The following is a 46,580-nucleotide window of genomic DNA, read 5'->3' on the forward strand; positions in this document are numbered from 1 at the left end:
GATACGGGGTTTCACGGCACATAGAGACGCTGTTCTGAGTGTTGCGTTCAGTCCTAATGGGAACCGCCTCGCTACCAGTAGTGCGGATGGGACGGCACGGCTCTGGAATGTCAATACAGGTAAAGAGATACGGGGTTTCACGGCACATAGAGACGCTGTTCTGAGTGTTGCGTTCAGTCCTGATGGGGTTCGCCTTGCTACCAGCAGTGCGGATGGGACGGCACGGCTCTGGAATGCTAACACGGGTAGACACATACGCGTATGGGATAGGGTAAAACTTCCGGCAAAACTTCCCAGTGGCTATTTCGTAGTCGATCATTCGGAAAACGGAGATTTTATTTCTTTTGTCACTGCTTTTAGTGTTGCGTTCAGCCCTGATGGGAATCGACTCGCTATAGGGACTCTTAATGCTGATGCTCAGATGTGGAATACCAACACGGGTGACTTGATATACATACTGAATACGGGCACTGTGCAGAGCCTTGCTTTTCGTCCTGATGGAAAGCGGAAGCAACTTGCTACAACTTTTGGGTCTGAGGTTCGACTCTGGAATACCAACACAGGTAAACGTATATGGACTTTTGAAGGAGACACGGAAATTCGTAGTGTCGCCTTCAGTCCTGATGGAAAACAACTTGCCACAGTCAGTATAGATGGGACCGTGCAGCTCTGGAACGTCAACACAGGTAAACGTCTATGGACTTTTGAAGGAAATACACGAATCCGTAGTGTTGCGTTCAGTCCTGACGGGAATCGGCTCGCTACAGGCAGTATGGATGGAACTGCGTGGCTCTTGAATGCTAACACTGATGCGATTGAGGAGATAAATAATATTTCAATACCTGATAAGATGTTAGCCTCCGTAATACGGAAAAAATTAGGGTTGAAATCTCAGGAACCTATCACGCAACTGGACTTGAGGACACTTACCAGACTAAACGCAAGAGATAGTAATATAACAAATATTTCAGGTATTGAACATGCGGTTTCTTTAAGTGAACTTCAACTTGATACCAATCATATTAGCGACATCAGCGGGCTTTCAAGGTTGACGGGTTTACGTGTGCTCAAATTAGATAGCAATCAAATCAGCGACATGACCCCTCTTGCTAAGTTGAAAAACTTACAGAGTTTGACTGTTTCGTATCAAAGGAACTCTTTCAGTGATATAACGCCACTGGCAAATCTGAAAGTATTATTTGAATTACATTTATACGGCAATCATATCAAGGACATCAGTGCGCTTTCAGGGTTAACAAACCTATGGAGTTTGCTTCTTGATGGCAATCAAATCAGGGACATCACACCATTGGCAAATATGAAAGCACTTGTACATTTAGGTCTGAATGATAACCGTATCAGTGACATCACGCCACTGGCAAAATTGACAAATGTAAAGTATTTATACCTCCAAAACAATCAGATTCGTGATGTTAGTCCGCTTGCTGAATTAACAAACCTCAAGGAATTAAAACTTTACGGCAATCCGATTAAAGATACGGAGCCACTTCTTGCCTTGCTACGTAAGAATCCGGATGTAAACATATATCTCAAAGACGACGGTGAACCTTTGCCTCCTCCGGACGATGTTATGGAACTCCCCGAACCACCCGAAGTTGTCATACATGTCGATCCCGACCAACTGCCTCCGATGTATTGGTCCTCCTCGTTCCGGACGGTATCTCGTCTTGTCGGCGGCAAGGTCGAAAGAGATTACATTTTTTCTGGATCCATGCAAAATCTGACAGGTTTCGCGGTCGATTCATCAAACAACAAAATTTACTGGCAAGGGGCATCTTACCTCAATGCACAGGAGAGCAAAATCAGACGTGCGAATCTTGATGGGACCAACGCGAAGGAACTCGCGACACTACAAGCTCTGGCGTTCTCGATTTCCGTTGATCCGCAGCGAAAGAAACTCTATTGGATAAGTTTCAGGCAGAATTCCTTCAACCTTATGCAGTCAAATCTCAACGCCAAACATATCAAGAAGTTAGGAAGTGTGGATGTGGGAGATAGGTACCTTCAGGGTATTGACGTTGATATTGTAGGGGAAAAGTTGTATATCATGGTTTCAAAGTTAGACGGTAGCTTTATTGTCAGGACCGACCTTAACTTTAAGAACCCTCAGCGGATCGCAAATAATTTGCGGTTTGCAACGGATCTGGCTATATCAGGAAACAAAATTTACTGGATGGAATCAAACGCAAGAGAAGACGAACCCCATAGTGGGATATGGACGATTTTTAACCATCGAATCAAAAGTGCGAATCTCAACGGTTCAAATGTCAAGGTACTGGTTAGGAATTTTGCTGAAGCACTTACTCTTGATGTTTTTGGCCCTATTCCTGTTGATGATTCTGTGCCCTTTACTGTCGATTCTGCAGGTAAGAAACTTTATTGGACAGCCAACGGGGAGGTCTGGCGGGCGAATCTTAACGGCAAGAATCGCCAAAAAGTGGCTTCGGGCATATATGTAACTGGCGGTTTAGGGCAAAGGTTTTTTACCGTCGGGAGTTCCAATGCCGTGCCAGCAGCACCTACGAATATAGACACTGCAACGCCGCCCGAAGCCACAGCGCTACTCCCAAACTACCCGAACCCGTTCAATCCTGAGACGTGGATACCGTATCAGTTAGCAGCACCCGCAGACGTTCGCATCTCGATTTATGCTGCAGATGGGACGTTGGTGCGGAGGTTGGCATTAGGGCATCAAAGTGTCGGTATCTATGCGTCTCGGAGCCGTGCTGCGTATTGGGATGGTCGGAACGATCTCGCGGAACCCGTGGCAAGCGGTGTCTATTTCTACACACTCACTGCGGGGGATTATACGGCTACGCGCAAGCTGTTGATACGCAAATAGCACTGTTTGACCGCAAAAAGGAGAGGATTTATGTTTTTGGGCTTTCACCAGAGATATACCGTCGCATGCGTCCTGCTTTTGGGTGCTTGCTTTCTGTCTTGCAATCGGATCACACCGCTTTCGCCCGTTTCAGGCGATGTCCAACTTTTACCGCTTTCGCCGAAACTCAGCGAATCCTTGCTCGGAACCTGGCAGATTGTCGAGATTGATGGTGCGGATGTGTCTGAGAGTTTATCGAAAGTTCAGACGATCACCGAAAGGCATGTGGTGGAGACCGCCTCTTTGACACCCGAGGGGCAATGGTCTTTAGAGTTTTTTAGAGGCATTGAAGGGGCTAAAGTTGAAACCGTTGAATGCGTTGAAAAGGTTTTGACGCTGACACCCGAGGGGGAATGGTCTTTATCGCTTAGCTACAACATCCGCCTCAACATATCGGCGTTCGGTGCCGCCGAGGATTTCGCGGATGTCGGGGTCATCCTTTCGGTCGATGGCAGCTACCTCGCAGGGCTTGACAGTATCTCCAACGAAATGCTTTTCATCTTTGAAACAAAAGCACACGCGACGGAATTTATACATGAGAGTGTCATAGATCCGGGGTGTCCGGAAGGGATGGTATGTCCTGCTGTCTCCTATCCACCCTTCTTTACCGTAGCCCTTGACTGGAGCTTCTTTGACGCAGCACGAAAGCCGTTATCACACCTGTTTTCATCGCCGCTTTTTGCCGCCGATCACCAGACCCCGGTGATGTATACATGGAATATAGCCATTCTTGAACCGGTTCAAGCGAATTATTCGCTTTGGCTTTCTTCTCCGGAGAAAATAGAGGACATCACGTTGACACGGGTCGATGAGTTTAGGTAATTGAAACGCTGCCAAACGCAACCGATTTTGAGGGAGATTGAAACGCTTTAATGCGGTGGTGCTGCTTCTCATCGCACCCGTTAACGAAGCAGTCGTCCGAACCTTGGGGTTGGGACATCAACCTCTATCAGAACAGAGCGCGTGCTGCTTATTGGGATGGGAGGAATGAACTCGGTGAACCTGTCGCAAGTGGGTGTATTTCTATACATTGACAGCAGGCGATTTCACTGCAACACGAAAGATGCTAATAGCGAAATAGATAGTGATAAGTTATAAGTGGTAGGTTGTATTTTTGAACAATATCAAATTTTTTGACGCGCAAAGGGATGCGCCTCTACGACATCCACCCACTAAAGTAGGGGGATTTGTAGCGGAGGATACGGTAAACTGGCAAACCCTTTTATATAGAATTGTGGCAACTCTGTTTGCGATTATAATTTTTGTCTGGTTCGGTTGTGGCGAAACGATAGAAATAGAGAGAGCGAGTTTTTCAGGGCGTGTTGTTGATGAATCTGGAAATCCGGTCGCTGGACTCGGACTCGGCATTATCCCCTGCGATGTTGTTGATTAGGTAGACTCGAACAACATATAGGTCCTTCTGCTGGATTTATGCTTTTCGCATTCCTTCCAATTCAGATTTGAAAAAAATACGCACCTGTGATAATATACCTATCAAATCCCTATCTCCGTTAGGAGAACGTTGATGATTATCACAGTTGACGAAAGTTTCCATCATAAGAGAAACCAGACCGAGCAGCAACTCTTTACAGTCGTTGAGCAGAATACACCCGATACTATCAAAACACCCCTTTTTCCGCAAGATGAACCAAATGCATTTACATTCCAGCTTGATAAAGGCGTTATCGAACGTTTGAACCTCTGGGAGTGGTTCCGCAATTACGCCAAGGAGGCACAAGTCTCGACCGCTGGCATCCGGGGTCCACAAAATATCTTATACCCTTGGGATACCCGCTTTCCCATTAATCAGATCGGAATTATCTTAGCGACACTCGGAAAGAGTCTCGTTGCCAACGAAACTGCAGACGGAAGGCTTGTTGAGAAAATCGCGGGATGTGAGGTGCGCTACAACTCGCAGAAATACGTTGAGTTCATCGCCCGTATCCAAGCCGCACAAGGCATTCGGACTTACGTACCGAAAGCGTTTGGTACACTGCCTATCTGGATGACATCCTTTTTGATTTTCATGCTGGATCTCGATGGTGGCGAGCATGTTACGTCAAGCCACTCCGTCAGCACCAAAAACGCGACGAAAGACCTCAACAATCAGGGAAGTCAATATCTACCTGAAGAATCTATGCGGTTCGTTAACAAGATTGAAGAAATTCTCGAAACCGCTGAAACGGAAGGTTATCCAATTCAATTCAGCATGATTAACGACGAGCACATCGACTTTGAACGGTTAGATGAGCTCCACGACGGCGTGCAGCTTTATGTCGGCTATCTCAAAAATGGCGTGGCTACGGATGCCAACCTTAGCCTCATCCGCGAAGTTAAACCGCCGATTGTTGTCGATTGTGTTGGTGGATGTATGTATCGTCCGATGCGTGCTATCTTTGAACGGTTAGGCATCGCGGATTCTGTTAACTGGCTACATGTTGAAGCAGACCCGCTTTATCACAACATCGGGAAACTCAATCGGAATCCGAAGACCGGCGAGGCTGAATTTTATGACCTCGGCTGCGATTTTAGTGTTCTGGATGTCGTCAAGTCCACAGATTATGCAACGAAACTCAAGGCACAACCGGTCGGTACCATTATTGAAGCGACCGATCCCGATGGGGATCGACTCGTCGTCTGTGAAATAGAAGAAGCATCGCGGGCAGAAACCCTGGAACGCCTCGGTGTGGATTTCCTTGGTCTTGGTGATAACCGGCTTCTAACGATTTACACGCCGAATCAGGCGTTTCTCATGTTGATGGACTTCTATGCGAAGCAACTCAGAACTTCTGGACTGTGGGAGAACCATCCGCGGTTCATGATTAAGACGACACCTTCCGCGCTCGCTTGGGACCAGTGGGGTGACACAAACGATGTTAAGGTCATTAACGTTCCCGTCGGTTTCAAGGAGATTGCCGCGATTATGAAAAAAATTGAACGGCAGATTGCTGATGCCGCAGACGCACCGGTTGTTATCCAAGATGTCTACGGCGAAACGATTTCACTCGGTGTGCAGCCGAGGCTCATTTTTGCGGGTGAAGAGAGCGGCGGAATGATTACCGGTCCTGAGGAACTCATTCGGAGTCAAGGCGGACGCACTGCGATTGCGATGCGTGAGAAGTCGGCAGGCGAATCTATGGTGTTAGTCACGGCACTCGCTGCGCATTGTAAACAGGCGGATATATCTCTGTCTGATTACCTTGCCGCTGTTTTTGCCGAAAGCCACATCACCGCAACGTGCGATGTGAGAGAGGATATTACCTATTACAATGAGTCTGAGCCGAACCCAGAAAAACTTCGTGCAGCGAAGTTGGAAGGTGAAGCAAAACGTGATAAAAATGACCTATTCTTCCTCGGCATCGCTATTGCCCTCCGCGATGGGAAAATAGATATGGATCAGGCACGCGCAATCCTTTCAGACGCGCTTCCGGGTCTTGATTTTGATGACCTTGAGGATGTCCGATTTGTTGGTGATGGAAGTTATCTCAAATTTCGTGATAAGTTTGTTGAAGTTCGGAAATCTGGGACAGACGCGAAAACAAAAGCCTACGCCTCTGGTAGGGATAAAGAAGAATGTCGGAGATTCGCCAAAATTTTTGGTGAAGCGAGCGGTGAATTAACCGAACTTTATACCGAACAAATAGGTCAAAATTACTTAAGGGATGTTGAAAATAGAGCACGGCAGATTTATGACGCATTTCAGTCGAGCTAATAGCAGTCGGCTGTCAGAAGTCAGCGGTCAGCGAGGGGATGTAACTTCGCCGAAAACCTCTTTGCTGAAGGTTGAGAGCCGATGTCTCATGGCTAATAAAAAGGAGAATTATCATGATCAGAACGATTACCGCCTTGTTTGGAGTGTTTATCGGAGTCGCGTTCCTTTTTTCTTTCGCGATGGTTGCCGAGGCAGAGTGGACTGTCCTCCGCGAAGATGATATCCTCCGCGGCGACGGCATTGAAGGCATGCTACACGATGTCTATTTCAGGGATAACCAGAACGGTTTGGTCGTTGGAGATAACGGTTTAATATTGGTAACAACCGATGGTGGCACGACTTGGGGGAGAATGGAAGTTGATATGCGACCTCCGGGTGCCGGACAAAGACCGGGTGGTGGTCCTCCCGGTGGCGGTGGTCCACCAGCGGGTATGTTCGGCGGGGGCGGGGCTTCACCGCTCTATCATATCTATTTTATAGATGAAAACGCCGGATATATAATCGGTGGTCGAGGCACTATCTTAAAAACCGAAGACGGTGGCAAAACTTGGGCACGTAAAATGGCAAGGAGTAATAACCCTAACGCTGGACGTGGTGGAAGACGAGGCGGCGGCATTCGCGCGAATTTAATGGGCATCCAGATGATTAGTGAGATGACCGGTTTCATCGCTGGATCGGAGAATACTATCCTCAAAACAACCGATGGCGGCGAAACGTGGATGGGCAGCTCGGAACGCGCACGCGTCGGCGAAACCCGGAATAACCTTGAAGGTCTTTGGTTCGTTTCCCCTACAATGGGTTGGGTGATTGGTTCATTCGGTACACTTATGCATACTACTAATGGTGGTGAAACGTGGGAGAAGCGGGATCCCGGGTTTGATAATAATCTTTTCGGTATTCACTTCCTTGATGAAAACACGGGTTGGATTTGTGGACAGGAGGGTTTAATCCTACATACCACGGATGGCGGCGCGACCTGGAACCAGCAAAAGACCGAATCTTATGACGATCTCCACGATATTATCTTTGTCGATGCGATGGTCGGTTGGGCGGTCGGTGGTTTCAATTCTGTTCTCCACACCACGGATGGCGGTCAGACATGGACGGTATCGAATATACCCGGAGCCGCAAACCTCAAGGGTGTTCATGCAACTGATCAAAACAACTGTTGGACGATTAACGATTGGGGTGTCATTGCAGGATATAAAGTGCAAGAATAGCAGGATAGATGGAAGGGTGGAAGAGAAAACGGAAGTATAGGAGCCCCTTTTCCTATACTTCCAATCTTCCAGTCTTCCAATCCCGCAAGCAAACGGTAAGATTTGTGTCCACCCGAATTAAAAGATCGTAGAGAAAGGAAAACAATGTCAGAACTGAAGAGCCATAAGGTTACCATGCTCGGTACGGGACTCATCGGAATGTTTTATACGATGACGCTCCATAACCAACGCGGTGCAGACCGCGTCCACAGCGTCTACTCGCGGCGCGAGGAACGCGCAACCGCATTTGCTGAAGAGTGGAACATCCCTCATGCCACCACTGATTTAGCGGAAGCTATAAACCACCCCGAAACGGATACCATCGTCATCGGGTTACCCAATAACTTACACCTGAAAGCAGTCGAACTCGCTGCAGCTGCTGGCAAAGCCATTCTCTGCACGAAACCGCTTGGACGCACTGCTGAAGAGGCGAAAGCGATGTTGGACATCGTTGAAAACGCAGGTGTGTTTGGTGGGTATCTTGAAGATCTCGTCTATCCGCCAAAAACCCTCAAGGCGTTGGAATCCGTACAAAACGGCGCACTCGGTAAGATTTTGTGGGTACGTTCCCGCGAGACACACCCCGGTCCCCATAGCGACTGGTTCTGGGATCTCGAACAGGCAGGCGGTGGTGCTATCGTTGATATGGGGTGCCACTGTATAGAAATTATCCGAAACTTTGTTGGAAAAAACAACAAACCGCTTGAGGTGATGTGCTGGGCGGACACACTCGTTCATCCCATTGATGCAGAGGATCACGGCATCGCACTCATCCGATTTGAGAGCGGTGCAATGGGACAGTTCGAGGTCGGGTGGGCATTCCGCGGCGGTATGGATTTACGCGATGAGGTCTCAGGTAGTGAGGGAACTATATGGCTCAACCACTGGCTCCGCACAGGCTTTGAGATGTTCACGGCTGTCGGACAAGGTGGTTATGTTGCTGAGAAGGCAGAAAGCGATACGGGTTGGCTCTTTCCCGTCGGTGATGAGGTTGCCGAGCTCGGCTATCGGGATATGTTCCTTGATATGTTCAACGCAATCGACGAAGGACGGGAGCCTATGGAAACCTTCTACGACGGTTATGTGGTCAACGCCATTATTGATGCGTGCTATAAGTCCGCAAAATCCAAACAGTGGGAATCGGTTGAAATTCAGGAGTGGCGAGGCGAATTGCAAGCTGTAGATGCTCAAGCAAGCAAGTCGGATGCGGATGAACGCTATGCACACCTCAAAGATGAGCGAATGCCCGACGGCAGAATGAAGCGGATCTTTAGAGATCGGGAAACTGGAGAAATTATTGAACGGGTAGAAGATTAAAAAAATGGAGGCGATTGCTAACAGCAGCAATCGCCTTTATTCAGCGTTCATAGTGTTTCCTCTATTCAATAATCCCGATATGCCGACATTCACGGGTTAACTTCAGTTCCACCTGTTTCAAGAGTTGGCTGACCCTTGGTCTACTCAGTCCTAATGTTTCCGAGATGTCGCACTGTTTCATATTGGATCGAATGGCACTGAAAACCTTGTGTTCACGTTTGGTTAAGCATTTTAACAGGCGCGGCAATGCCTGCTCAAAATCCGCGTTCCACATTTCCCATACCAGTGTGTTCTCAAAGTTGCCCTCCCGACATGAGGTGCTTGGAAGAAACACACCTTGTGGAGATGTGCTTACCTCCGAGGTGCCGTTCGGCACTGCCTCTTCGCTGGGAGGATGTATAAAGTGTCCGTAATGTTGTATCTCCTTTGTTTTTGCGTTGGTCAATGCCCCGCAGATGCGCGGCAGCATGTAAGTCCGAAAACTTGCCTTTTGTGGGTGATTCGGATCAAACGCGGGACCTTTTTGGCATAGCGTTACCCGAGCAATCTGCAGCAAATCGTCCTGAAAGCTCGGGAGCTGCGGCTTTGCATACGCGATACATTTCGCACACCTATTCAAGTCGGGTTCAAGACGAGTCAATGTTTCATTGGTCGCTTCAAAAACCCCGTCATGTTTGTACGGTGGGCATCTTGCGCCTTTCCATTGACATTTGAGTGTCATAGGTTCCTCCTTACGTCGCTGCTGCTACAAAGCAGTTGTTGCTATAACGCCTTAAACGTTATCATCAGATATTACACCTCTCTTAGACGTTTTTTTCATCGCGTTCAGATAGTAAATCATATTTCACTTTATTTGCCAATACCGAAAATTGACTTCACGTTCCTCGGCTCTCCATTTTTTGAATAATTCAATGGAACTGCGAGTGCCTTCCGTTGGCCAGATTTCCATCTGTGCTTCTGCGTGGCGTATCATCTCATCAAGGGTGAGCGGGATGTTTTGCCAGACTTTCGGCTTGAGTTCAGCGAGCGTGTCAATTGCTGCCTGATCCCCAAATTGCTTGATTAATTGGGCGCGATAAGCCTCTGCGCGTTCATACGGATCTGTGATATGAAACCAGACGACCGGCGTAGTCTCGTCCTCCATGTCCTCTGCATCTGGAACAATGCTCCACGGATCCGCGTCCAGGTGTCCGTGTTGATGGGTGGGACCGGTATCCGTTCGCCAGTCGTAATCCACAGTCCCCTCTTGTTTTTGTGAATCAGAGTCTTGAAAAGTTTCTTGCTCTACTTCTGTGTATGCATCGGGACCTAAGGTGGTAACCTGAGGCTGCTCGACAACCTGTGGCGGTTGCGCGAGACTCTCGACAAACTTTCTGTTTTCAATTTCTGTGTAAATTACGAGTCCAATAGAAAAAAGAATACAGACGATGGCAGCTACAAATAGGATTCGCATGTTTTCCTCCTGAATTTAAAACTTACTATTCAGGGGCAATGGCACATCTATTGTTGCATGCTACCATTGCCCATTTTAAGGTACTTTCACAGGTCAAAAAAACCTTATGTGTCATCTGCTTTTTTCTCTTACCCTGGCCCCAGACAATTTTCACACGCTTCAACAGTATCAACTGTATTCCGTGTAACGTATATACTTTCAGTCCCGTGGGGATGTGAATCAAAAAGTATATGCCACACAGACTCTTCTACTTCGGTGTAGTGGTACGTGCCTTCAGTACAACTGCTACCGTTTACTAATACCAATTCTAATTGATAATTCCTCTTAAAAGGTTGGCTATTTTTCAGCACTGCTCGGTGCGGTTAGAAACCGCACCTACTGGGTGTGACGTGAGTGGGTTCGGTTAATGCGAGATAAACTTTTAGAAATGGTATAAGTTGCATGAATACATTTCCGTAACATACGTGACTGTTGTTGGTGCAGCCTTGACATCTTCCATTGTAAAGAACAATGTAACTGTTAGTAAGACAACCACCAAGAAGAGACTCAAGCTAAAGCCAACCGTAAGGTTTTTCATGAGAGGCTCCTTATTATATGTTAAACTTTAAAGATTAATTAGACATTCAGCATCGGTGCAGTTGAAAACCATACTGACCGATCATTTGCTATATATATCACCTGCAAACGAAAAAAGTTAATAGTAAAAATACATTTTTTTCATTTTTTACAAAAAAACCCGACAAAATTTCATTTTTTTGATACAATAAGCGCAAATTTTCTGAGGGCCGGTCACGGAATATATTGTGAACCCATAATACGGAGGGTTAAAAAATGACTCGCGCGCTAACAATCACAACGCTTTTGGTATGTCTAACGATAAATTGTTTTGCCGCATTTGAAGAGGAGACTGTACTGCTCTACCTCTTTGATGAAGAGACAGGCGATGAAGCCACAGACCTCTCTGAATTTGAGAATCATGGTGAAATCGTTGATGCTGAATGGACAGCGGACGGGAAGAACGGTGGTGCCCTGGTCTTTGATGGTGCAAGCACGCTCATCGAAGTACCGCATCACGAGAGTCTTGTTCCGGGAGGTGATGAACTGACAGTCGAGGCATGGTTCAAACCGAATTCGTTTCCGGTGGGACATCCGCCGATTGCAAGGAAAGGCTCTGTTGCGGAAAGTGGTTGGGGATTTGATACACCCGGTGGCCAAATTCGCGGCTTCGTCTATACCGCACCCGGTGCCGCTGCTGTCGCACAAGGGGCAACACAGATGAAATTGGACACATGGCACCATGTCGCTATGGTCTACGACGGTGATGAAGTACGCATCTATCTTGACGGTGAACAGGATGGAAAAGTTGATCGAAAAGGAGACATCAACGAGAATCAAGCCTCTGTTTGGATTGGCAAGAAAGCGAATGAGAGCGTCTGGCTTGATGGAACGCTGGATGAACTCCGTATTCTCAACATCGCAATTACGGAAGAACAGATTCAGGAAGATATGGAAGGTATTGCGTTTGCTGTTGAAGTTACTGGAAAACTCACAACGACGTGGGGACGGATTAAAACGGATGTCCTCCGTTAGCAAACTTGGAGAGGATAACAATGGACACAAGTTGGCTTGAACACTGCGCGACGGACGAGCAGCTCAAAGCGTTTAACGACACGGGTTACCTCGTTGTTGAGGACGCTATAAGCACGGAGATGGTAGATGCCTTAGAGGAAGTCGCAGATCGGATTGATGCCGAGGAGCGTACCAAAACAGGATTAGCACCCCACAAATTGTTATCAAAGTTCCGGACCGTCGCTGAAGACGACTTGCTACTGGAGCTGCTTGATAACAAAAAGGTTTTCCCGCTGCTTTGGGATATTCTCGGTTGGAACATCCAACTTTACATCTCGCACCTCATCATGTACCCGCCAGAACCTCCTGATACACCTCGTATTGCCAAAGCCGCCCACTGGCATCAGGACGGTGGTAGACCTGTGCCGGAAATGGAGCGTCCACATCCGCGACTTTCATTAAAAGTCAGTTATTGGCTAAGCGACGTGCCTGACCGTGATAACGGCGCAATGCGTCTGATTCCGGGTAGCCATAAACTCGACACCCGACCGCCTAATAAGGACGACAATCCTGATGGGGATCCAGAAGGTGCGATAGACCTGCTCGTTAAGCGCGGCACAGCGGTGCTTTTTGATAGACGGATGTGGCACTCACGCGGCTGGAATTTTTCTGATGTAACTCGGAAAGTTTTGTTTATGGGGTATAGTTATCGTTGGTTGCGCGGTTTGGATTACAATCTCATGCCACCGGACCTCCTTAAAAAGTGTGACCCGATTCGGCGGCAGCTCTTGGGTGATGGTGTAGATATTAAGGGCTGGTGGCAACCGACGGATGCGGATGTCCCACTGAAAACGTGGATTGCCGAACATCGTGGGGAGGAATATTTACGGTAGAAATTTTTGCACATAATCTCCACGATCTGCTAACGTGTGACAATTAGGACACAAAGCAATAAGATTTTCATACCTGTGCTCTTTACATTTCGACCATGGGATAATGTGGTGGATATCCACCTCAATAATCTCTCTACACTTATGGATAGCACAACGGTGTCCTGCTTCGCAAAGAATGCGTCGTTTCAGTTCTGCTGGTACGTTTGGACGTGACCTCATATTCCTTATCCTAATCCAAATGGCGGGACCGGAGGCCTCGCTTGTTGTTAGTCATCAGATTTTTCTGAGGCGGTGCGTTTGGAGGGATCATAGGGGGTGTATTTGAGTCCGTTGCGTTTGTCCTCTTCCTCCATTGCTTTCAAGTACTTGTAGTATTCGCCCGGTTTCTTGAATTTGGCACTGATTTCTGCTTTGATTCGATAGCATTCTTCAAGAATCGGATCCGTATAAGTTTCGGGATCGAAATCTGGATGTTTTTCTGGTGTTTCTTTCATCTGAGCATCCTTCATCAATTTTTCCAAAATTTCGCTTGTTGTTAGTCATCATCAGATTTTTCTGAGGCGGTGCGTTTGGAGGGATCATAGGGGATGTATTTGAGTCCGTTCCGCTTGTCCTCTTCCTCTCCGGCTTTCAAATACGCAAAGAATTCCGCCTGAGTCTTGAATTGCGCGCTGATCTCCGCTTTGATTCGATAGCATTCTTCAAGGATAGGATTCGTATATGTTTCGGGGTCGAAATCTGGATGTTTTTCTGAGGTTTCTTTCTCTTTCATCTGAATGTCCTCCATCAGTTCCATAGGTGTGCAGATGGTTATAGGTTGAAATCCTACTTCTTGGCAAACTTGATTGATATATTCACGTTTGTTTTCATTCACAATATGTTTATGGTTCCATGACACCAAGTAATCAACACCATGCCCTGTTGCAATGGCGATATGCTGTGCATCGGGTCTTGCATTTCGTGGCACTGCACCGGAATCAAGCAGTTTTTCCACGAGGTTATCCATCTCGGGTGAAATTTCCAATGTCGTTAGCGAAGATACCACATCAAGTCGTTGCTGTGCTGCGGTTGGATCGCCTCGCTGGATTTCGGCGCGAACTACGCGGGAAATAACGAACTCAAACCTATCTGCATAATTCTCCCACAGCTGCCGACTCGCTCTTTGCCAAGAGGCTAATATTGGATCATTACTTGGTCGCGCTACCAAGTGACTAACAACTGTGGGTTCAATATAGACCCTTGGCTTTATTGTTACATATTTTAGCATAAAAAACGACTGCTTTCAAATTGAATCTTCCCTATTTGTCAGCCATGCCAAATCAAACTTCGCAAACGATAGTGTCTCGTAGGCACTGCTCTCACCACGTTCATAGAAACAACAGATCTCCATATCTGAGGCGATACAGAGGTCGGAATACGCTGCAGGACCGGCGTGCAAGACCTTGCCGCTGCTCCAACTTTGACACTCATTATAACTAATGCGAATCGTCATCCGCTCACGATTTGTGCTAGCAGGATTAGAGAACAAGACGCGGTTTTTGTCGTGTTTATTTTTGTCTGTATACCGCACCATGCTTGCCTGACAAATCGGTTCAACCAGATCCTCCTCGTAACCGAATGCCGTGAATGTATCGCCGCCGTCGCTGCTTCGCGCATAGGCACGCCGTTTCGGTGCGACATAGTTCCGACAATTGAAATAGAGTCCACCATCCACCGTTTCAACGACAACAGATTCATTCGTCCCGGGTTGTGCCTTACCACCGATCTTCCACGTTTCACCGCCATCATCGCTGACAATCAGGTGTGAGTAGCCGTATTGCGAGTAGTCTCGGTTGTTTCCAAGCACATGATCACACGGAATCACCAATCTGCCGTTTGCGAGTTGAATCCCGTGACAGGGACCCGTCGCGTACCACGTCCAATCTTCGTCTTTCGTTGTCGCAGTGATTTCCCTCGGTTCTGCCCACGTTTCGCCGTCGTCATTGCTGGCGGTTACCCAAACAGTTCGCGGTGCTTCTCCTGCGACAATCTTCCCTTCCGCACCTTCAGCGAGATTCTTACAGAAAAGGAGCCAGATTGTACCCGAATCGCGATCAACGACCGGTGCAGGGTTACCATCCGTGTCACTTCCCGTGGAGACAGCGATTTGCATCGGCTGCCAATTCTCGCCGTTGTCAAAACTCCGTTTCAGAACAATATCAATATCTCCTGAATCCCCACCGCCTGTGCGTCTGCCCTCACAGAACGCCAACAGCGTTCCTTCGTTGGATCGGACGAGCGCGGGGATACGGAAGGTATGGTATCCTTCCGTTCCCGCTGTGAAAAGTGGACGCTCCGTTTTGTGCATGCTTTATAGTCTCCATTGTTATGAACGGTAATTATCACTTGGCTCGCTTAATCCGTGCCCACGTTGTTGCGAGTTTTCCGATCGGTTGGACATCTGCCGGATCGTCCATTACAAACTCATCAGGTTCCTTCTGGTGATCGGAGAGTCGCAGTCCATCAACGACACAATTCGTTGGGAATCTTGGGTCGGGCGGCGAGGCGTTATTAATCTCAAAGGTTTCCGCGAACACTGTAGGTCCCTTTTTGAAATCGGCTTCGCCTTCAAGTTTGCCATCTAAATAGAGTTTCAAGCCGTCGGGTCCCCATGTTCCCGCCATGTGATGATGCTCTCCCGTTTTCCAGTCGAGTGCGGCACTGTTGGCGTTATGCCACGACCCCGCGCTTTTAATCCGCATCTGTGCGATCCCGCCTGTGTTAAACTGCAGAAATACAGCATCCGTTCCACGTTTATAGGTCATGAACATAAAGAGTTCACCTGCAACGTCGCCGGTATCTAATCCCATCGTTATCCACAACTCGACTGTCCCTTCGTCAAGGTTGACGAAGCGGTCGTCTACGGGGAAATGAATAACATCCCCAACTTCCTTGCTAACAAAACCGTTGCCGTATTTACCGGGTTCAAAACTCCCGCCATCCACAGTGGCTCCCTCTTTTTCGACTTCCGCTTGGCTCTCTAACGCAGAAAAGAAGGTCTCCTCTGCCCTAGCCATGGAGACATAAAGCAGCGTGATCGTCAAAAGACACAATATAATTTTCATGAGACTTCCTCCTATTTAGGTTAAGGATTTTGACAAATAATGGCACAGGAATTCTAATTCCCAGTCCAACAATTAAAACAGTGGCTAAGCTCAGCACGACTTTTTTCGTGCGTTTATAACGAATAGAGACATTTCTGCCTCCTTTGGTTGGCATCCTACTGCCCTTTTACTTCTTACTGTTCGGTTTCTCAGCGAAACGCCAATGTAGACAGCACTCCAGCGGCCAATCAGTGCAAATGCCGTCCACTTTGCTTGCACGGGCTTTGTCCCAGGTGTCGGGTCGATTCTCGGCGATGTGCAAGCTGATCCAGACGCGCTTACCGAGCTGGTGAGCCTGTTCAACCGCTTTCGCATCCGGAACGAATACTACCCATAGGTCATTAGCGAGTGGATCTCGTAGGTCTGCGTCGAACTGCTCGATATCGCGAATGTGTTGCGTCGTAGTCCGCAGCTTTGGGTTGGCTTCTTTGAAGCGACGGGTCGAATCGATGGGCTGACCGAAGGCGAAGAGCTGATCGAACAGGTCATATTTTTCGACGAGCTGCACGATGTTCTGTTCAATACCCGGCGAGATGACTTTCATATTCAGTCCGATGCTCACCGGCGTTCGCTGACGCTCGCGGATAAGTTGAAACACTTCTTCCAATGTCGGTATCTTCTCGCCAGCGAAACGTGGATCGAACCAACTTCCGGCATCCAGCTTGCGGATTTCTGCCAATGTCATATTAATCACTCTACCGGTGCCATTGGTCGTGCGGTCCACAGCTTCGTCGTGGATGACCACCAAGTGTTTGTCGCTTGTTTGGTAGACATCCAACTCAAGCGACAGACCCAACTCGATGGCTGCCGCAAAGCCGGGCAAGGTGTTTTCAGGCGCGTGCCGGACCAAACCACGGTGAGCGAGCAAGATTGGATCCGCGTTCGACTCGTTCGCCGCTGGCTCCGAGGCACCGACCACGCCCGAAAGCCTCCGCATGTTGAACGACATAATTTATCTCCTATCACATTTTTAGTTTCGCCCATGTCGTTGTTACCTTACCACCTGCTTCAACAGCGGCAAATTCTTCAACATGGAACAGCAAATTCTCCATGAAAAGCTTTGCCATGTCTTTCGTGTTGGCATCGTTGCCTGCGATATGGTATTTATCAGGCGCAATTGCCATCATTAAGAATTTACCTTGTCCGAATTCTGCTTCCATAATGGCAGGTCGTCCCCCACTTTCCATCAACACGTCAAATCCCTTTTGAGAACCGATGACTTCCCAAACAGTAGGCCAGCCTTGATGTCCCCAGCCTTCAAATGTTTTCTCAGTTATACGATTTGGTGCGTTAAACAGCGGATGGTCCGCTGCCAGTATTTTAACGTCTGGAAGGTCCGCGTCAGTCCGAACACAACTCAGTCCAGGCGGCAGCCAATCCACATTTGCTTCGTTCTGATCAGCTTGGGTCGGTTCCCAGACGACACCCCCATTTTCGACGAAATCCTGAATCGTTTTTGCATTCTTGTCGAGGCTTTGGTGAAGTTCAGCATTGTTGGTCACCATACTACCGATTAAGAAAGTTCTATTTTCCGCTTTGAAAGGTAAATTCCCACCTTCGATCGACTTTGTCAAATCATCGTACTCAACTTTGAATTCATCCAGTGTCTGACGCAACGCGTCAACCTGTGTCCATTGGTCAGCAAAATCAACAAGGGCAATTTGAGCGGCTTTTACAGCCGTTACGCTCAAAACGAGATTCAAAATACAGAGCCATGCAAACAAACGGAGGAACATAAGTTAATCTCCTTTAGCATATTCCCGTTAAACCCCCTGCCTTTAGGTAGGGGATGTAGACGGCGAAAAACCTGACAGAAAAATAAACCTTATTCACAGTAATACGTCTCACTTCATAGTGTTCGGCATAGGTTGTGATTGATGTGTCGTCGGAACGCTCGTCAATGAGTCCAATCACGTAAAAGCCTCACACGCCTCTATATTGACAAAGCCTTTCACGGTATCCGTTGCATGTATAGGGTCGCAGGGGTAAAATCCGCACCCGTTGAAAATCACATGTCAAAGTCAAATAGGTTGACCCTTCGGGGTCACATAGCAGGCTCGGCTGCTATTGTGGAGACGGAATAAGACGGTAGACCTTCGGGAACACCGCACTGTCTACGAAGCACAAGCCCCAACCTTCAGGTTGTGGGTACCGTTGACTTAGGCAACACCCTCAAAAAACAAAACGTGTTCTTGAATCACGTACTATTTGGTTTTGTACAGAGGGCATACACATAAGGTGATGTCAACTGCTGATTCGGCACGCGAATCACCGCCAATAGATTTCCAATAACAATATCTGTTAAGTTAACACATTTACAAAGCACTTCGTGACCCCATTTACCAATAACTGCTCGCCAGGGTGAATAATCGACAACACTCAACTTCAAAGGACCACCCGTATATCCATACTCAGTGACGTGAAATCCAGTGTCTTGTAATACCGCAGCAAGACCCACCGGTGGAATTACTTTGTGGGTTGCAAGGAGTTTCGGACTCGCAACGCGGGCTATGGGTGTATACATGCCACGCAAATTCGGCGTTATTGTAAGCATTGTGCCACCCGGTTTCAGAAGATTGTACATCTCTTCCAAAATTGCTTTCGGTGTGCTGAAATGTTCTATTAACCCCATTGAGTAAACAAAATCAAATACTGTCTGCTGCTCTTTGGCAAAATCAAACAGATCTTCGCAGATGATTGTGCCTTTCGCTCCTGCAAGCGCAAGGTTGCGTTCGGCGAGTTGACACCCCAATTCTGAAAAGTCAACCCCATAGCAAGTGCTTTCATAGTTGCGGGCAAGATACGGAAGCCACAATGAATCGGCGCAGCCCAACTCAATCAGGGTCGGTTCTTTAAAACCCGCAAGCGCACGGTGAAACAATTCAGCGAGTTGTCGATTCGCCACATAAGCCCAGCGCAGGTGCCGTACTTTATGCTGTTGCCCATCCCAGAGCGTTGTCCAATAGGATTCATCTGTCAAGGGTGTAACGTGTGAATCCATACTAACTGTCCTCCGATAGAACCGCACCGTGTTCCAAAATAGGGCAGAGGTCGCAGAGCCAATCAGCACAGTAGTTCTTGTAAAGACGAATAACCCCTTGCTCAATTTTTGCTGTCGGTTTTAAGTGACGCAGCTGCTGCGTTTCCGTGAAAATCTGTTCATTAATTTGACTGATAATCTTATTTCCGGTTGACTTCGGAGAGGCACTATAGAGTCTTAATATTGCGTCTTGGAGTTTCTGACTTTCTGCTTCAACTGCCCAAATATAAATAACCGGTAGTATCTTGTTGACAATAATATCTACCGCTCTCGCATTTCCAATCAAGGCTTCTTTCCGAGGGTTGTTTATTCCGAAACTAAAATGTGTTTCCCAGTAGCCCGTCGGTTCAAGTGTTAACAGCGTACGGAGTTCTTTTCCGATCTTTTGCAGGGACCGCGGGCCTTCCAGATGGATGGTTTTTTCACACGTGGGTAGAAAATACATCATGAGGCTACCTTGGCAGCGGTGAATTAACTGACCCACCGCGGCGATACGCCGGACAGGGTGATTAACAGGTCTACTTGTGAAACTCCAACGTGCATCCGTCATGCGTTGCGGAAGTTCAGCATATTCTGAAGCATACCACGATTTTTCTAATGCCACAATGCTTGGGTCACTTGTTACCTCAATTGGTAACGGTTTCTCCCGTTGTGATGGCAAAAGTCCAGCGACTCCGAAGAGAGTAGCCTGAATCTCTAACTCGGATTTCTCATCGAGATCTGTGAAAGGAACGTGCTGCGCTAACTCACGCATCGCCTTGTTATTGCGGGCATACCCCAGTGCTTCCATAATACCTTCGTAGAGGAGTTGTTCAAATTCAAGCCGCGTTCTTAGCAGACGCATTGATTCTACTTTTTCTAAGAAGCGTTCACGTCCTAACGATTCAAAAACGCCTTTCAGCACCTCCATGTTCAGCGGTTTCCCCGTAACTCGGCAGATGCCATCTTCTGAAGCCGCCTCTTGAGCATTGTTATATAGGTCACCGATGTCCGCATTAACCCATTTCAGGAATTCTAAGGTTGGGATGCGTTTGCCATTCTGAAGCCGCGTCCGCAGGTTGATGTCATCGTCAAAATACACAGCATGGAGGATAACGCGATTGTATCTGGAATTAAGGTGATGCTTATGGTCATACCACTCCGAAGATTGGACATGGATTTCAACATCGCCGATTTGGAGTTTGCCGTCAATTTCAATCTCGGCGTGCATAAAATCAGGTCCTTCGTTATGGTTCCAGATGCCCGGTTTTAGCACACGGATCGTACGTCTATCAATCGCCTGCATGTTGGTGTCAAAGAAACGCTGCTCATTCCACAGTTTCTGAACAAACGCCTCGTCTATTTTATCCAGATCTGGCTTGTAAGTCTCATCGAGTTCCCTGAACTGTTTAAAGGTGTGTTCAACTTTTTCTGCATCATTCATGGATATTTCCGTGTGTTTCGACTTATTTTGCTCCCTGAATTTCGTTCAGTAGTGCCTGTGTTGCGACATCGGGTTCAGGATGCGCGCAAACAGCGGAGATCACAGCAATACCGTGTGCCCCCGTCCGAATGACATCACCGGCGGTTTCGACCCCGATGCCACCAATGGCGATAACTGGACATGCCGCGATGTCGCACATCCGACGGAGGCGTTCTAATCCCTTAGCCGTCTCCGCGTCCGGTTTTGAAGTCGTGCCGTAGATAGGACCGAACCCGATGTAATCAGCACCTTCCGTAATCGCTTCGAGAATCTTCTCTTCGGTTCGGGCAGATGCCCCGATGATGGCTTTCGTGGGTAAAATCCGTCTCCCGATAGAGACATGCATATCGTCTTGTCCAAAATGTGCACCTGCTGCACCGATAGCCAGCGCGATATCTGCTCTATCATTGACAATCAACGGGACTTTGTGCGTCTCGCATACCTTCTGCATCGCTTGTGCTGTTGCTACCAATTCACGGGTCGTTCCCTGTTTTTGCCGAAATTGTACTGTATCGGCACCGCCTTGAATTGCTAATTCCGCTAGTTCAACGTGTGTGAACCGCGATTGCAGCGTCGTATCTGTGATAACGTGAAGAACACCGATATTTTTCATTTGGCATACTACCCAAGATGTGATAGATTATAGATAGCGGTCAGCAGTCAGGTCACTTCGCTTTCGGCTTTCAGTAAAGAGGTTTTCGTTATAACAGCAGCCTCTTGTTACTGATTGCTGATTGCTGATTGCTAATTTAGTATAGCACATAAGGAGACACTTTGTGAATAATTTGTTATTCCAATCTGGAGATAAAGTACTTTTTATTGGGGATAGTATTACAGATTGTGGTCGACGAGACGCACACGCACCGCTGGGACACGGCTATGTCCGCAAAGTAACGGAACTCATCACCGCGAAATACCCGGAACGTCTCATCACTTATGTCAATAAAGGCATTGGTGGTGATATTGTTGAAGGTTTAGAGCGTCGATGGGATGCTGATGTGATTGCGGAGGAACCTGATTGGCTTTCGGTGAAAATCGGTATCAACAACGCCAGTCGGCAGCATGGAGAGGGTATTTCTACGGAAGACTATCTGCCTATTTGGGAGGCTTGCTACCGTCGGATTCTCACACGCGCAAAAAACGAATTAAATGCCTCGCTCTTTCTATTTGAAATTTTCTATATTGAAGAAGATGTTGACATGCCACGTCCGTTGGCTGTAGATGCTTACAACGAGAGCATTCACAGGCTTGCTGAGGAATTTGGGGCGCGGTTGATCCCCACGAATGCTGCTTTTGATCTTGCTGTTGCTGCCCGTCCCGGCGCGCTCTGGACAACCCAAGACGGCGTTCATCCGAATGCCGAGGGACATACCTTGATGGCACTGGAATTCCTCAAACAAGCGGTGTGGTAAACGGTCTGAGCAGATGCTGTTTGATGAGGTTACGGCAAAACTCCGTCAGCCTGACGTTTTAAGATTTCAATGAATTCCTGTTCGCGTTGTTCGTTATATTCGGAGGCAAGTCGCCGAGCGTCGGTTCGGTTGCCCCAGTAGAAGTGCCATCCAACCAAAGAGATACCTGCACAATCGACATATCGCCGTTCACGAACGGCATCTGCCGCGAGATAGATGAATGTGCCTGTCACTGCCGCTGCGAAGATTCCCTCTTTGACGCTCCCTACATACAACTGACCACTTCCGGGAATAATTGTAGAGAGCCATCCTGCCATTTCGGGTGATTTCAGGGATAGTGGTGTTTCATTGAGAACGGTGTCTGCTAATTGACGCGCTTTTTTTCTTTCAGGGCGATTGTTCTCAGACGCGTCCGCGCGGCGAAATTCCGTGATTGCCTTGTTCCAATCGGACGTGTGAACGTAGCACCACCCCCGCAAATAGTGTGCTGCTGCTATGACTTCTACATCTTTACTTCTGTTCAGGAGTTCAAAGAGCATTGTTCGTGCGAGTGCGTATTTCTCTGCATCGAAATGGAGCTGCCCAAGCATCAACTGACTCCGAAACCGCAGCGGCGAATTCGGGTGAGTGGCTGAAAATTCTCGAAAGCGGCGTTCAGCGAGTTCAGGAAGGTTTTGATGGTAATAACTCTCGGCAATCCGATAGTCCGCTACGTCTCTGAGTTGAGTGTCTGGCTGATCAAACAGGAACCGTTTATACGCACGTCTTGCCGCTTGATAATCGCCTGATTCAAAAAGCTGCTCTGCATAACGATACTGCTGACTTTCCGCGTAAGAGGCTCCACTAATTGTGAAGACTATGAGTGAGAGTAAACAAGACGCTGTTGACATGTCAGAACCTGGCGTGCCACACTGTGAGTTTAACGTTGTCTTTTGGCATTGATATTGCCCCAAATAATCCCGAGTCTCTGATTTCCTGTTGGATTTGATTCCGAAAACGTTCTTCGTGCTGCAGATTGAATGTCTCTGCTGCTTGGATACCCTGATAGATGTTATTTCCGTAAAGGAGTAAACCGAGGGCTGCTACGGGGATAGCGACTTCATAGCGTTCTTTTCTGGCATAATAGACGCTCGCGCTGCCTAACACTGCCACACTCATAAAGGTATAGAACCCATCTACACGCCTCCCACTGTAAACCTGTCCACTTCCCGGCACCAACGCTGAGAGTACACCCGCAACTGTCGGAGAACGACGGGGCAGAACATCAACGTTTTCTACGATACCTGCTAACTTTGCACTTACTTCAGCAAAACGACTTTCTGGATAGGTTAAAAAGACATCGTTCCATATCCCACTTGCCGCTGCCCATTCTTTTCTATCTATATGGAGCATTCCGATTGTAAAGTGCGCGAGCGGTGCTAAATCGCTGCTCTTGTGTTTGGCAAGAAAATTTTCGAGTGAAGCAATCCCACGTTCTTTATCACCTAAGAGGATATGGCATTGAGCAATGTTGTTTGTGGAACGTTCAACAAGTGGACTGTCCGGGTAGGTGTCAATCAGAAACTGATAGGCGCGAATTGCCTTCTCCAATTGTCCAGCATTCTGATATGATGCGGCAACACGGAAGGCTATAAAGTCGATATGTGTGGTATCGGGGTGTAGAAAGAGGATCCGTTTATACTCATGTGCGGCGTTTAGGTAGTCGCCTTCTTGGAAAAGCGAATCTGCAAAGTCGAACGCCGATGCTGAGGCACGCATTGGCAGGACGCATAGGAAAATTAAAGCGGAAACGGAAAGGAAAATTTTCATTTGGAATCGAGCTGTTTTTGTACATGCTGTTTACTAACTGCCCAAACGCGATTACCAACATCAAGGAGTTGTGGAGCAAAACGAGAGTTCGCAATTTCCTTTTTGAAACCGTCACCCGCATAGGTATTGAGAAGAATGAGCGCGAAGGCGATTAAAAGTCCGCCTGAAGCAATACCGAAGCAGAGACCGAGCAGACGGTTTAACCAACCCAAAACTCCCTTCTCAATAATTCGCTGGATGCGTTCAAAGAGCGTGTCAACTATAATAGAGGTAATGATAATCAGAGCAACAATGCTCCCCCATTTCGCGAAGGTCGGATTTTCTATGAATTTTTGAATGAATCTTGCGAGGGAGGGCCAAAATTGACAGGCAGTCGCGAAACCTGTCCCGAGGGCGAATATCCCCCAAACACTTCGAGTAAAACCTGCACGGTAACAACTCAATCCGGCTAATGCGACAAGAATAAGGATACCTATATCTAATTTCGTCATCGTTTGTATGTTGTGGTATGGGAAGTTTGGAAGTTATTCCTCAGCACGCACCTGCTAACGGTATTTCTGCCAGAGTTCGCTCAAACACCTTTTCGACTGCGTCTTTTGTCTGAATGCCGTTCCTGAGTTCATAGAGGAGTTCGCGAATTTTTGGGAAACCGAATTGCTGAATGAGAAAATCAGCTATCGCTGCGGATTGGATATAGGCTAATTTCCGGGATTTCGTAGGCAGTTCGCTAAACGATTCGCTTAAGGTAGAGAAAGAGAGAAGCCCCTTTTTCTCGGTCGCGTGTTCTAATGCAAATCGTTCAGATTGGAACATTGGACGTGCGAGGTTTTGTGCAAGTCCTTCGTTAAGCCACATCGGGCAGTGTCCTTGCGTCAAGTGATGCACTAACAGATGGACCCACTCGTGTCGGAGGAGCGCATATAGGATACTCAGTACAGGTTCACCAGCCGCACAGTATGCCAAGTGAATGCCGCCGTCATAATACCCGCTCGCCCATTTCGGGAGAGAACGTTCTGACACTGTCATACCGTTTGTGTTTGTAATTGAGATGGGGACTTGGGCGATGGGGTAGCCCCCCAACATCTCGCCGATTTCTGCCCGGGTTTGATGGATGAGACGGTAGATATTCCACACCGTCTGGGGTTTCATTGGTGAATGACAGGTGAGATCGAAAAATTCAGAATTTACGACCCATTGAGGGGATGTTGTAGGGTCCTCTTGCAAGCGTTCGAGAAATTCTTGGGGCGGTGGTTCCCGAAAGTCATCCGCACAAATCAGTGTGTCATAACACGCTTTCTCATCAAGGATACGTGCTTTCCGGCGAAGAGTTGTCGGTGAATCCGGGCATAATCGCAGCGCGATGTCAAGGCATGCCAACGCCTTATCCCACTGACCGACCATCTCGTATGCTTTCGCAAGGTCTGCATAGATGTAGTGGTGCTGTGCTGCTCCTAATTTCAAGCCAGCGAGGTAGTGTTGGATGGCTTCAACGTAGCACGCTTGTCCGTAGCTGAGCGTAGCTTGCTGAAAATGCAATAATGCCAGCGAACTGGTCTGATTTAAGTACACTGCCTCTATAAGGAATGGAAGTGCATTGAAGTGTGCGTCCCCAATGCACAGCACAATCCTTCTCCTACGCGACTCTGAATATTAATTTGTTTATTTGATGTTGACGACTTTAAAACTGACTTTTCCACATTTTAGCGTAGCCCCAGGTTGAACACGCGTCTGTGTCTCAACGCGTTCATCGTCAACATAAGTTGTCTCGGAACTTCCTAAATCTGTGACGTACACATCTTCATCTTTCTGTTCAAATCGGATGTGTAAACGGGAAAGCGTTTGGATTGTGTCGTAACGTTTCAATTCCTCTGAAGGTGCGGTCGGCTGCTCAGTGTCCCATTGCTCTATTGTGTCGGTGTTCGGTAGAGACGCGTGAATCTGCATAATTTCAGTGGTCTCACTACCCATACCGTGCGGACTATAGCCGAGTTGCGGCTCCAGTCCGTCAGCAGAAACGGTTTCTGGTGCGTCCCCTCGAATTTCCGCCATCACGCGGGCTCTCACCCGTTCTTCTGATCCAGGTCGCGGCATAATATTTTCTCGCTCTTCAAAGCGATAGTGTGCAAAGTCGACCAACTGTTTCAATGGTCGGAACGCCGGTGAACTGTTGAATTCCTTCAGAAGCCGTTTCTGTTTACGTGATAGCCTTTCGTTTTTTAGCCAACGCGTGTAGGCTTCCAACATCTCTGCTTTTTTTAATTCATCTGCTGAGATATCAAACCTCCGCGATTTCCTCCAAAAGCGCATAACAGTTAATCCTCCAATTTAATATATCCATTGGATACCTTTAGCAATCAAAATTTTCCGCAATTCTTCTGTACACCGAAAAATCCAGATTTTCACAGTGCCGTCTTTCCGGTTCAGAATGCGGGCGATTTCTGCAATACTATAACCTTCCAAGTGTCGCAGCATCCATGCAATACGATGGTTGGGTTTCGTTACCTGTTCAAGGGCACCCTCCAAGATTCTTTGTGCTTCCGCGGCTTCAAATTCTTGGTCGGGTCCCGGACGCGGGTCCTCGTATTGACTCAGGGGCTGTTCATCCTCATCGGGTAAACCGCTGAGCGGACGTTCTCGGATCCGATCTCGTTTCCGTATCGCATCAATAATCGTATTTCGGGCCACCGTATTTAGCCATGCTTGAAAACTGCCCTGCTCTGTGTTCCATTTGCCCAGTTTTTGCCAGACCTTGATAAACACATCTGAGGCTACCTCTTCCGCATCTTGGTAGTTCCCAAGCATCCGGTGGGCTTTATTATACACCCACTTATAGTGCTTGTCGAACAATTGCCTAAACGCAGCATCATTACCCGCTTTCGCTTGCGTCGCGAGATAGGTATCTTCGACAGCAGATAAGTCGTTAGTTGTTTGGCGCGCCATTATTATCTGCTCCTTTACCTATTAAAGACCTTATAGCAGGCTAAATGATATAACGTAGATGTACCCAATTGCGTTTCAAAATATCGAAAAAAAATTAAGGAAAATGGCACGCTGTGGAGAATTAACGCGCAATAAACATCTGAAAAAAAATAAACATCACAAGAAAAAAGTTATTCTAATTTTACTCTATTTTGGCACGATATGTCAAGAAAAAAACAAGTTTTGTCTGATTCTCGCTATTTTTGGTGTCTTTAAGGCGGAATTGCTATGCGGAGTGGGCTTGAAACCCTGAAGATTTTAAGTCAGAGAGTATTTCATCCAATACCACTGTGGCATAACCACCTGCGGGGAGTGTAAAGTTAAGACGGATGTCAGTATTGTCAACGCTTGAAACTTCATGGCAGTGCATCTGCATCCGCAGTGGTCGGCGTGTACCCGGTAACCGGATACCCATGACCTTGCGAAATGCTTCAAAACGGATTCCTTCATCGACAAGAATTGAGGTCTCCAGTGCTAACACATCGTCAGCTGGTAGGCGCATCTTATATCCGAAGATCGGTCCTGACGGACTGATTTCAAGGGCGTCCGCACGCCGCTGTTCAGTGTTTGCGTCTGTAACGAGAAAGAACGCGCCATTGTCGTGTTTTACCGCAAGATCGCCATCAAGGAGTTTCCCTAAATGCGGTGAGCGTTTCTCCAGTAGGCGGTTGAACAGATACGCCTGATACGCCGACATAAATAGTTTCCGAAGTCGATGCGGAATGCATATTACTGCTTTCTCGGCAGATTTCCTCGCTAATTCCCGTCGCATGCGTCGGGCGACACCGTTAACCTGTGGTGTATCATCTGTGAGCATGTAACGAACAACCGTTTCCCATTCCGATTTTATGAGTGCTTTGCCAATCAGATGTGAATCGTTTTTGTTTCCAAATCTCTGCGCGCCGAACCGATTTGGCGCACCCCCAGTCGCGAGTCGTTCCATGACCGTTTTAATTGCTGAGAGATGGTCTTGTGCTAAATCGCGGACTGTAATCTGAAAACGATTGCCACGCAGGTGTCCGACTCTCAATTTATGTCTGTGCCGTTCTGCCCATAAAACTTCAATAGCAGGCTGCTCAATCTTCAAAACCCGTTCTGGTGGGACTCCTTCCACAGATAATGTCTGGGTCGTGACCGCATTCTTATCTTTCAATCCAGCGTAACCGAAATCTCGCGAAGGTACGTGTAGCTCTCGCGCGATGCGGTTGATTGCCTCTAATGTACTCATGTTCCGTTTTTGAATGGCGAAGAGGGTGTGTGTCCCTTCACGCGAGGGGTCATAAAGCGGAAGTTCTTCAACAATGAAATCTTCTGGTGCTATTTTGAACATTTTGTTTGCTTTCCGTAGGGTTGTTATTAAATTTTTATCTTTCTATACAAGATTATTGCGTTTGTGGAATATGTTCTTTTTTTATTTTAGGGACGATCACCTTGTTTGTCAACTCGTGAAGATAGCAAATTGTTTGCCATCTACAATGAATTGTGATATACTTAATACCGACATATCTACAAAAAGGAGGGAAGAATGGCTTACGTAATTTGTGAACCGTGCGTTGACGTGATGGATACTGCATGTGTTGACGTATGCCCGGTTGATTGTATACATACCACAGATGGCGAAACGCAGCTTTATATCAATCCGGATGAATGTATTGACTGCGCTGCGTGTGAACCTGCATGTCCTGTTGATGCCATCTTCATGGAAAGTGATGTGCCAGCCGAGTGGCAACCGTATACTGAGATAAACAGTAAATTTTTCGAGACATTTGTTAAACCCGAAACTGCGGACACCGCAGACGGTGAAGCAGGAGCGACTGGGAGAGGAAAGGAACAGGGCATCCCCGAAGAATTCGCACAAGTGCCGGAGGTTCCGGAGTCAAGGCTTCGTGCCCCTTTTAATCTCTTGGTAATGCTTTTACAGCCACTGCTCGGTGCCTTTTCAGCGGGTTTTAAAACACGGCTTGAAGAGATGGCAGGGAACGCGATCGTCTTTAGTTCAGCGGTATCAACCGGTATCAATGCGCTCATCAATATAACGCTCTATCCGCTTGTCCTTTTCTTAATCGGTGTAAGAGGAGAAAGTGCGAGCCTGTTCACCAGTGAAGGTAATTTGATGATCTTCTTGGGAATCGTGATTGCAATCGTGGAAGGTGTTTATCGGTTTAAAGACGAATTCAATTCAACAGTCGAGCAACCCCGCTATGGCGCGGCGTTCTACGGTTGGTTCCTCTCATTGGTGGCTACACCTGTGCTGATGGGTTTGCGCGCTGCTCTCGTTGTTACACCTACACAGGCGCGGACAACGGTACCTGGATCCGTGGATACCGGTGGTGCTGTCTATTCCGATGACGTGCGAGAACGCTACAGACGCTACGGTATGTTGAATCGCATCACAGAAAAAGCGAACCACTATGAAGTTGAAATTGAGTTTCCCAGATGGGTACCTAATTCCGTTAGTAAAGAGACGTACAATCTGCCGGATCGCATGCCTGACTACACTTATGAAATTAATCTCAGTTCACCTTATGTGCCTGGTGAAACCCCTGCCCCTGAAAGTGTTTTAACTGTTCAGACTCAGTTGGATGATCCGAGATTCGCTCCCATATTAGGGCGCGCAAGTTCGTTCCCAAACGGCTTCACGAATATCCTACCGCTCACAGGACAACCGGAGGATTTTCAAGCGATTTATCGGGATAAAGTACTAACGATTGTTGTTGCCAAAAATGGCAGTTGTGACGCGCTCGGACTTGAGCCGACCATCCATTACGCCAAGCTCAAGGGGTAGTGAAACCGATTAGAGACTATGGTTGATAAAGAGACGCTTGCCGCTTGGGATAAGCGTTATCTCTGGCACCCATTTACACAAATGCAGGATTGGTTGACAGAGGAACCGGTCATTATTGCGCGCGGTGAAGGGTGCTATCTCATTGATGTTGATGGAAATCGGTATATTGATGGTGTGGCTTCTATGTGGACGAACGTCCATGGACACAATCATCCTGAGTTGAACATTGCACTCAAAACACAGGTGGATAAGGTTGCTCATAGCACGTTGCTCGGTTATAGCAACATTCCCGCGATTGAACTCGCAAAAAAATTAGTAGAACTCACGCCGGTAGGACTCAATAAGGTATTTTATTCCGATAACGGTTCAACCGCCGTCGAAATTGCCTTAAAGATGGCGTATCAGTACTGGCAGCACAAGGGTGAACCGCAACGGAAACTGTTTGTTCATTTTGATAAAGCATACCACGGCGATACGATAGGGGCTATGAGTATCGGCGGTATTGATAGTTTTCACACGACCTTTGATTCCCTCCTTTTCAAAGGGATCCGTGTATTTGCTCCTGAAACCTATCGTTCCGGCAATACCAATGACTCGGCGATTAAAACGCAATGGCTCAATGCGGTGGAAAATGTCCTCACTGAGCATAGCGGGCAAATTGCGGGTATCATTTTGGAGCCCTTAATTCAGGGCGCGGGTGGTATGCTTCTCTCACCGAGAGGGTTTTTGAAAGAACTCTCTGTATTGGCGAAACGGTCGAAGACACTTCTCATCGTTGATGAAGTGATGACCGGATTTGGGCGGACAGGTAAAATGTGGGCATGTGAACACGAAGCCGTTACACCTGACCTCTTATGCACAGCAAAAGGGCTCGCAGCGGGTTACCTCCCTCTCGCTGCGACGTTAGCCACGGATGAAATCTATAACGCCTTCCTCGGCGAATATAGAGACCTCAAAACCTTTTTCCACGGACATACCTTCACTGGCAATCCCTTAGCATGTGCTGTCGCGTTAGAAAATATCGCTATTTTCGAGCGCGAAGACCTGCTTTCCCGACTCCAACCTACTATTAAGCACTTCAACAATCGGCTCCAAGAATTTTACAGACTTACGCATGTCGGTGATGTACGTGTGTGCGGACTTGCAGCAGGTGTAGCGTTAATGAAAAACCCAGATACCAATACACCTTATCCCTTTGCGGAGAAGGTAGGTATCCGGGTTTGTAAAGAGGCTCTCACTCGTGGCGCAATACTCCGTCCGCTTGTCAATACGATTGTCTTGATGCCGCCGCTGCAGATGTCGATTTCAGCGTTAGATGCGCTGTTGGACATCGTTTATGCGTCAATTGCAGCGGTGACAGCGTGAAAGAAAAAAAATAGGACGGGTTTCAAACCCGCCCTATGATTTACTTAAACCTGTTAGAAACTGCCGCGGCGCACTGCCATGTTTTGTGCCCTATCTGTTACCTGAATGGTGATCGTATGTGCCCCTTCAGAGAGTTCACCGGTTTCCAATAGAAGTTTCTCCTGCTTGGAGTCAAAGATACCATCCTCTGGGAAGATTGCTTTCCAGTGTTCATCGTTGTCAATCTTATAAACCGCTTTTTCAATCGGGGTGCTCATATCCGTGACATCACAAGCAACTTGGTAAGTGCCGTTGCCGTTCGCGGTGACCTGAATTTCCCCGATAGAAGGTTGGGTGTTATCTATGTCAAACGGCGTGCTAACCTTTTTAACAGATTTTGCCCAGCCAACTGGGTTGCTAAGTTTGTCAGTTGCGACAACTTTCACTGTATAGCGTCCATCTCCGACAGTGGTGATATCCCATTCATGTTCTGCCTTGGACAGTTCTTTTTTCAGAAGCCGCCAGTTGCTTTCAGTAACTGCTTTGTAGTAGACAGTATACTGCAAAGTGTCATCGTTTGCGTCTTCCACTTTCCAACTAATTTTCCAGTTTTTAGACGGGGTACTGTTTCCACCGCTGGATCCACCACTACTGCCGCCTCGCGCGCTCGGTGGTGCTAATCCGCCGGAAGGGCGGCGTCCTTGTTCCCTGTTACCACTGCCACTGCCATCATCTATCTCAATGCTGGTAAACCTCGGTTCGACGTTAGTCTGCACAGAGGCAAGCGTTACCTTCTTCAAGATGGGAGTTTGCGCGGTATCACTGGTGGTAATCTTGGCGCGCCATTGGATGTACTGTGCGTCGGTGTTCGGAATTTGAGAACCTTCTGCGGTTGTGAGTTCATCTGACCACTCGTTCCATGTATCATCCGGCTTTTTGGTATTACCGGTACGGGTTGAGAAGGAGATAGCCGTTCCCTCTGATATTTCGGCTTCCCATGAGAGTTTACCCCAGCGCGACAGGCTTTGGGCATCGTGAACTGTTGACTCAAGCGTTCCTTCTTCGCCATAGGTCGTTGTGAGCGTAAAAAGTCGCCCCGGGTTTCCCGTGGCAAGCAGTGTTCGTGTATTTCCTTCTACCTCTTTTTGGTGTATCGCGATGACTTGGTTCGCTGAACATTTTCCAACTTCAACGTGATCTCCAGTCATCGGGTTGATGCGGTAGAGTTTCCCATCATCTCCGGTCCCTACGAGGATTTGGGTGTCGCTTTCAAGGACAATCGCCAAGATGAGCGGTTCCGGCGAATTCCAAATTGGCGAGATAGTGCCGTCTGGACGAATTTTGTAGATGTTGGATTTATTTTCTTGAGGTGCGCCACCACCAGGGGGTGGTGGACCGCTCGGTGTGGGTGGCCCATTTGCGCTTCGGCGACCTCTTGAAGGTTCGGCAGGTGCCGAGGTAACGACTGCGGCATAGAGATTCCCTTGGCTATCCATTTTGAGGGCGCGAACCTCTTTTTCGTCCGCTTGATAGATAACTTTTGCTGTGCCGTCGTTCATGACATGATAGATGATGCCATTTTCGCTACTTCCAGCGTAAAACCCGTTTTCTGCTGCCAGTAACGTCATAATGTTTTTCTCTTCGGCATCAAAGAGGACGCTGGATTCACCTTCTGGTGTGATTTTATAGATTTTACCATCCGTGCCTGTTGCAGCATAGAGATTGCCCGCATCGTCAAATTGCAACGACCATACGTATTTATCACCTTCATTGAGAATCGTCTGTGGCGGCGTTGTAGCGTCAGTGATTTTGTAAATCAACCCATCCGGTCCTGTACCCGCATAGAGAACATCGTCGGGTCCAATGGCAAGGCTGTAAATTGTAACTTCGGGTGAGTTATAGTAAAGTTCAGCAGTATCTCCATCGGCGTTAATTTTATAGATTTTTCCTTCGTTACCAGTGCCAACATAGAGGTTTCCTGCTAAATCCTCAACAAGTGCCCACACCTGAGTCTCTTTCAGTTTTGTAAAGGCTTCAATTTTAGGAGACAACATAACGTCGCCAGTACTTGTGAGTGAAAGATCTTTAGGTTTGCCTGCCTCAAAATCGGCGTGATTTTGCTGTTCCCACAACGAAGTCTTGACGGCGAGTGCGACATTTGTGAGCATAAAAACGGTTAAAATAAGACTCCAAAAGGAGATGACACGGCGCATTGAAAATACCCTCCTGTAGGGTTATTTAGGCGAAACTTGAAAAGTGATGTTGCAAGCCGCCAAATTTAAGTTCTCGTATATAATGTATTTAGCTTTATTCAGCGTTTCTGTCAACAACCAATCGAATGATGCCGCTGCCAGAGATAACGTAATCTGTGGCGACCCTGTCAATCTGTAGGGTTGTCGCCGAAGTGTATCCGCTATCGCCAGCCTGCTTTGCGGTGTTCATCACAGACATAACTGAAGGCGGTAGGTTCTCGAATTCTTCCCCTTGAACCGTGAGTCCCGGTTCTGGCACAAAGAGCTCCATGATAATATCGGAGTTCCGTTCACCGCGTTGCAGCAGATTGATGAGTTGGTTGATATTTTTGTGGCGGAAATTAAGCGGGGCGCGAGAACGCTGCCAAGACTCGTGAAAGTTCGCATTGCCGGCGAGGAGCGTGACAAGCCCTTCTGGTGCGTCCTTAGGAATTGTGATCGTCCCGGTCTGTGTTAGCGGTGCTTCGAGATAGGGTTGCAAAGTTATTTCTACCGCAACGGTGTCTCCAGGGCGGTAGCGAAGTTTATCCATTCGGAGGCTCTGAATCCGCGCCGTGCGTCGTTTATCTCCTATCTTCAGATCAAGGGTGACGTTCTCAACTTGGACTTTCGTATAAGGGTTACTGCCGAGTTGTAACATTGGCAACATGAGTGTCAGCATGACCCCAGCCCCTGGTGAACTACTCGAAGAATAGGTGTTCTTATAAACCAATTCACGCGCCTTCAGTTCAGGACTTTCTTTCAAGGTAATAGTTGCGTCCAGATTAAGTGTGTGATCATTGCGATAAAATTCAAGTGCGTCTACTATATAGGATGCGGCGACTCCTGTATAAATTGGGGAGAAACTGCGATGTCGAATCACCTCATAAGACTTCTCATGCAGTTTTCCATCGGTCGTTTGTAGGTTGACATTTACAGGAATGTAGCTTGGATGTTTACCGATAATCCCGGCGATGGCTGGTTCTCGATCTTGCACTAAGGTGCCGATAGGTTGCGTTGGAGATGCCACCTTGAAAGAGCGTGAACTGCTTGGAAAAATGAAGTGCACGTATCCACCCGACAGGGGCAGATTGACGTTGCCTTCCCCGAAGTTTGGGTGCCCATAAGCGAGTAACTCGTTTCCATCTACATAGGTGATCGTCCCATAACCAAAGAACGAAACATCTCCACGGACTATCTCCGTTCCGACGATCTGTCCTGCCTCAACGGGTGATTCCTTAATCGGACTTCCCGTTCCTGCTGCTTGCACAGGTGTAAAGTTAAACGCGTCAAAGAGCGGTTGGACAAACCGCAGTGCTTCCGAGTTGAGCGGTGGAAGCGTGATGGGTATTGATAACTGTCTCGGTCTCGCTTGGGAATGGGAATCGGTAATATTGCTACGTAATCTTTCATCAAAAATCGATGGAGGTTGTGCAATTTTACTATCAGCAAAAAGAGAAGGTCCCATATCCAGACCGTAGTCTTGTGAGGCAGCTGTTGAACTGAGGTTGAAAAGTTGGGTGCCTTCGTAGTTTAGGTTGGGTTTCATACCGCGCTCTGCAACTTTGACCATTGATTCAAAGGCAGTAACGCCAAAAATATTAGAGTGTTCTCTCTGGTTGAAGTACCCAAGTGCAAGGGCACCCATGAGGCGTCCGTCAATATACATCGGGCTACCGCTCATGCCGCCTGCGACACCGGTGTACTTGAAGTTATCACTCAACCCTTCAACCCAAACAACGTGCCAACCCGGATAAAAGTTGTATTCGATACTGACAACTTTACATTCAAATTCTTCCACCGTTGTTCCGAAAAATACCGTGTAACCTGTCACTTTCATGCCCGGTTTCACCTCGGACAACGGCATAAACTTTTCAGCATCCCACTGAATCTGCGAATAACTGTGAGGCACAGCCAAGCAAAACACTATGAGCGCACAAAGCAAAGCCTTTTTCACAACATTTACTCCTCTCTGAACTATTGAAAATCTGTTTGTGTTCACGACAATAATCTCTCTTGTAAGTTGGTTGGATAGTAAATCTATCTAATTCGCCTTTTCGCTGTTTCAATCTCCCAATTGAGGTTTCTGGTTGGTGGGAGGATGTGTAGTTTTTTTACTGATACTCTGGGCAAAAAGGGTGGTTCTATGTAGTGTAAAGTATTGGGCATCCTACGAATCCATTAAAAACATAGTATTATCTATTATACCCAATGATGGATTCGATGTCAACTGGAATTGACGAAAATCTATGGATGTTACCCTTGTTACCTTGCTTTTGACTTGCCCTTTTTCTCATGCCGTGTTATTATTGTTAAAAAAACAGTTTAGGAGCTGGACGCATAGCATGTCAAACACCGCTTGCATTCTCGCAATCGACCAGGGGACAACGGGTACGACTGCCCTCCTTGTTGATGTAGAGGGCAACATTATCGCACGAGGCTATCAAGAATTCACGCAATACTACCCCAAACCGGGTTGGGTAGAACACGATCCAGAGGAAATTTGGGACGCGACACTACAAGCAATAGACGCACTTTTTGATGACCGTCCATTGAACATTGTTGCTATTGGGATTGCAAACCAGCGCGAAACCACACTCGTTTGGGACAAACAAACAGGAAAACCGATCCATCCAGCGATTGTATGGCAGTGTCGGCGCACTGCTGATATGTGTGCTTCTCTTGAGAAGCGAGGGGTTGCTGAAGAGATAAAAGCGAAAACCGGTCTTGTACTTGATGCCTACTTTTCTGGCACAAAAATAGCATGGATTCTGGATCACGTCAGCGGTGCTCGAGAACGTGCGGAACAGGGTGAACTCGCATTCGGGACGGTGGACACTTGGCTTCTGTGGCAGCTAACAGATAAAGCAGTCCATAAAACTGATTATACAAACGCATCGCGCACGCTGCTTTTTAATATCAACACACTTTCATGGGACGAAACGCTTTTGGAAATGTTCAACGTTCCAAGGTCCGTGTTGCCCGAAGTCTGTCCGTCTGCCAGTAATTTCGGCACAGCGAGTTTCTATCGCAATTTTTGGCTTGAAACCTTCGGTAAAAATGTATCCTTAGACGGCATTCCCATTGCCGGCATCGCTGGCGACCAGCAGGCAGCACTTTTCGGTCAATTGTGCACAAACCCCGGCATGGCGAAAAACACTTATGGCACTGGGTGTTTTCTCATGCTGAATACGGGGGATGAAAAAGTTGAAACGGAGACAGGACTGTTGACGACGCTCGCTTGTAGTTTGGATGAGAATCCGGTTTATGCCTTGGAAGGGAGTGTCTTTGTTGCGGGTGCTGCTGTCCAATGGCTCCGAGACGGTATTGAGGTTATCAATAGCGCGCAGGAAACCGAGGAAATCGCAAGGCGTATACCCGATTCAGGCGGTGTTTTCGTCGTGCCTGCCTTTACAGGGCTTGGCGCGCCGTATTGGGACCCGGAAGCGCGGGGTGCTATTCTCGGCTTAACGCGAGGCAGTACGCGTGAGCAGATTGTCCGTGCCACTTTAGAGTCGATTGCTTATCAATCGGCGGATGTCGTTACCGCGATGCTCGATGAGACAGACGTGGCGATTAACCGATTACGCGTAGATGGCGGTGCGACCGCGAACAACTTTCTCATGCAGTTCCAAGCCGATATTCTCGGAATAGACGTAGAACGACCGGCGCAAATAGAATCCACAGGACTGGGGGCTGCCTACCTCGCTGGGATTACAACGGGTGTATGGAACAATATTGAAGAACTGGAGACCTACCAATCTAAGCAAGCAAACCTTGAAAGCAATGCCCTTAAAGTTAGCGTCTTTTCACCACAGATTAACGCTGACCAACGCAATCTGAAACTCGCGCAGTGGAAAAAAGCGGTGCAACGAGTGATGGGTTAAAATGAGACTCCAATGGAAATATTCACTTGTTATCAATCTCTGTGTAATAGCAATCCTCGTGGCGTTTTATTTTTTCGATAGTGCCCGGGTCCGCAATGAGATGTACGCGCTTCACGCCTTAGGGGCAGAACGCGGGGCGGAACTGAAGAAAATCGTTGAAAATACAATTCTTGATGCTGTTATCAGAGAAATTGAGACAACAAAGCGGTTTGATGCACAGCAATTGGATCGAATACTCAATAGACTGAAGCGGGAACATCCAGATATGCGAGATGTGCTAAATGTCCACATATCCTTAAATGATACCCGTGTTCGTTCGAGTCTGATTACCCGTGAAGATGCCGTTGACATAAATCTGGATACAGCGGATCTTGCGCAAATTGAGTCGAAAGGGGCAACGATACGGACTGTTGAAGGACAAAACGCAACGGCTATGGTCATTAAATACACTGTTGTTTTGACCCCGCCAAAGCCGATTGAGTTGGAACCGAGTAGTGTCCCTTACGAGTCAATGCTTGATGCAGGAACATTGCCCTATGATGTTTGGTATGATGTTTGGTGGAGAGTCTTTGGTGAAGACATCTATGTACCAGACGAACCTGTCGTCCCTGAGGAGAAAGGCAGACGCTGGCGAGTTACAGATCAGGAGAAAGGCGAGCTTTATAATTTATGGAGGGATGATGAGAACTTATGGATTCAGAGATCATTAACCGGCTACATACAAGTGCTTTTTGATGTTCCTTATATTGGTAGGTCGATTCGATATTCATTACTGATGCACGCCATAATGATTGTTATTGTCGGTGCCCTGCTCGTAATTCTGATTGATTTGACAACGAATCATCTCATTATGAGACCGCTGGAACGCATGACGCGGATTATTCAGAGCGCGGAGCGCGGGGATTTATCAACGCAAGAGGATTATTCGTCAGATGAAATTGGGCGAGCAACATATAACCTCGCAAGGATGCTCTGGCAGCTACGGGATTCCCATTCGAGGCGGATTGCTGCCTTGGGACAATTCGCCGCTGGTGTGGCTCACGAAATTCGGAATCCACTCAACTCAATTGGTATGACGGCGCAACATCTGAAGTCTGTTTTTTCGCAATCCGAAGTTAAATCTGAAGATATTGAAGAAGCAAAAGAACTTTTGGATATTGTAGATGAAAAAATAACCGAACTCAAGCATACTTCAGAGCAGTTTCTTACCCTGAACCGTCCCAGAAAATTAAATGTGGAACCGGTAAATCTCAATACACTCATGGATCGTGTGTTATCTGAGTTCACACTCATTGCTGAAGAAGCAAAAGTTCAGGTAATCAGAAGCTATGATGAAACCTTGCCTGATATTTCATTAGATCCGGGTCTAATGCGACAGACGCTCTTTAATCTTGTGCAAAATAGCATCCAAGCAATGCCGAAGGGCGGCAGTATTTATGTGACCACCGTGTTGGAGACGGTAGATAAAACGTCCCAGCAGGTCGTCCTCGAAATTCGAGATACAGGCATCGGCATTCCTGAAGAGGTTCAGGAACAGATTTACGACGCATATTTTACAACAAAAGACGCTACCGGTGGCATCGGTCTCGGGCTCGCAATCTCTCACCAGATTATTAACGCCCATAAAGGCAAGATTGAAGTCCGAAGCAAGATGGGGATGGGAACGGCTTTTAAAATTAGTTTTGCGCTTGATCGGGATCACTTTCCCAAAAATTAGGAGTGCATAGGAGGAGGGCTGGACGATGGCATCTATACTACTTGTAGACGATGACCGGGCACAACTGACAATTCTACAGCGTATCTTAAAACGCGAGGGTTACACCGTTGATGTCGTTGGCGATAGTAAAGCCGCGCTTGAAAGTTTGGACAAGCAGATGTTTGATCTCGTTATCAGCGATATGTGGATGTCCTCACGGTTTGAGGGACGTGATCTGCTTCGGGAAATAAAACGGACAGACCCAGACCTACCCGTCCTTATCATGACAGCCTACGCCGAACTTAACGATGCCGTCAATCTCGTTGCACATGAGGGAGCGTTCTACTATCTTGAGAAACCTATTCAGGTAGATGTGCTTAAACGGGAAGTGAAACACGCCTTGCAGACCCGTGGTGCGCTTGGGGACACTGAGGACGGAAGCGATACTTCAGTCCCTGAAATTCAGATTGATGAAATTATCGGTGAAAGTGAACGGATGCGGGAACTTTTCAAAAATATGGCACGGATCCTTCACCGTGGCGTGACACAAGTGCTTATTACTGGCGAAACCGGTTCCGGGAAAAGTCTGATTGCCCGGGCACTCCATAAATACGGAAACCGAAAAGACAAGCCGTTCATAGCGATTAACTGTGGTGCTATCCCGGAGACGCTCATTGAGAGTGAACTCTTTGGACATGAAAAGGGGGCGTTTACGGACGCAGCACAACAGAAGAAGGGGCTTTTTGAGGTGGCAAACGACGGGATACTTTTTCTTGATGAAATTGGCGATTTGCCTGTTCAGACGCAGAGCAAACTCTTACAAGTACTCGAGGAACGAGAAATACGTCGCATCGGAGGGACCCAGAATATCAAAGTGGATGTCTGTGTAATTGCTGCAACGAATAAAGATCTCATTCAGGCTGTCCGAGACGCTGCTTTTCGGGACGACCTCTATTTCCGGCTCAATGTTATTCCGCTCCATGTGCCGCCCCTTCGAGAACACCCTGAGGACATTCCGTTACTCGTGAATTTTCTAATCCAAAAGTTTAGCAGCGAGTACGCCGAGGCACTCCCAAAACAGGTCACGCCGCAAGCGATGTCTGCCCTCAGGCGGTATCAATGGCCCGGCAATATTCGGCAGTTAGAAAATTATCTCCGTCGCATCTTTGTACTCTCAGAAAATGAGGTCATTGACATGGACGAGCTGCCACCTGAGATTTTGGACACCTCACTACCAACTACTGATCTTGAGTTTGATATTCCTGAGGAAGGGGTCTCTCTTGATGATATTATCAAGGAATATATCTGTAGTGCATTAGCAAAAAGTAACGGCACCCAGATTCAAGCCGCGAAATTGCTTGGTATTTCGCGTCGAAAACTTCAGCATCGGATGCAGAAATATGGACTTCAAAGCCAGGACTTCAAAGCCGCTTCGTAATGGCTATTAATACCGTAGGATTTGTGTGTCAATCTCCTCTGCCCATCGATCAATGCCGCCAAGTAGACACTTGACCGATTTAAAACCGAGTTGTTGTAAAAGAAACGCTGCATCAAGACTCCGCATGCCCCAATGGCAATAAACCACCACTTCACTTCCGGGTTTGATGTCCTGAAATCGTTTTAACAACTCACCCAAGGGAATCGAGATGGCACCTTCAAGGTGAACCATCTGATATTCCCACTCTTCCCGCACATCCAACAAAACAAACGGTTTACCGGCGTTCATCATTCCTTTGAGTTGATATGGCGTAATGGTATACGTATCCGTGTCTGTCGGAAAAATTGCCTCTACCACGCTTGGCGCAGCCTTCGGTAATTTCTGATCCCGCGCCTTTGCAATAAAATACCACCGTATTTCTCTCAGTGCTTTCTTGATATGTTTGAACATTTTAACTATTGACTCTGAGCTGCTGCGTCCGTTGTCCTTGCAGTATTCCAATAGTTAAGAAACTATTGGTAACCTAAAGCAGGCTTTTTAACGATTTTAGGTCGATGTTGACAACAGAGACATCGCCCAGACATAATCGTTAAAAATTTATCGTGACACCTAACGTCGGAACGATTGGAAAAAGGGGTTCTTCGTCAATTTCACAACCGATAACGGCATCTGTTCCTTCATCTCGCACTTCACTGAAGGCGTACTGATCTACATTTGTGTTGTTGTATAAATTTAAAATCTGGAAATACCAAGACAACTCCCACCGTCGATAAGGACTCCGTTTTGTAATGCGAAAATCGAGGCTATGGTATGCAGGCATCCGCGCTGCGTGTGTATCTCCAAACTGTCGATCGCAAGCGATAATGCCATCGGATAAACCAACCGCCGTGTGAATCAGAGGCGTTCTCGGTTCACCTGTATGGAAACGCCAACTCAGGTAGAGATGCCAAGTCGGTGCAAACTGATAATTACTGCTGATGGCGAAAGAGTGTCGTCGATCATATTGACGGAAAATTGTTGTTCCACCTGCAATTTCTTCTGCAATTCCGAACGCATAACCGAGTGTCCATGCCAAACGACTGGAAACCGTATGCGTCATAAATACGTCAACACCTCTTGCTGTTCCAGATTCAGGTGGAACGAAAATCTGATTCTGTCGTCCAAACTCGCGGAGCCGACCAACAAGGTTATCGAATGTGTTATAATACCCTTCAATGTTCACTAAGAAATTATCACGGGTATACTCAGTTCCGAGAATATAATGCACGGCTCGCTCGGCGCGTCCGGCTGTCTCAATTCCATCCTCCACCGGAATTCCCATCAGATGGACGGGTTGGTGGTAAATCCCCCATGCCCCTCGCAATGTGAGATTTTCCGCAGGTTTCACCGCCAGAGCGACCCGTGGTCCAATCTCATAACGCTGGATACCTTCTTCCCGATACTGCTGATAGAGATAACGGCCACCGATATTCAGCGCAAGTTTCGGATGCAGCTGCCATTCATCTTGCAGAAAGATATTGAATTCGTTACCTTGATCGTCAACATCAGCAAGAATCGGCTTGTAGACGTTTATACCTGCTTGCCGTTCTTGAACGTTGTATTGGTATTGTCCTGCTAACCATCGCCACGTTACACCACTACGTAACGTATGTTTTTCAAAAAGGTTTGCTGTAAGTTCCGCTTTTGTCCCGAGAAATTGAAAATCGCGATCGTCAAAATCCGCTTTCCCTGTCGTTCTATCCTGACGTGAGGTGCCGCCGAAAACAAAAACGTCTGTCCAATGGGAAGTGCCGAACGTCCGCCGCCATTTCACCCAAGCCGTCGAATTGTCGTATCGAGAATCTAAGTTGTTATCTTCATCATCTACGCGAATCCTATTTTTATCCCAACCGTAAAGTCCATTGATAGTAAGCGTATCCGAGGGTGTCATCTGATAGGTGAGTTTACTATAGACATCGGCATACTGAGGCTTATAATTTTCGTCGATGTCCATCAGTATGAGAATCAGATCGATATACCCGCGTCGTGCTGACAGGAGCCAACCCCCCTTATCGGTGAGGGGTCCTTCCAGAGTGGCTGTCGCGTTAATCAAGTCTACCCCAAAATTGGCGGAAAATTTCTCGGTGTTTGGTGTTCTTGTTGTGATGTCAAAGACACCTGACATTTTCTCGCCGTATTCTGCCGGAAAACCGCCAATGAGTAGTTCGGTGTTCTGAATGAGGTCGATACCGATGAGTGAGACGGCACCCCCGAAGTCCTGAAGATGATATGGATTGTAGAGTTCCATTCCGTCTAATCTGACCGAAATATCATCTTTTTCGCTGCCGCGGACGCTGAATCGTGCACTATAATCGCTTGAGACCACACCCGGAAAGACGTGTCCCGCCCGCATTACATCGTTGTCGATGAGTGGAAAACGTTCAATCTCTTGTTTGGATAAAGCGATTCTTGCTGAAGTGCCATCATAGATTGTAAAGCGACCGGGTGTTACAACGATCTTTTCCATGCGTACAGGTTCAGTATCCTCTTCAGCGAAAGCTGTGAGCACGCTTACGCATCCAAAAAATAGGACGCAAGAAATCACATACAGTGTACGCTGAAAATGAGTGTTGAGCATCCTGTCGCCCCTCAGCCTCTATGTAAATTCACTATAGTGTATCTGGTTTCATAGAGGAATTATAACATATTCTGGGGGGACAGTCAACTCTGGATGGGCATCTTTTGGGTTCGTTTAGTTTTCCAAAAATTTCCCTCTGGATGCCCAAACTTGAATGTAATACAAGGAATGGATTTAGTCTATTCCCAGACTAAATCCGGGAAAAGTGTGCTATCCCGAATAAATTCGGGCTTCCGGAAACAAGAAGACTTCATATACGGTCATCGATTCGCGATTGGCTGGCAGTCTAATTGTCCTCTGTTTCTGTGTTATATTCGGTTTCACCTGTGATTGCCTTTTGTTCTGGCGGTGGCTGGTGTGCGATGGCGATCTTCCCTAAGGCTTCAACGAGTGCGTTGGCATCCGCAATATGTGTGGGCTGCTGAAGTCCTTCCAATGCGACCGTCAATCTCTCCAGAATTCCAGCGAGCTGCGGTGTAGCCAGAGTTGCTTGGATGGGTTGCTCACTGGGAGATAATTTCTCCAAACTCTCTAATGTCTTGGTTAGGGATTGGATCAACGCTTGAAAAGCAGAGGCGGAGTATTCGTTGTTATCCAATGCGGCGTTAACACGCTGGGCATGCTTGGCTAAGAGCGAGGCGCGTTCTACTGGCGATGAGAGGGGAATGTTGTTGATTTCGTGTGTATATTCCTCACGTGCTTCCTGCCAGATGGTGCCGTATTTTTGCTGGGGCCATCGGGTTGTTCCGGGCTTGAGATAGGCGAAGCGTGGAATCAAGAGATCTCGAAGCTGCTGGATGCCGAGTGCGTCTGGTTGTGCCAACCTGTTCATGATGCTGTCTTCATGCATTAGTGCCGTAATTGCCTCGGTGGTAGAGAAGCCGCGTGCGTGGTAGCGGACGATCGCTTCTCGGTGTGTATCTGAGATGAACTTTGAAATGACTTCTGTCAATTCGGTGTGGATGGTTCGTCTAATTGAATCCAAGTCACTTGTGCCGATGTCGTCGAAATCCGTGTCCATAGATTCGCCTAATGTTTCTACGGCGTAGCGTTGAACGTTTTCGATAACTGCTTCAACGAGTGCGTCGCCCTCCAAAGTGGCGAACAGATGCTTAAGATGTGTGCGGAGGTCTCCGGCATCTTTCGCTGCGAAATCATCACAAAGTGCTGCCTGAATTGAAGTTCTTCTATTCTCTGGGGCTTGCATTGTTTCCTCCGTCTCTATGGCATTTCATAGTGATTCATAGTGATTCATAGTGATTCATAGTAACGTTCTGAAAATTGGGCGTTTAAAACCTTCATAAAGTCAGGTGTGACGTGGGTTTGTCGGGCGACTATGAAACGGTCATTTTTTTCCTGTTACTATGAATCCGAATTTTTCGTCTCTCCGAATTATCGTTGTAACGCCACGGGTGGCGTGGGTTTAAGCGACTTTCTGATTACTGCGCTTTTAAGGGGGTTACTATGAAAGTTGTGTCCCTCTGTTTAAGGTGATTGGATCTCGACTTTTCTGCGAGTTTTTCGCTGAATTGGGTATGGCGGACATCATAAAGGTGTTGGGAAGACTTTCCTAAAAAACTTAACACAATCAATATAGGTTTTAGTTAAGTATACCACAGAAAAGGGTTGTGTGCAAATTTTTTTATCGGTGGGGCTGTTTCCGATTTGTTATATTATATTTAACGTTATGATTGGGATGCGGAGATTGTCAGAATCACGGATTTTCACGGATTCAGCGGATTGTCGCGGATTTTTTGGGTTTTTGTGTATCGCATGCCTTTAGGGGTATGTTGGGTTTTACTGGATGTGTCTTTGATAGCGGGTGTGTTGATAGGATGTCGGTTTCCTATACGGTGCTATCGTTTGCGTATTAGCCGTTCAACCCAACCTCTTGAACAAAGAACTAAGGGATCCACCAGTCATATAACAAATACTGCTTAATTGAGACTGTTTTTCAGTTCTTTGACGGTAATAATAGGTGTTGCCCGAATATCGTTAAATGGTATTGAATTGACGATGTATGGAGTAGATTTTTCATTCGCTATGAACATATCGCAGAAATTTAAGTAGTGTAGGTATCTAAAATCACGTACGTATGATTTATCTATGTGTTGCGTTTCGTGCTGTCTGGCATAAATTATATAGAGCATTAAATAATAAATATAGATTAAATATGCTAAGTCAGGATAATTTTCCGGAGTAAGCATTTTTCGGTCTCGGATTCGATTGAGCAGCACCGTTATATCCCTATCAGTAAAATGAAAAAAAGTTTTTAATCGGTCAAGAGGTAGATTTACTGGTGTGTTTTCTACGGTTTGTTGTGCCAATTTTGCAACATGGTTTGGTTTTTGTGTTCCAAAAATTAGTTTATTGCTTCTAATAGTATTCCTGACCTCTTTTTCAGATGGATTTGTGCCAAATGTTCGCTGGAATCGCCTTTGATATCTTGAAATTAATTGTTTAGTAGTAAGCGATCCTCTTTCTAACTCACAGGCTTCAGTTAGTGTTTTTACGCGGTTTTTAAAAGCATTTAATCTGGGCTTGTAATGTGCTATGAGTTTTTCCGGTGTGACACGTTCCATCGTTATAGGAGCCCTTTTTATGCAACCTCTGGCGATTTCTTCAGAAGAAAGAATAGTAGGGTACTCAACATCATAAGGTATCTCGATCACAGGCGAAACATGAGTGTTACCAGTAAGGACTATGGGATTTTCTATTAATTCCAATTTTCTGAGAAGCCATTCCTTTTCTTTCCAGGATGCCTTGTTCGGTGCCAGGCACTCTATTACGAAAACTTGAGGACAAAGGATATTATATTTTTCGTTAACTTTGCAAAGTACTTTATCGCCCAGAGATTGGAAAGCATCTCTGTCAAACAAGATAAGCTCTCTGTTATGCGGGTAATTGTCCTCCCTTTTGTATTTAACGCGTATCATATTTTGCTTCCACAGTTGCCACGTTTAAGATTTTAACCGGCGGGCCTTCGCATATTACACACCGTATGAGTAGCCCAAAGACTTCAATTCGTACCATATTACCTTGATTTCAAGTGGACTAAGTTTAGATTGGATTCTTTCTATATGGTTAGTTATAGTTCTTGTCGGTTGCTGTGAATCTACACACGAAAACAAGACTTTGTCTGGTTTTACTCGCTTAGCAATTTTAGCCATATCGTCAAAGTCCTTTTTACTGAAAAGACCCATTGACTGCTTAACTTCGCCGATGATAAATTTACCATCCTGAATGCAGGCAATATCTACCTCCGCAACCGTTTGAAGTTCTTCAGATGATTTATCCTGCGGTATAGTAAGTAGGTTTAGATTCGGCGAAAATAGAAAACAAGTTCTACTTTCATCAAGCAATTGCCCTAAAACCAAAATAACAGGTGTAGTCCCATGTGAAGCATAAGCAGAATGAACAAGACTATTCAATTTATATTGCCATTTAAGCTCAGGATCAAGAGAAAACAAAAATCTGCATCCTTGACAAGTTAATTGCTGTCCGATATCATCTACATGATACCAGTTTGTTGTACCACAACTAGGACATTGTGGTCTTACGCCGATCTGGATAATATTGAAGTGCATACGCTTATTTAGACCACAATTTCGCAAAGTTAAGAGAAGGTTCTT

At 47.0% G+C, this 46,580-nt stretch carries 40 protein-coding genes and 1 pseudogene; 15 read left to right on the forward strand and 26 right to left on the reverse strand.

The genetic code is table 11. From position 1 onward, the window contains the following. From OXN25_06840 to OXN25_06870, 7 genes are all read left to right on the forward strand, one after another. Positions 1-2,863, forward strand: a 2,863-nt coding sequence (locus OXN25_06840; GenBank protein MDE0424565.1) for a leucine-rich repeat domain-containing protein, incomplete at its 5' end; no start/stop codon positions are given. A 30-nt stretch (positions 2,864-2,893) separates the two neighbouring features. Continuing rightward, positions 2,894-3,724: a hypothetical protein gene (locus OXN25_06845; GenBank protein ID MDE0424566.1), complete on the forward strand. Its 831-nt coding sequence runs from the start codon at positions 2,894-2,896 to the stop codon at positions 3,722-3,724. Positions 3,725-3,761: 37 nt separating this feature from the next. Then, positions 3,762-3,893, forward strand: coding sequence for a hypothetical protein (locus OXN25_06850; GenBank protein MDE0424567.1), 132 nt, complete (start codon positions 3,762-3,764; stop codon positions 3,891-3,893). Positions 3,894-4,016: 123 nt separating this feature from the next. Beyond that, on the forward strand, positions 4,017-4,295 hold the full coding sequence (locus OXN25_06855; protein MDE0424568.1) for a hypothetical protein: 279 nt from the start codon (positions 4,017-4,019) through the stop codon (positions 4,293-4,295). A gap of 132 nt (positions 4,296-4,427) precedes the next feature. Next, the gene (locus OXN25_06860; GenBank protein ID MDE0424569.1) at positions 4,428-6,614 is read left to right on the forward strand and encodes a hypothetical protein; all 2,187 of its coding nucleotides are present in this window, start codon (positions 4,428-4,430) and stop codon (positions 6,612-6,614) included. 113 nt (positions 6,615-6,727) lie between these two features. Beyond that, a complete protein-coding gene (locus tag OXN25_06865; GenBank protein ID MDE0424570.1) occupies positions 6,728-7,834 on the forward strand; it encodes a YCF48-related protein in 1,107 nt (368 codons plus the stop codon). Positions 7,835-7,978: 144 nt separating this feature from the next. Beyond that, positions 7,979-9,190 carry a Gfo/Idh/MocA family oxidoreductase gene (locus OXN25_06870; protein MDE0424571.1) on the forward strand — a complete coding sequence of 404 codons (1,212 nt, stop codon included), beginning with the start codon at positions 7,979-7,981 and terminating at the stop codon, positions 9,188-9,190. Between the two features lie 61 nt (positions 9,191-9,251). On the opposite strand, the gene OXN25_06875 is transcribed toward OXN25_06870, so the two are convergent. Next, entirely contained in the window at positions 9,252-9,911 is a 660-nt protein-coding gene (locus OXN25_06875) for a hypothetical protein (GenBank protein ID MDE0424572.1), read from the reverse strand. A 123-nt stretch (positions 9,912-10,034) separates the two neighbouring features. Then, positions 10,035-10,643 carry a hypothetical protein gene (locus OXN25_06880; protein MDE0424573.1) on the reverse strand — a complete coding sequence of 203 codons (609 nt, stop codon included), beginning with the start codon at positions 10,641-10,643 and terminating at the stop codon, positions 10,035-10,037. A gap of 831 nt (positions 10,644-11,474) precedes the next feature. Between OXN25_06880 and OXN25_06885 the strand changes: the two genes are divergently transcribed. Both OXN25_06885 and OXN25_06890 read left to right on the forward strand, forming a co-directional pair. Further along, positions 11,475-12,233, forward strand: coding sequence for a LamG domain-containing protein (locus tag OXN25_06885; GenBank protein ID MDE0424574.1), 759 nt, complete (start codon positions 11,475-11,477; stop codon positions 12,231-12,233). A gap of 20 nt (positions 12,234-12,253) precedes the next feature. Continuing rightward, entirely contained in the window at positions 12,254-13,105 is an 852-nt protein-coding gene (locus OXN25_06890; protein ID MDE0424575.1) for a phytanoyl-CoA dioxygenase family protein, read from the forward strand. Here OXN25_06890 and OXN25_06895 read toward each other — a convergent pair. The 10 genes from OXN25_06895 to thiE form a co-directional block, all read right to left on the reverse strand. Further along, entirely contained in the window at positions 13,097-13,324 is a 228-nt protein-coding gene (locus OXN25_06895) for an HNH endonuclease (protein MDE0424576.1), read from the reverse strand. The two genes, OXN25_06890 and OXN25_06895, sit on opposite strands and share 9 nt — an antisense overlap. A gap of 47 nt (positions 13,325-13,371) precedes the next feature. Beyond that, positions 13,372-13,599 carry a hypothetical protein gene (locus OXN25_06900; protein MDE0424577.1) on the reverse strand — a complete coding sequence of 76 codons (228 nt, stop codon included), beginning with the start codon at positions 13,597-13,599 and terminating at the stop codon, positions 13,372-13,374. 41 nt (positions 13,600-13,640) lie between these two features. Next, a complete protein-coding gene (locus OXN25_06905; GenBank protein MDE0424578.1) occupies positions 13,641-14,372 on the reverse strand; it encodes a type II toxin-antitoxin system VapC family toxin in 732 nt (243 codons plus the stop codon). Positions 14,373-14,387: 15 nt separating this feature from the next. After that, entirely contained in the window at positions 14,388-15,452 is a 1,065-nt protein-coding gene (locus OXN25_06910; protein ID MDE0424579.1) for a sialidase family protein, read from the reverse strand. Between the two features lie 34 nt (positions 15,453-15,486). After that, positions 15,487-16,209, reverse strand: a complete 723-nt coding sequence (locus OXN25_06915) for a hypothetical protein (GenBank protein MDE0424580.1) — start codon at positions 16,207-16,209, stop codon at positions 15,487-15,489. Positions 16,210-16,375: 166 nt separating this feature from the next. Next, positions 16,376-17,197, reverse strand: coding sequence for a glycerophosphodiester phosphodiesterase family protein (locus tag OXN25_06920; GenBank protein ID MDE0424581.1), 822 nt, complete (start codon positions 17,195-17,197; stop codon positions 16,376-16,378). Between the two features lie 13 nt (positions 17,198-17,210). Further along, positions 17,211-17,984 (reverse strand): hypothetical protein, encoded by a 774-nt coding sequence (locus OXN25_06925; protein MDE0424582.1) that lies wholly within the window; start codon positions 17,982-17,984, stop codon positions 17,211-17,213. Positions 17,985-18,445: 461 nt separating this feature from the next. Next, positions 18,446-19,249: a methyltransferase domain-containing protein gene (locus OXN25_06930; protein ID MDE0424583.1), complete on the reverse strand. Its 804-nt coding sequence runs from the start codon at positions 19,247-19,249 to the stop codon at positions 18,446-18,448. 1 nt (position 19,250) lies between these two features. Continuing rightward, the gene (locus tag OXN25_06935; GenBank protein ID MDE0424584.1) at positions 19,251-20,711 is read right to left on the reverse strand and encodes a DUF2851 family protein; all 1,461 of its coding nucleotides are present in this window, start codon (positions 20,709-20,711) and stop codon (positions 19,251-19,253) included. A 22-nt stretch (positions 20,712-20,733) separates the two neighbouring features. Next, the gene (thiE, locus tag OXN25_06940; protein MDE0424585.1) at positions 20,734-21,363 is read right to left on the reverse strand and encodes a thiamine phosphate synthase; all 630 of its coding nucleotides are present in this window, start codon (positions 21,361-21,363) and stop codon (positions 20,734-20,736) included. 163 nt (positions 21,364-21,526) lie between these two features. On the opposite strand from thiE, the gene OXN25_06945 reads away from it, so the two are divergent. Further along, positions 21,527-22,162 carry an SGNH/GDSL hydrolase family protein gene (locus OXN25_06945; protein MDE0424586.1) on the forward strand — a complete coding sequence of 212 codons (636 nt, stop codon included), beginning with the start codon at positions 21,527-21,529 and terminating at the stop codon, positions 22,160-22,162. 29 nt (positions 22,163-22,191) lie between these two features. On the opposite strand, the gene OXN25_06950 is transcribed toward OXN25_06945, so the two are convergent. The 7 genes from OXN25_06950 to truD form a co-directional block, all read right to left on the reverse strand. After that, a complete protein-coding gene (locus tag OXN25_06950) occupies positions 22,192-23,052 on the reverse strand; it encodes a tetratricopeptide repeat protein (GenBank protein MDE0424587.1) in 861 nt (286 codons plus the stop codon). 1 nt (position 23,053) lies between these two features. After that, positions 23,054-23,971 (reverse strand): tetratricopeptide repeat protein, encoded by a 918-nt coding sequence (locus OXN25_06955; protein ID MDE0424588.1) that lies wholly within the window; start codon positions 23,969-23,971, stop codon positions 23,054-23,056. After that, positions 23,968-24,462 carry a CvpA family protein gene (locus tag OXN25_06960; GenBank protein MDE0424589.1) on the reverse strand — a complete coding sequence of 165 codons (495 nt, stop codon included), beginning with the start codon at positions 24,460-24,462 and terminating at the stop codon, positions 23,968-23,970. Before OXN25_06960 ends, OXN25_06955 begins: the two co-directional genes overlap by 4 nt. Before the next feature lie 40 nt (positions 24,463-24,502). Next, positions 24,503-25,594 (reverse strand): tetratricopeptide repeat protein, encoded by a 1,092-nt coding sequence (locus tag OXN25_06965; GenBank protein MDE0424590.1) that lies wholly within the window; start codon positions 25,592-25,594, stop codon positions 24,503-24,505. 36 nt (positions 25,595-25,630) lie between these two features. Beyond that, positions 25,631-26,278 (reverse strand): FHA domain-containing protein, encoded by a 648-nt coding sequence (locus OXN25_06970; GenBank protein MDE0424591.1) that lies wholly within the window; start codon positions 26,276-26,278, stop codon positions 25,631-25,633. A gap of 18 nt (positions 26,279-26,296) precedes the next feature. Further along, positions 26,297-26,911 carry an RNA polymerase sigma factor gene (locus OXN25_06975; GenBank protein ID MDE0424592.1) on the reverse strand — a complete coding sequence of 205 codons (615 nt, stop codon included), beginning with the start codon at positions 26,909-26,911 and terminating at the stop codon, positions 26,297-26,299. A gap of 265 nt (positions 26,912-27,176) precedes the next feature. After that, positions 27,177-28,307, reverse strand: coding sequence for a tRNA pseudouridine(13) synthase TruD (truD, locus tag OXN25_06980; protein ID MDE0424593.1), 1,131 nt, complete (start codon positions 28,305-28,307; stop codon positions 27,177-27,179). A gap of 168 nt (positions 28,308-28,475) precedes the next feature. Here truD and OXN25_06985 point away from each other — a divergent pair. Both OXN25_06985 and bioA read left to right on the forward strand, forming a co-directional pair. Then, positions 28,476-28,712, forward strand: a pseudogene (locus tag OXN25_06985) (ferredoxin family protein). 1,041 nt (positions 28,713-29,753) lie between these two features. Next, on the forward strand, positions 29,754-31,100 hold the full coding sequence (gene bioA, locus OXN25_06990; GenBank protein ID MDE0424594.1) for an adenosylmethionine--8-amino-7-oxononanoate transaminase: 1,347 nt from the start codon (positions 29,754-29,756) through the stop codon (positions 31,098-31,100). A gap of 53 nt (positions 31,101-31,153) precedes the next feature. Here bioA and OXN25_06995 read toward each other — a convergent pair whose 3' ends face one another. Both OXN25_06995 and OXN25_07000 read right to left on the reverse strand, forming a co-directional pair. Continuing rightward, positions 31,154-33,292 (reverse strand): hypothetical protein, encoded by a 2,139-nt coding sequence (locus tag OXN25_06995; GenBank protein MDE0424595.1) that lies wholly within the window; start codon positions 33,290-33,292, stop codon positions 31,154-31,156. A gap of 94 nt (positions 33,293-33,386) precedes the next feature. Continuing rightward, on the reverse strand, positions 33,387-35,267 hold the full coding sequence (locus OXN25_07000; protein ID MDE0424596.1) for a hypothetical protein: 1,881 nt from the start codon (positions 35,265-35,267) through the stop codon (positions 33,387-33,389). 388 nt (positions 35,268-35,655) lie between these two features. Here OXN25_07000 and glpK point away from each other — a divergent pair, with 388 nt between their 5' ends. From glpK to OXN25_07015, 3 genes are read left to right on the forward strand one after another with little or no spacing between them, the layout of a single operon-like run. Beyond that, positions 35,656-37,197 (forward strand): glycerol kinase GlpK, encoded by a 1,542-nt coding sequence (gene glpK, locus OXN25_07005; protein MDE0424597.1) that lies wholly within the window; start codon positions 35,656-35,658, stop codon positions 37,195-37,197. A 1-nt stretch (position 37,198) separates the two neighbouring features. After that, complete coding sequence (locus OXN25_07010) at positions 37,199-38,914, forward strand: ATP-binding protein (protein MDE0424598.1); 1,716 nt, start codon at positions 37,199-37,201, stop codon at positions 38,912-38,914. Positions 38,915-38,939: 25 nt separating this feature from the next. Then, entirely contained in the window at positions 38,940-40,331 is a 1,392-nt protein-coding gene (locus OXN25_07015; GenBank protein ID MDE0424599.1) for a sigma-54 dependent transcriptional regulator, read from the forward strand. A 6-nt stretch (positions 40,332-40,337) separates the two neighbouring features. Here the strand turns inward: OXN25_07015 and OXN25_07020 are convergent, their stop codons facing one another. The 5 genes from OXN25_07020 to OXN25_07040 form a co-directional block, all read right to left on the reverse strand. Beyond that, positions 40,338-40,781: a rhodanese-like domain-containing protein gene (locus OXN25_07020; GenBank protein MDE0424600.1), complete on the reverse strand. Its 444-nt coding sequence runs from the start codon at positions 40,779-40,781 to the stop codon at positions 40,338-40,340. A gap of 139 nt (positions 40,782-40,920) precedes the next feature. Then, positions 40,921-42,879 carry a TonB-dependent receptor gene (locus OXN25_07025; protein ID MDE0424601.1) on the reverse strand — a complete coding sequence of 653 codons (1,959 nt, stop codon included), beginning with the start codon at positions 42,877-42,879 and terminating at the stop codon, positions 40,921-40,923. 355 nt (positions 42,880-43,234) lie between these two features. Continuing rightward, complete coding sequence (locus OXN25_07030) at positions 43,235-44,155, reverse strand: hypothetical protein (GenBank protein MDE0424602.1); 921 nt, start codon at positions 44,153-44,155, stop codon at positions 43,235-43,237. 730 nt (positions 44,156-44,885) lie between these two features. Next, entirely contained in the window at positions 44,886-45,884 is a 999-nt protein-coding gene (locus OXN25_07035; protein MDE0424603.1) for a hypothetical protein, read from the reverse strand. A 54-nt stretch (positions 45,885-45,938) separates the two neighbouring features. Further along, on the reverse strand, positions 45,939-46,580 hold a 642-nt coding region (locus OXN25_07040; GenBank protein MDE0424604.1), incomplete at its 5' end, for a hypothetical protein.

Source organism: Candidatus Poribacteria bacterium (assembly GCA_028820845.1).
Classification (GTDB): Bacteria; Poribacteria; WGA-4E; order WGA-4E; family WGA-3G; genus WGA-3G.

Bases quoted from the DNA above. Each gene is read 5' to 3' on its own strand.
- bioA (MDE0424594.1), top strand. From the start codon at position 29,754: ATGGTTGATAAAGAGACGCTTGCCGCTTGGGATAAGCGTTATCTCTGG.
- OXN25_06950 (MDE0424587.1), bottom strand. From the start codon at position 23,052: ATGTCAACAGCGTCTTGTTTACTCTCACTCATAGTCTTCACAATTAGT.
- OXN25_06915 (MDE0424580.1), bottom strand. From the start codon at position 16,209: ATGAAAATTATATTGTGTCTTTTGACGATCACGCTGCTTTATGTCTCC.
- thiE (MDE0424585.1), bottom strand. From the start codon at position 21,363: ATGAAAAATATCGGTGTTCTTCACGTTATCACAGATACGACGCTGCAA.
- OXN25_06975 (MDE0424592.1), bottom strand. From the start codon at position 26,911: ATGGCGCGCCAAACAACTAACGACTTATCTGCTGTCGAAGATACCTAT.
- OXN25_07020 (MDE0424600.1), bottom strand. From the start codon at position 40,781: ATGTTCAAACATATCAAGAAAGCACTGAGAGAAATACGGTGGTATTTT.
- OXN25_06905 (MDE0424578.1), bottom strand. From the start codon at position 14,372: ATGCTAAAATATGTAACAATAAAGCCAAGGGTCTATATTGAACCCACA.
- OXN25_06845 (MDE0424566.1), top strand. From the start codon at position 2,894: ATGTTTTTGGGCTTTCACCAGAGATATACCGTCGCATGCGTCCTGCTT.
- OXN25_06930 (MDE0424583.1), bottom strand. From the start codon at position 19,249: ATGGATTCACACGTTACACCCTTGACAGATGAATCCTATTGGACAACG.
- OXN25_06935 (MDE0424584.1), bottom strand. From the start codon at position 20,711: ATGAATGATGCAGAAAAAGTTGAACACACCTTTAAACAGTTCAGGGAA.
- OXN25_06900 (MDE0424577.1), bottom strand. From the start codon at position 13,599: ATGAAAGAAACACCAGAAAAACATCCAGATTTCGATCCCGAAACTTAT.
- OXN25_07010 (MDE0424598.1), top strand. From the start codon at position 37,199: ATGAGACTCCAATGGAAATATTCACTTGTTATCAATCTCTGTGTAATA.
- OXN25_06880 (MDE0424573.1), bottom strand. From the start codon at position 10,643: ATGCGAATCCTATTTGTAGCTGCCATCGTCTGTATTCTTTTTTCTATT.
- OXN25_07015 (MDE0424599.1), top strand. From the start codon at position 38,940: ATGGCATCTATACTACTTGTAGACGATGACCGGGCACAACTGACAATT.
- OXN25_06895 (MDE0424576.1), bottom strand. From the start codon at position 13,324: ATGAGGTCACGTCCAAACGTACCAGCAGAACTGAAACGACGCATTCTT.
- OXN25_06925 (MDE0424582.1), bottom strand. From the start codon at position 17,984: ATGTTCCTCCGTTTGTTTGCATGGCTCTGTATTTTGAATCTCGTTTTG.
- OXN25_06865 (MDE0424570.1), top strand. From the start codon at position 6,728: ATGATCAGAACGATTACCGCCTTGTTTGGAGTGTTTATCGGAGTCGCG.
- OXN25_07030 (MDE0424602.1), bottom strand. From the start codon at position 44,155: ATGCAAGCCCCAGAGAATAGAAGAACTTCAATTCAGGCAGCACTTTGT.
- OXN25_06860 (MDE0424569.1), top strand. From the start codon at position 4,428: ATGATTATCACAGTTGACGAAAGTTTCCATCATAAGAGAAACCAGACC.
- OXN25_06995 (MDE0424595.1), bottom strand. From the start codon at position 33,292: ATGCGCCGTGTCATCTCCTTTTGGAGTCTTATTTTAACCGTTTTTATG.
- OXN25_06955 (MDE0424588.1), bottom strand. From the start codon at position 23,971: ATGAAAATTTTCCTTTCCGTTTCCGCTTTAATTTTCCTATGCGTCCTG.
- OXN25_06960 (MDE0424589.1), bottom strand. From the start codon at position 24,462: ATGACGAAATTAGATATAGGTATCCTTATTCTTGTCGCATTAGCCGGA.
- OXN25_06920 (MDE0424581.1), bottom strand. From the start codon at position 17,197: ATGTCGTTCAACATGCGGAGGCTTTCGGGCGTGGTCGGTGCCTCGGAG.
- glpK (MDE0424597.1), top strand. From the start codon at position 35,656: ATGTCAAACACCGCTTGCATTCTCGCAATCGACCAGGGGACAACGGGT.
- OXN25_07035 (MDE0424603.1), bottom strand. From the start codon at position 45,884: ATGATACGCGTTAAATACAAAAGGGAGGACAATTACCCGCATAACAGA.
- OXN25_06910 (MDE0424579.1), bottom strand. From the start codon at position 15,452: ATGCACAAAACGGAGCGTCCACTTTTCACAGCGGGAACGGAAGGATAC.
- OXN25_06870 (MDE0424571.1), top strand. From the start codon at position 7,979: ATGTCAGAACTGAAGAGCCATAAGGTTACCATGCTCGGTACGGGACTC.
- OXN25_06875 (MDE0424572.1), bottom strand. From the start codon at position 9,911: ATGACACTCAAATGTCAATGGAAAGGCGCAAGATGCCCACCGTACAAA.
- OXN25_06970 (MDE0424591.1), bottom strand. From the start codon at position 26,278: ATGCGCTTTTGGAGGAAATCGCGGAGGTTTGATATCTCAGCAGATGAA.
- OXN25_06885 (MDE0424574.1), top strand. From the start codon at position 11,475: ATGACTCGCGCGCTAACAATCACAACGCTTTTGGTATGTCTAACGATA.
- OXN25_06890 (MDE0424575.1), top strand. From the start codon at position 12,254: ATGGACACAAGTTGGCTTGAACACTGCGCGACGGACGAGCAGCTCAAA.